This window comes from Aquimarina sp. Aq78, assembly GCF_900299525.1.
GTDB lineage: Bacteria > Bacteroidota > Bacteroidia > Flavobacteriales > Flavobacteriaceae > Aquimarina.
The window spans coordinates 1-57,671 of record NZ_OMKA01000018.1 but is presented as its reverse complement, the minus strand read 5'-3'; the positions used below and the strand labels follow the sequence as shown (position 1 = coordinate 57,671).

Below are 57,671 nucleotides of genomic sequence, written 5' to 3'. Positions count from 1 at the left end.
AAAGAAAATAAGTTTGATTACTGATTCTACTGCTACCGAAAAAACTATTCCTTGCCTGCGTCGTGTTGCATCAGTAGTTCTTGTTCCAAAAAATGCAGCAAATACTGCTAATAAAACTGCAATATAAAATGTAGAATCTTTAAAAATCGTTCCTGAAGAATTAATTGGGTTGTTAGAAATTATCTCAAAAGTTTCTGAAACGGCTTTAAGTTGTAATGAAATATAAGGCAATACTCCCAAGACACATATTATAGTTACTAACGCTCCTAAGAATCGGTCATTACCATACCTAAGTGATATAAAATCTGCAATACTTGATACCTTATGTTGTTTTGAAATTTTGATTATTTTTTTCAATACCACAACCCAAACTGGGAAAGCTATCACAGGCCCCAAATAGGTGGTAAGAAAACTAACACCAGAAGTGGCTGCAATCCCTACACTACCATAATATGTCCATGCAGAACAGTATACTGCAAGTGATAATGTGTAGACATAAGGATTATTAACCCAGGATCTTTTTGCTTTTTTTTCGGCCCAGAAAGCAATCCCAAACAAAAGCAGCAGGTATCCTACAATTATGAATATTAATATATAACTATTCATAAAACTTTTTCAAAATTATAAAAGAGATCAAAATTGAAATCGCCCAAATCAGAAACACAAAAAAATACAATACAGGAAACCCAAAAATACTTCCGGAATGATTAAACATAAATATCAACGGAACATTGAATAGAAAAAGTAATACAATAGAAAGCACTACCAGTTTTTGTTGATGACGTTTTTTCATAAGAGCTTTATTATTGGTTACTTATATTTCCTAAGTCTATATACTTTAGTTTTCAATCATTTTTACAGCAGATTCTGTTTCTTTTAAACCTCACAGGTTTTAATCAACCTGTGAGGTTTAATTCACCTACATCTAATGTGTTGCTTCTCCAGCTCCACTAGGGATTCTTATATTTTCTACAATTTCTTGCACTTCTTTTGGCGGTGCCGAGGTAAATTTGGAAATTACTAATGATATCACAAAATTGATTACCATGGCTACAGCTCCAAATCCTTCTGGGGATATCCCAAACCACCATTCACTTGATGGAGGAAGGGTTTCGTCAAACCATCCCAATTTGTATTTTATCATATATAACAACATACACAAAATACCTACTACCATTCCTGCAATAGCTCCTTCTTTATTCATTCTTTTATAGAATATTCCTAACACAATGGCTGGGAAGAAAGAAGCCGCTGCTAAGCCAAAGGCCAGAGCTACAACAGCTGCAACAAAACCAGGTGGATTGATTCCAAAATATCCTGCAACACATACCGCTGCCACAGCTGAAAGACGCGCTGCGATTAATTCTCCTTTTTCTGAGATATCTGGTTTAATCATTTTTTTGATGAGATCATGAGATACAGAAGATGAAATCACCAATAACAATCCTGCTGCGGTAGACAATGCTGCTGCCAATCCTCCTGCAGCTACCAAAGCAATTACCCAATTAGGGAGATTTGCTATTTCGGGATTTGCTAATACCATAATATCACGATCTACAAAAAGTTCGTTCTTGGTTGCAGCATTTACATTTGTAATCTTACGCTCTCCATGCTCTCCACGATTTTTTCCATCAAAAACCGGTTTATTTTTATTCCCTTCAACTGCATGACCATTGGCATACTGTACTTGTCCATCTCCATTTTTATCTGCCCAACCTAACAAACCTGTATCTTCCCAATTTTTAAACCATAAGGGAAGTTCTTCGTATTGTTTATTTTGTACCGATTCAATAAGATTTGTTTTAGCAAAAACTGCTACTGCCGGGGCAGTTGTATACAATATAGCAATCAACAACAAGGCATACCCTGCCGATTTACGAGCATCTTTAACTCGCTTAACGGTAAAGAAACGAACAATTACATGTGGTAATCCCGCTGTACCTACCATTAATGCCAAGGTTATAGCGAATACATCTAATATTGATTTAGAACCATTTGTATATTCTGAAAACCCTAATTCTGTACTCAAACCATCCAGTTTATCGAGAAGGTAAGTTCCCGAACCATCTGCAATGGTATCCCCAAACCCTAACTGAGGTACAGGGTTTCCTGTCATCTGAATTGAAATAAATATGGCTGGTACCATAAATGCAAAGATGAGTACACAATATTGTGCTACCTGGGTGTATGTTATACCTTTCATACCACCTAGTACGGCATAAAAGAGCACAATAATCATCCCAATAATCACTCCTGTATTGATATCTACTTCTAAAAATCTGGAAAATACAATTCCGACTCCTCTCATTTGACCTGCTACATATGTAAAGGATACGAGAAGTGCACAGAATACTGCTACCGATCTTGCTGTTTTTGAATAATATCGATCCCCGATAAAATCAGGAACTGTAAATTTTCCGAATTTCCTTAGATAAGGAGCTAGCAATAATGCTAACAGTACATATCCTCCTGTCCACCCCATTAGGTATACAGCACCGTCATAGCCTGAAAAGGCTATAATACCAGCCATAGAAATAAATGAAGCAGCACTCATCCAGTCGGCAGCAGTAGCCATCCCGTTGGCTAAAGGAGATACTCCACCCCCTGCTACATAAAACTCTTTTGTAGAACTTGCTCTTGACCAAATCGCAATTCCTATATATAAAGTGAAGGTTAGCCCTACCAAAATATAAGTCCACATTTGAACACTCATAATATATTTTTTTAGTTGTTTATAATCTTAGAGATTGTGTGAATTGAATTAGGACAATGTCTTAACCAAATTCATATAATTTTCTATCTTTTTATTTTTCATCATAACCATATTTCTTATCTAATTTGTTCATTAACCGAACATAGACAAAAATTAAAATCACAAATACATAGATAGAACCTTGCTGTGCAAACCAGAACCCCAAAGGAAAACCACCCATATGAAATTGATTTAACGCATCTTTAAAAAGTATCCCTGCGCCGTATGATACGGCAAACCATACTGCAAGTAAAATAAATAAGTATTTTACATTTTCTTTCCAGTAGGCACTGGCTTTTTGTTGTTTTTCTGACATAATTATTAAGTTTTAGAGATAGATCATTGCTTGTAAGGTAACAAAACTTTGCGCATCATTATCGCCATATTTTGTGTTTAGATATTCTAAGGTTAACTTAGAGTTATGACCACTAAAATACGCATTAGCTCCAACACCAAATGTTGTTGCATTATCATCAATAGCATCTATAGATCGTAAATTAAAAGAGGTATAGGGTTGAAATTTAATTTTTTTGTTAGCATTAGGAATCACATACCCTACATGTCCATATATCATAGCCCCTGTTTCATAGGTTTGTCCCAAGGTATAGTTCTGTCCATAGTTATTATTTTGATATGTTGCATAGGCAGTAATCGCTGAACCATTACTTCCTAAAGGAGCATCGTAAAATGCATCTACAGCAAATATTGCTACATCCTCTCCTTCGAGTGTTCCATTTGTATTTGTGACGCTTCCATCGGGGTGATAAAAGAATCCTGCTCCAACATTAAATACTTTTTTACCACCCAGATATGACCCGACTTTATAAGGTAAGAAATTGGATTCCTGATCTAAAAAATTATAATCGAAATATCCAGCAAAATTCTTTCCTGCATCTTTAGACCCTAACAATCGTCTGCCAGCATATACGGCTGGACCATTTACAACAGGATCAGTACCTTCCTGAAGGTTGTTAGTTATCGATTCATTAACAGACACACGATATTGTAATTTGCCAAATTTTCCTTTGGCATAAATCCCAATGTGACGAGCAAACTGATCTGATAGTCCTATGTGTGCCCAGGATTGTCGATTATTATCAAGAGTCATAATATTAAGCGTACTTTGATTATTAAGACGAGATATTCCATTCCAATAATGTAGTCCTCCACCGATTGCATGATTTGCTCCAAGGCTATATTGCCCCCAAACCCCATGAAAGAAAAGTTGTGAACTATCTCCTTTACCCACCGGGTTTAAATTATTAGCATTTAAACTATTTAATCCAAAATGAGTAAGAATTAAAAAATCCTTATTGATTTGAGAATACATTAGAATACGTGCTCTACGAATACTAAAATCTGTATTACTATCATCATCAGGAACGTCATCTGTATATCTTGCCCAAAACTGTGCCCAGGAAATAATCCTAAAGTATTTTGAACCAGATTCATTAAGCTTTACTTTAAGTCCTCCTGTATAGTCTGGAGATCCTTGAGAAAAGACGGAGTGCGAAATCAAAAAGCTACTTAAAAAAAGTAGTAATATGAGTTTTTTCATAATTTAAGAATTTGATTTGTAGAAAATGATTAATACTACTTGCGTAGTGTTGTGCACTTGCTAAAATTCTAAAAATTATGTCAGGCAATAAAAATTAGTATAGTTATTTGCTAATTGATATAGTTATTCTTTAAAGCGCTCCCACTTTATAAGCATAAATTTATCTCCCAGCTCTGTCACAACAACCCCTGCTCCCTGAATATTCTCTGGAGATTGAAAATAATTAGCTAATTCTAAGGAGTTTAAAATCTTATATGTGGGATGATATTGAGAATTATATGGTCGCTTGATATTATATTTTTTTACCCAATTGATAACACTAACATGAGATATCCCCAAAATACGTTCGATTTCACGATACGTTAATCCTTCGAGATAAAGCTGTAGTGCTTTGTTAACATAATAATCATCTATTTTCTTGCCCAGTTTATTAACTGTGAAATAATAGTTACAATTCTTACAACGATATCGCTGTCTTTGATTTATTATCCCACTTTTTATATACTCAGATGAACTACAATTTGGACAAGTTTTAACCATCATATATATTATTTTTGCATAAATATATCATTTTAGCAATAAAAATATAACAAGTATTTAATATTAATTATAGATAAAATTAACTTTAACAAGGTATTTATTAAAAATATATCTTTAATTTCCCATTAACAATGCATAATTAAAAACAGCCATGGCAGACGAACTTATAGATATACTTCATAGGACAGGAGAGTTTACCGGAGAAGTAAAACTAAAATCTGAAGTACATCAATTAGGATTATATCATGGTAGTGTTCACATTTGGTTCTTTACAGATCTAGGAGAAATAATATTACAAAAACGAGCGGATGATAAAGATACGTATCCTGGTTTATGGGATATTTCTGTGGCTGGTCATATCGGTACTGGAGAAACACCTGAGGATTCAGCTATTCGCGAAGTTAAAGAAGAAATTGGTTTATCTGTGTCTAAAAATGACCTAAGATTTATTGGAACATATTTAGCAGAAAAAAAACCCAGACCTGATCTTTATGACAACGAATTTCATCATATCTATCTTTCACGCCTTGATGTGTCTATTAAAACACTAACGCTTCAAAAAGAAGAAGTTTCTGATCTTATGCTCATACAAATTAATGAGTTTAAAGACATTATTCAAGATTCTATTAAAAGAAAAAAATATGTCCCCCATGATAAAGCATATTATAGCTTTATTCTTAAGGAAATCACAAATCAATTATAGTAATACGCCTATTACAACTAACTATTGTAACTTCATGCTTTACTATTCAATTATAGTAATTTTGTATTGAAATTAAAAAAACAATAGATAAAAACTATGAATAATTCAACTACGAAAACAATAGAGGCTTTAAATATATTATTAGCAGATTATCATATACACTATCAAAAGCTTAGAAATTTTCATTGGAATATTACCGGGCCTCACTTTTTTGAACTTCATGTAAAATTTGAAGAATTTTATGAAGATGCTAAATTAAAAATCGACGAAATCGCAGAAAGAATTCTAACGCTTAGAGGAAAACCTGTTAGCAATTTTAGTTCTTACCTGGATCTCTCTAGTATTAAAGAGGCAGACACAACACTTGCAGATCATGAAATGGTAGCTGCTATTCTTGAGGATCATAAAGCACTTTTAAATCAATTAAAAATAGTAACTACAGCCGCTGAAGATGCCAAAGATGATGGAACACTGGATATTACAGGTACTTATATTGGAGAAATAGAAAAGACAAGTTGGATGCTCAATGCCTGGAATCATAAAAGTTAAAATATTAAAACTCTCCTATCTTATCCTTTTGATGACGGTTACCGCTAGTTGTCAAAAGGATAAGAACGCAGATTTAGTAAAGATTAATACCTTACCTAGCCTTCTTCACGAAATATCGGGTATTACTATGTTATCTGATCATAACGTGTATGCTATAAATGATTCTGGCAACAGTAATGTATTGTTTTGCTTAAATCAAAAAGGTAAAATAGTGAGCCAAATCAAAATTCCCGGAGCTACAAACATAGATTGGGAAGATCTTGCATATGATCAAGAAGACAATATTTATATTGGTGATTTTGGAAATAATGGTAATGATCGAAAAGATTTAGTCATCTATAAAGTTTCAGGAATTCTATCGAACACTATTATTACTTCAAAAATTGAATTCATTTATGAAGATCAGAAGAAATTTCCACCTAAGAAAAAAAGATTAAATTTTGATGTTGAAGCTTTTGTACACTTGAATGGTAATCTCTACTTATTTACTAAAAACAGGGGAAAAAAATCAAAAAGAGTTACTAAACTATATAGGGTTTCTGCTACGCCAGGAAAACATATGGCCAAACTAATTGGAGCCTATGAAACCTGCAAAAATTATTCTAATTGTCTTATCACCGGGGCCGCAATCAATCGATCTGAAGATAAAATAGCCCTTCTCACACATAATAAAGTATTCTTACTCAGTAATTTTAAGGGTGATAATCTATTTGACGGAAGTATTCAAAAAATAGCATTAAAGCATAATTCTCAAAAAGAAGGAATTTGTTTTAAAAACGATTCTATTCTCTTTATAACTAACGAAAAAACAAATCATCATAAAGCTACTTTATTTAAGTATATACTTAAATAAAGGCAACATTTTGGCATCGAGTAGATAAAGGGGATTTAAGCGATACAACTTTTCGTTTATACCCTTTCTTTACACATTCCTACTTTTTCGAGAATCCTAGAATCAAATATTCACGGTGGCACACCTTGCTTCTATTCTATGTAAATCAAGTTCGTCAAAACCGAAATTCAAAATCTCGGTTAATCCTTCTATAGGTTCTCCTTCAATTACTTTAGGTTACCTCAATATTGATTGAGATTCCTAATACATCATATTGATGAACTTAACCCTTTTTGATTCTGGCGAAGAATACGAAAATTGAGCAAAAAAGGCATTTTTATAGCGAATTAAAAAAAGTTTAAACTTCAATATTACTGTGGGAGAAAAATTTATAGAGGTCAGTATTTAAATACTGACCTCTATTAAATTTATTTTGTTCTGGTATTTCAGAAGTTAAAATAAGAGCTCCTTAGATAATCAGGACCTTACAATCAAAACTTATTCTATTACAACAGTTTTTGATAATTTTTTTGACCCCAGAATTAACTGCACTTGATAAAACCCTGAAGGAAGCCCTGATAAATCAATTTTTGTTTTACTTGAAGTCATTTTTTCTTTTTTTACTATTACACCATTGGAGTTAATAAGAGTTACTTGAGCCCCTATTAGTTTAGATGAAATAACAAATTGTTCTGGAGTTGGATTTGGATAAATAATCATATCGTCAATGGATTCAGTGATTAATCCAGATTTTGATCCTTTGATATTCACAGCATAATCCTCAACCTCTCCATAACTTCTTGTTCCACAAGGAGTTCTACTACTACTATTATAAGAAACTCTAATACGCATACCTGTAGTTCCTATAGATGCACCTGATGGTACTGGAATTGAAATCGAAGCTTCTGAGGCGCTACTTTTTGATAATAAATATTGTTCACCTGCATCCTCAAAATCACCATCAATATTCCAATCAATCCATGCTGTTACTTCATTATCATTACCATAGGGTTGACCAATAACTACCGATAATGCATAACTATTATTCTTAGCAACATCTGTAGATATATTTGTATAATCATGATAAGAATCTCTGGCTGAACTATTATCTATTGTCCCAAATTTAACCTTTGCAATATGTTCAGGCCCATTTGTAGCTTCTGCCGCACAATAAGTCGGTGGTGTTCCTCCATCATTATTAGGATCTGTTGTAACTGTTAATACATTACTTGCTCCTGATACATTACCTGCTGCATCTTTAGCTTTGATGGTAAAATCATAACTTGTATTTGGCGTTAATCCTGATATTGTTGCTGTGGTACCATTTACCGTAGTAGAAAGGTTACTCCCATTGTAAACATCATACGCCGTTACACCTACATTGTCTGTTGAGGCTGTCCAACTTAAACTTACACTAGTTTTAGTTTTTCCAGTAGAGACCAGATTGGATGGTGCTGTTGGTGCTTCAGAATCAGAACCAGAACCATTCTGAGCCAATAAGACTGCTTGATGCGCATCCACCAAACCATACCCCATCTGATTATTCCAAGTTCCATTAGGACGCCCTCCTGCAGTAGCATATGTATATGCTCCTACTTTCTGAGCGGATTGCTCGATAATATTATTTACCTCACTATATGTTAAGTTTGGATTAACGCTTAATATTAGTGCTGCTACTCCTGCTACTACTGGACATGCTGATGAAGTTCCGTTAAAAGTTTGCGTATAATCAGATGTAGAATATCCATTTGCCCCCTGTCTATCTGTAGTTGGCATTTTTACTCCAGGAGCTACAATATCTAATTGGCTACCATAACAACTCCCCCACTGACTCTCTCCATCACAGGAGTTTGGGTTTTTACGCTCTGCGCAAGGACTCATTGCTCCTACTATTAATAAATCTGGATTACTATTTCCTGGGTATCGAATATTTGTATTATTCTCATTACCTGCAGCAAAAACAATTACACAACCTTTTCCTCCTCTACCATTAGTTAATGTATTTGTTATAGCATTATCTATAATGCTCGATGGTGCATATCCTCCCCAAGAATTACTAATCACATCTGCTCCATTTTGCCATGCCCAATTAAAACCACTTGCTAATTGAGACGGGGTATCTGAAGATCTAAGATTGATACTGATCGATATTAATTTTGAAGTAGGTGCAACACCCGAAATTCCTAAATTATTATCTTTAACTGCCCCTATAATACCTGCGCAAGCAGTTCCATGATTTCCTCTTACTGTAGCTGGGGATGTTCCGCTATTAGCATCAAACCCTGTTCCGTGAACATTAGCTTGTAAATCTGGATGATTCATTTCTAACCCATGATCATACACAGCTGTTTTGATACTTGGATCTCCTGTGGTTATTGCCCAAGCTTGCTCCATATTGATATCAGTTCCTACCGTTCCTCCATTCTGCCCTGTATTATTTAAAGACCACTGGTTATTGAAGTAAGGATCATTCGAAGTTTCTATATTGTGATACATGAAAGCTGGTTCTGTACTCTCAAACCAACCTGTTTCATAAAAAATATTAGCAAGCTGTATTGAATTTAATTTATTTTTGGATGTTACAGAAAGCGTAAACCAAAGTGGCATGTACTTATCATGACCTAATACTTCTAGATTCATCTCTTTTGCTTTTTTATAGAGAATATCAATGTCATTTTTATCTTTAAGTTTTACATAGAAATTATTTGACAACCCTAATTCTCCTCCACTCTTTGTTATATATGTTGGAGAAGCCATTAAAGTATTAGGCAATTTCTTATAAGATTCGATCTCTTTATAATAATCTTCTATAGTCATATTTTTGTTTGTAGACACTTCCATATAATAGCTTTTTACAGCTTTCTTAGAAATTGCTTTAGCATCTAATGAAACTACAGTAGCTCTCGAATTATCTTCAACTATTTCTTTTATTTTTATTGAATTACTACGCAAAGATTTGAAAGAGTTAATAGAATTTTCTCCCTCAAATGAAATAGAAATAGTTCTAGTATTTATATTTAAAAAGAATTTTTCTCCTTTGTAGTAATAGAAATTATCTGATTGTTTTTGTCCAAAGACACTTACTGTAAAAAACAGTAGCATCAATGGTGCTATTTTATATATTATGTTTTGCATGATGTTTGTTTGTTAAATTATTATTGAAGTAGTTTAAACTTTTTTAATTCTATACAAAAAACAGTGTTTTTGACACTTCATAGCACTGCTATAAAGTGAGAAAAAGAAAGGGGTTAAGTAAAAAAAGATATTTTTTACAGCGAATTAAAAAAAGTCAAATCACTTCATTCAAAAATAGATGCCTATTTTTAAATAAATATGTTTTATTTTTTTGGTAAGACAAGAATTAAACGTAGTGATACGCTTATCTAAATTATCTATAAAGCTAATTCCACTATTTTCAAAAGTAGTTTTATACTCTATTCAGCCAAATGGATATCGTGTTTATCCATTTCTTATTCACAACTATAAAAGAAGAGAGAAAAGACTGTTAGTGTGCTTAAAATTTTCAGTTGAGTTTTCATTATTGTTTGATTTTTTGTGTTAAAGGTATTTGTTTGTTTAAATTAAAATGTTGAGCTCTTATTAAAATTTGTTATTCAAAAGTAGAGATTAATTCAAATAAACAAATACGGCAAACACGTAACAAACAGATAGTTATGACTCGATTATCATTACCAAAACAGGTAAATCATCTTTTGATTCTCAACAATGCAACACTGTTGCATTGTTGAGAATCAAAGGGTTAAACTAAAAAGAAGAATGTCGAAATTGGAGAAAATTTCAGAAGAAAAAACCAATACTGATTTAATCAAATCCCATTCGATTTAACACTGAATTAACTTTTAATTAACAAATCGACAAATATTATTCGCAATAAATTAGTACTATTTTTACGATATTCTAATTCACAAATCGATATTATATTCAAGTTTATGATCATTTATTTATACATTGAAACAAAAAAACCGTTGTTCAACACTTTTTATCCTAATGCTATTTGTGGTAGATTCTCATTTGTCTTCACGAGAACTTTTACCTCTTTATAGAGAAGGTAATCGGAGTCATTTACAAATAGAAATAAGCAATAGTATTTATAGTAACTTTTACTTCACGAGAATGATTTTTACCTTTTAACATAAGTTTAGAATCTTGAGTTTGTGTTTCTGTGTCTACATTGGCATTTTATAAATAAAAACGTATTTTAATTAAGGCATCCCTTCCTGTACTAATATTCATTAGGATGAGTGTATAAACTGTTTTATAGGAAGGTAATTTCAAGTATATGAAGTTTTTTAAATACTGTAGAATCTTATAAACTCATCCCAAAACCAAATGTAAATCGTAGTCCATCATCACTAGAGAATATTCCTAACTGTCCCCCGATAGCATCCATAGCATTAAGCCAAATACCTCCACCTACAGAATCATGCCACTGATCAGAATCTTCACCATCTAACCATACTCTCCCTATATCATAGCCTCCAAAGACTCCTAATTGTAGCGGTAATAAACCTGTTTTAAATTTATTAAAACTATATCTTAAATCTCCAGTAAATACTAATGCACTTTCACCTGTAAAACGTTCTTCTCTATATCCTCTCAATCCTTTAGTTCCTCCTAAATTAGTTCCTTGGTAAAATTCAAAACTATCTCCAATATTGATTTCTGCAATCACATCTGTCTTAAGTACTAATCTTCGATCTCGAGTAATCGAATTATAAAAACCTAATCTTGGATAAATATATCCATATGTTCTATTCGAATCTTCAACATTTGTTCTAACCCCTGTTTGCAGTTTAAACAACATTCCTCTGGTAGGATTAATATCATTATCATAGCTTTCGAACTTATACATTAAATCCAGGTTCGTAAAATACTTTCTTTCGAAGAAAACGGGATCTGCAGTTACAAAATCCAAACCAGAAGTAACAAACCTATCTTGTGTATCTTGAACCTCTATCCCTTCAAATGCAGCTTTAACCGAAAACTCATTTCCATAATTATCTCTTTTAGAAACTCCTAATCCAAATGACCAAATTCCCATCTTAACTCTATTATAATCTAAATCCAGTTCATCATCCAGGTTAATGGTGTTGTTACCGAATCCAAAAAAGTTTTGCGCAAAATTCTCACTTGTATATACGGCATCAATAAGAAAATTCCAGTTACCTAATGCTTTTACAAATTCTCCTGAGTATGACAAATCATAACCTTCTGTTTGAAAATAATATGCAGCTCTTAATCTATGTTTACTATGGTATGGGTTATTTTTAAATCCATTTACCGTATATACATCTGTTACATTAATATTGAGTCCATCATCTGGATTAAAACCAATAAAAGGAGTTACAGTATTGGTTTTACCCACATATTTATTATAATCATAAAGATTATAGTCATAAATGTTACTTAATATAAATTTTGCACCACCTTTTTTCTCTATAGTATTAGGTTTTGATTTATGATCATAGATTTTTACTTTTCTTCCATTCTCTATTACATATGTATCATTATTCTGACCACCTACAATTCGAATTTTTATCAAGTTTTTTCCTTTTCCCTTTACAACAAATTGATCGTCATCATCCAACCCATAAATCCAAATTTCTTTAGTTTCTTTAGCAGTAAAACTTCTACTACTATATGGTTTTTGTTTTTCATCTCCTTTTATTCTCGAAATCTTTATCGTTGTTTTTCCTTCTTCTCTAAGTATTTCAAAAAGATCATCTTTATCTGTTCCCTTAATAATGACATGTTTTGAAAGATATTTATAGTAACGATTAGCGATATCTTCAATATTATCTCTTCTAAGTTTAAGATATTTTTTTATTGTTTCTATAGTCTCATCCTGAAGGTTATCCGGAAGATTAGTAAATGCTTTTTCAATATAGGTATCAGAAAGGTTTTCTTTAATATATTTTGCTTGTTCTATCCATATTTCTTTCCCCGAATTCTGCGTTAATGTTCTATCTAATGGTAATCCTGATTGATTAATCCATCTCACTTTTTTAAGTTTTCCATCATATACCTGAAACTTACGCACCAATGGCACCACGAATTTTACAACATCCATAAGTATTCCATCATAATTAGAAAAAACCTGATCTCTATCTCTAGGGATAGGTCTGTACTTTTTACCATTTTTAGTATCAAATCGAGCCCATCTCCATTGATCAGAATGGCGATCCCAATCTCCTAAGATCATATCAAAAAGCCGAGTTCTTATATAATGCTCTTCGTCCATTTGATATTTTTCATCTTTCCTTAGTCTACTTAACAGGTCATCTGTACTTTCAATATCATCAGGGTTTCCAAAAGTAACTTCGTCCCTATATTCTTTTCCCGGGCGTTCTTCTAAAAAATATATTTCATTACCAAAATTTTCATTGTATTTACCTAATGCAGGGTGTTTAGGGATATAATATAACTTAGGATTTGCATGATATACTCCTATAGCATCAGCCAATGCACCAACAGTCAAAAACGCATAAGGGTAGCTAGATGTATAAAAATCCGAAAGGAGGTCTTCTGTAAACGTATCATCAAATCCACCTTCTAGATATGTAAATTTAAATACTCCTTTCTGTAAAAATTGTGTAACACTTTTACGCATTGCTCTAAGGCTATAGCGCTTTCCATCTTTATCGATAAGGCGTAGCGATCTTGTTACCTGTCCTCCTCCTTGTCTATCAATAGTAAAACCTCCCATTAAGGTATCTAAAGTAGCTACAGGAACCTTTATATCAGTACCGTACACGTATCGATAGTGGTCACCCCACATCGATTGATACAGTTTTGATTTTTTTACTTCATCTTTAGTATAAATTGAAGCTGAAACTTCTGATTCAAAAGAGTTCTTAATTGCACTAAAATCATATTCTTTTTCCTTTTCATGAACTTTTGTCTGGTACACTAATTTTGGATCACCATTCTCATTTCCGAAAAAGCGAACATTAGAAGAACCATCTTTATATACATCTAATACTGCAAAACCCTGTCCCGGATATGCAAACAATCCATCTTTTCCTAAGGAAACCGATGAAACTTTGGATCCAGAACCTGATACAATTTGTTTTAACCCATCGCTATTAATATACTGTAAGGAGTGTTCATGACCTGAAACAAAAACTATCCTATCCAAATCCCTGGTCATTGTAGATAATCTTCGCATTAACATATTATAGTGAACATTCGATAAATCTTGCGTAGAAATTCCTCCCTGAGACCGTATCTGAGCAGCTAATGAGCCCAAGATTGGGAGAGGTATTTTCATTTTTGAAGGAAAAATATGTTTATCAAAACTATACTTCCCTCCATGTATACCATTGGTAAACATAGGGTGATGCATTGCAACAAGAATAGTTTTCTTGCTATGTTTTTTTAATTCGCCCTCTACTTCAAGGAAGAATTTTTCGCGAGTTTTAATTTCACAATTATCATTGATAGTGGGGTTCTTATCCCAATTCGCCAAATACCATTGCGTATCTAAGATCAACAGATGTACCTTATCGCTAATTTCTACACTTTCGATAGGACATCCTTTTGAAGGTAAAAAAGCTTTTTTACTCTTCATTTTTTTTGCCACATACCGTTCTTGTCGATGTAACCCCTCTACCCCATCGGTATACCAATCATGATTTCCCGGGATAAAAACAACATCTCCTTTAAAATCTTTAGTCGCTTCAATTTGAGCATCTATTCGATGTTCTCCCAGGGCTCTTTCTGGAGATTCTTTTTCTGGCATTCCTTTTTGATAAACATTATCTCCTAAAAAAATAAGGTAATCATCTTTTGTTTTTGCGGTATCCAGTACTTTTTTAAGGATCGAAAGCCCTTTTGTACTCTCTTTCATTTTGGCATTCCCGGCATCTCCTACCAGATAAAATGTCTTTTCTATAGTAGCATTGGGTAATGTTTGAGTAAAATTTTCGACTTTATATTGAGGAGTGTATGTTGCGCATGAACTAAGTAATAAAGCAACACAAATAATTAGAATCTTATTATATTTATTCATTGTTTTAAGTACAATCTCTTTTTTTTAATTATTTTGGTTATCGAAAAATTAAAAGTATGTCTTCTCTACTAGAAAAAACAGATCATTTCGTTTCGGAACTTTTTGAAAAAGAGCTCCCTAACTCTTGCATCTACCATAATTACGATCACACTAAAAGAGTATTTAAAAGTACAAAAGAAATTATTGATAACACTAATTTATCTGATGAAGATAAAGAAGTTTTATTGCTTACCGCATTGTTACATGATACCGGGTACTCTAAAAGCTCTAAAGATCATGAAGAACATAGTGTAGAGATAGCCAAAGATTTTTTAGGTCAACAAAATGTTTCTCAAGAGATTATAGATAAAGTTTCAGAACAGATTATGGCAACCAAAATGGAGCATGTGCCTATTAATATTATGGAAGAAATTATAAGAGATGCAGATGCTTCTCACTTTGCAAAGGACTATTATGGAGAAACAAGTGAACTATTAAGATGTGAGTTTAAACTTAATGCAATTAAAGATTTAACTCCTTCGGATTGGTTAAAAGCCAATATTGATCTATTTAAAAACAAACATAAATATTATACCGAATATGCTATCTCTCATTGGAAACCAAAAAAAGAGGAAAATCTTACCAAAATGCTGGAAGAACAAGGAAAATTAAAGAAGGAAAAGAAGAAGGAAAAAGAAAAATTAAAAAAAATATTGAGAGAAGAAAACCCAGAAAAAGGAATACAAACTTTATTTAGAGTTACCTTAAGAAATCACATGAAACTAAGTGATATTGCTGATACAAAAGCCAATATTCTACTTTCTGTAAATGCTATTATCATATCTCTGGCACTATCAAATCTTATCCCTAAGTTAGATAACCCTTCTAATCAATACTTAATATATCCAACTTTGATATTTATTATATTTTGTATTGCTTCCATTGTATTATCTGTATTGGCAACACGTCCTAATGTAACAAGTGGAGAGTTTACTCGTAAAGAAATAGAAGAAAAGAAAGTAAACTTATTATTTTTTGGGAATTTTCATAAAATGCCATTAGATGAATATAAATCTGCAATGACAGACCTTATGAATGATAAAGAATACATCTACGATTCGATGATAAAAGATCTTTACTTTTTAGGTAAAGTTTTACATAAAAAATATAAAATCTTAAGGGTAACATATACCGTTTTTATGATAGGGATTATAACCTCTGTTATTTCATTTATTATTGCATTTAACTCATTACAATAATTACCAATTTACAGGTATAGCTACTACTATTAGAGAGTACACGATAATTTATAAGTAGGTATCAGGAGTAAGCATATCTAATTACTGGAACAAGTTTTAATTTTCACTTATTCTTTTATACAATTCTCTAAGTGGTTTCGAATTAGTGTTTTGCTTAATTAATTTCTTTCATCAAGTCTTCGTATGTATAGTATTCTTTATCTTGTTCATTCTTGTGATAAAGGATATTAACTCGTAATGCTTTTAAACCTGTAACTCCCTGAAGATTATCTAATTCTACAATCTCAATTTCTTCTTCTAGATAATTCTTGGATTGCAAGAAATTAAGATACTTGATATACTCTCTTTCATCAGAACGTTGAGAATATATAATCACCAATTTACCTTTTTCTGTAACTCGTTGATCAGTACCTTTGATTTTTGATTTATCTACACGCTTTTTTACAACTTCATATCTTGCATTATAGGTTCCATCAACATCAAATCTTTTTTCATCCATTCTAAACCTAACCGATAAAGAAGAATTAAATACTAAAACCATAGAAGCGACATCCAATGCTATAGGTAACTCTTTTTTCATTTGATAATATGCATTTTCCATTTCACACATTATCTGTAACTGCCATAATCTTAGGTTATACAAATACACTTTATTGAAGCTGTCTTGTTTTGTTATCGATTCTCCGATATACATATTATGCTCTACCCCATCAGATTTAAATCGTTCAAAATAATGTGGATACATTCCTTGTGCTTCATCTTGTTTTTGATCTAATAAAGATGCCATCTTTTTATTGATAAGCATAACAGACTCATCGTACGCTTTACGATGTTTATAAACTGTCTTTATAACCTTATCCAGCATATTATCATATTGACCTATAAGGGTATCGAGTTCGATACTTTTTTGTTTAAGATGCTTAAACAATGGTGTAATTTCTTTTTTAATAAAGTTTAAAATTTTCTGTTCACTATCTACTTGCAATTGCTCTGTTATAGAATTAATATATCGATTTGTTCTATATTTTAATTGCTCATAAATAGGTATTGGGTCTGATTCTATGACTTTATTAATTACTTTAGAAATTCCTTTAAGCTGTAACACCAGATCTTTTTGTATTGCTTCGTTACGGGCATCAGAAGAACCTTTTATATCAATTTGCCCATATAATGGGTATACATTTTCAAAAACGACTTCCCTAAACGACACAGGATTCTCATCCACCATGGCACGCATAAATCGTTTCGCTTCTTGTTTAAATTTCCAATGTACGCTGGGATGAATCGAGGTACATTCCTGCTGAATGATCAACTCTAACTCATTCTCTGTTTTAGATTTAGAACGTAGAACAGAATCTACCAAATATGGCATAACATCCTGTAATTTATTAGCATTAATACTATTCAATTCATGAACATTAGGCGATACAATTTCTAAAATACCTAATAATTTATTACCACTTTTTATAGGAGCAAGTATTGCACTATTAATACCTTGAGCTATCAGATTTTTATACATGATCTGATCCTTAGCTAACTTTTGATATTTTTTCACATCAGAAATAGCAAAATATGTAGATTCTTCAAAAAGATAATGATATGTTCCATCGCATAGAGCCGACTCACAACAATCAGAATACTTATCGGATAAAATATAACTATCTATATCCTTAAAAGGCACTCTTTCTAATATTTTTTCTTCTGGATTATAACTAGAAAAACCGACTTTAATTTCATATAAATTGAATATCGCTCTAAAAATTTGTTGAAAACTGCCTACAAAATCGCCATGTGTTTTATCATATTTAATAAGGCTGGTTTTAAAGTCAGACAACGAAACATCTGTAGTAACATCAAACATATTAGCAATAACAACACCTTTAAAAATCCAACTATGTGGTGGGAATTTTTCTTTCCATATGTCTACATTATCAAAATTATCTAATAACTCTGCTACATCTTCATCTGTAATATCTTTGGCTTTATCTGTTTTAATAACATCAATAAAATCACCATTATACATGATTCTGTAATGCCTCATTATTCCCATAGCATCAGGAATATCATAAAAGAAAGGCCTTCTAAAATCAATATTATACCCATAATAACTATTCAAAATCATACTACATCCCATGATATAATAATGCTTCTCATCAAAGTTTTTAATCTGAGGTTCAAAATCATTACCTGCAGTGGCTATTATATTTTGATAACGATCGGATGATTTTAGAACCGTATTATGAAAAGGTATTGTAGCAATCTTTATTTCATTTTGCTGTAGAATTTGTGCAAAAGAATCTTCTAATATCAAATCAATCTGAGGTAACAATTCATTTATCCTCGTTTCTTCCTTTATCCCTTCTTCTAATTCGGGATATTCTTTTGCAATTTTTAAAACTCGTGAAGCTCTATCTTTAACAAGTTCATTACCATTTTTGAACAATTCTCTATAATGTTCAAAAAATTTTGAAAAACTAATCGATATGTCTAATGGAAAATCTTGCTCTAAACCCCTCATGTCTGCTCTTTTCTGGTAGTTTACAAAAATAATACAAACCAAATTGTATCACTAGATATTAACAATTAATTAAACCATTATTTTTAACCTAGTAAATCTATGTGGTTATTATATCTGACGAATACAGCTATAAAAATTGGACAACAAATTAAGATAAACTTATTTCTGCCATATCCTTCATCATAAATTTGCATGTATTAACTATTTAAGTTAGACTAAAAATCATGGTGATTTGTTACATAAAAGATACGAATTTTCTTCTAATTCTGTATCTATAACAAAATATCCCTTAACAATTCTTTTTATCTACAACGTTAATTTTTGGAGTATATACTTTGGATTCTTTATTTTTACGATCAATTAATCCAAATTACTATGAAAAGAATTGCTTTGTTTGTTACGATTCTCCTGCTTGTAGCTTGTCAAAAAGATCAAAAAGGGTATACTATTACTGCCGATACTGCCGGTTTTAAAGATGGAACAGTGGTCTATGTTAATGCAATTAGCCAATCCAACAGACCTATTATTATTGACTCTGTAAGTATACAACAGGATCAATTTCAAATCACTTTACCTCCTCCAGAAAGTAAGGATTTTAATTATTTGACTTTTAAAGACATTAGAGGAAATGTATTGTTCATGGCAGAGAACAATCCTATAGAAATGACAATCTACAAAGATAGTTTGCGCTCTTCTGTGATTAAAGGAGGTTCTGAAAATGAATTATTCTTTTCCTATGTTAATACTGTTAAAAGATATGGTGAAGAGAAATTAAATCTAAACAACCAATATCAGATTGCTTCAAAATTAGGTGAGACAGATAAAGTTGTTAAAATATCCCTTGAAAGACAAGAGTTGATTGAAAAAGAAAAGCAATTTAGAAAAGGTATTACAGATAACACCAATTCTTTAGTATCAATTATAGCCATTACAGAACTTTTAAACCTTAAGCTACTAACTGCGCAAGAAGCTAAACTGAAGTTTGATCAAATTGATGATACGCTGAAGCCTACAAGGTTAGGTAAAAACCTAAATATGCTTATTAATAATGTAGTCTCTGCTTCTAAACAAAAGAAAATAGATATAGGAGTTACTGCTGAGGATTTTTCTGCTCCCACCCCAGAAGGTAAAATGCTATCTCTTAAAGAATCTATGGGTAAAATTACCATTATTGATTTTTGGGCTTCCTGGTGCAAACCTTGCAGAATGGAAAACCCAAATGTTGTAAAAGTATATAACAAATATCACGATAAAGGGCTCAATATTATTGGAGTATCTTTAGATAAAAAACAAGCAGCCTGGACCAAAGCTATTGCAGATGATAACCTGGAATGGAACCATGTTTCTAATTTACAATTTTGGCAAGAACCTATTGCCAGAGCCTATGGTGTAAGATCCATACCTGCCACTTTTATCATTGACGAAAAAGGAAATGTAATTGCCAAGAATCTTAGAGGGCCTGCATTAGAAAAGAAAATTTCAGAATTACTAGAACAAAAATCTCTTTAATTCAAAATACAGAATATGAATAAAAACGACCTTTTTAGGTCGTTTTTTTGTTATAGCTTTCCCAGCCTTTGTAAAATAAAAAGAATAATAATCGGAACCGCCAATAGGCCAATCATGAATAAATTTTCTTGAAACAACCAAGGAGCCAAAATTAGAGTTATTATATACCCTCCAACAGCCCCTCCAAAATGAGCATCATGGCCTATATTACCTATTTTGTTTTTCATTCCGAAAATAGAATATAACAAATACCCAATACCAAAAATATATGCAGGGATAGGGATAGGAATAAACATTAAATATAAGCTCATATCTGGTCTAAATAGAATACCTGCATATATAACTCCAGAAACAGCTCCACTCGCTCCTACCGCACTATAATGATATTCATCCTTATGGAAAAACAAGGAAAATAAATTTCCCACTAACAAACTACCAAAATATACTATCAAAAACTTAACATTACCAAAGAAGCTAACAACAACAGGTGCAAAAAAATAAAGTGTAAACATATTAAAGAACAAGTGCATCATGTCTACATGCAAGAACCCCGAAGTTAACATTCTAATTTGCTCTCCTCTTCTTATTCCTCCTATATTAAACTTATATTTTTCAAAAAAAGAAAAGTCATTAAACCCTTTTAATGACATCAATATATTAGCTCCTATAATTATAATTATAACAATGTCAAGTGTCCCCATACAACAGTAATTTTGTCCAAATATACTATATATTTATCTCAAAAAACCCAGCCAAACTATCGTTTTCTTATTAGCAAAAGTTTATGATAAAAAAAATCGGAAAATTTTATATTTGTATCCTTAATTTAACTTCATCAATGCAATTATTTGTATATCGTTTAGTTTATCCAATATTGTGGTTTATTTCAAAATTACCATGGAGACTTTTTTATGCTTTTTCTACAGGTGTGTTTTTTCTTACATATTATGTTTTTCGGTATAGAAGAAAAACTGTAACTCATAACCTAGAGTTAGTTTTTCCTAACAAAACTTCTCAAGAAATAAAAAAAATACGAAGGGAATTTTACCAGCATATGTGCGATATGTTTCTTGAAATGATCAAATCGATATCCATTTCAAATGAAGAAATGCAAGAACGATTTAAGGTTACAAATATTGAAAAACTACACGAATTAGAGGCAAAAGGAGAAAATATAATGATATTTATGGCCCACTATGCTAGTTATGAGTGGGCAAATGTAATTGATATACAAACAAATTTTCAAGCAGTTGGTGTTTATAAGAAAATAGGAAATAAATACTTTGATAGATTAGTACATCGAATCAGAGCTCGATTTGGTTCAAGACTAGTTGGTACTAAAGATGCTATGAAAGTAATTACAGAAGATCAATCTAAAGAAGGGTTGTACATGTATGGGTTAATTTCTGATCAATCTCCAAAGTTATATAAAGCAACCTTTTGGACTGATTTTATGGACATTAAGGTTCCTGTCTTTTTAGGTGCAGAAGTATTATCTAAGCGATTGGGACTAAACACATATTATCTACAAGTTGAAAAATTAAGAAGAGGATATTATGAAGCTACTTTTGTTACACTAACTGAGGATTCAAAAAACTGTGAAGACTACTCAATTATAAAAAGTTATCTTAGATTACTAGAAAACCAAATCTATAATAAACCACAGTATTATTTATGGTCTCACAAACGATGGAAACACCGTAATGCACCTATTCCTGAAGGCGCCACTGTAGATTAAAACGTGTATTCATCTACAGATTGTTAAATAAGCTTACCTTTACACGTTTTTAACTACATTACATTTATGCAATTAATCATATATTACTTAGTATATCCTATAATATTGGGCATCTCTAAACTACCTTGGCGATTATTTTATGCATTTTCTACCTGTACTTATATTTTGGTATACTATATTATTAGGTATAGAAGAAAAACAGTAACCGAAAACTTACAGCTAGTCTTCCCAGAAAAGTCTAAAAAAGAAATTAAGGATATCGGTAAATCATTTTATAAACATATGTGTGATATGTTTTTAGAAATGACAAAATCGCTTTCGATTTCTAGAGAAGAATTAATAAAACGTTATAAAGTTGTAAACCTAGATGAGTTTCATGAATTTGAAAGAAAGAATAAAAGTATAATTACATTAATGGGACATTATGGTAGTTTCGAATGGTCTAATGCAGTCGATCTTGTGTCTTTAAACCCATGTGTAGGGATCTATAAACAAATAGAAAACAAATATTTTGATCGTCTTGCACATCGCATACGTGGTCGTTTTGACTCCAGACTAATCCCTAGCCATAAAGTGGCAAGACAAATTATAAAAGATAAAAAGGAAGGCACCGTATGTGGATATGGTATGATTTCTGACCAATCTCCGAAAATATACAACGCAAAATATTGGACAGATTTTATGGGTGTCAAAGTCCCTATATTTTTAGGAGGTGAATTCTTAGCACAACGACTTGATGTTATTGTATTGTACCTTCATGTAGAAAAAGTAAAGCGAGGGCATTATGAAGTAAGGTTCATTCCTATCTCTGAAAACAGTAAAGAAGAAGAGCCATATTTTATCATAAAGAAATACCTTCAATTACTTGAAAATCAAATTCGTGAAAAACCTCAATATTACCTATGGACTCACAAACGTTGGAAACATAGAAATTCACCTATTCCAGAAGGAGCCATAGTAGATTAACCCAATACATCAAATTTGTTATATTATAAAGTTCGATCTATTTATATTCTAGTTATAAAAAGGTAATAGTAACTCCAATTATAGAAATACTAGTAAACTCAATTTTATTAGAAGGTATTGTTTTATCTCCTTTTCTTTTAAATATTTATTATACTACAGAAGATTTATTACTCGAAATCTAAGCTGTTATTTTTATTTGTTGTTATCTTTTACGCGTATAAAACAAAAATGGGAATTTTTTTAAATTCCCATTTTATTATTTGCAATGCAGTTGTATTACCAATTAACATTGGCATTAAATTGTTGATTATCACCATTTACTTTATGAAAAACTGTTCCACTTAAGCTTACTTCCCACTTATAAAGGGAGGTATTTGTAGGGTTAAAAAACACATGAGTAGCTAAAGGAAAGTATTTTGTCCCTTTAAGTGGATTACTACAATTGTTATAACTACTAAGAGAGAAGTATTGAGTATTTCCAGATTGAGAACCTGTATGAAATTTCATTTTACAATTCCCAGATACATTCACATTATATAATCTTTCTGTAGTCGTATTGTTATATACCCAATTAGAACCACCTTTATGACTCATTCTTAATTTGAAATAAACATCAGATTGTGTAACTCCAAATAAATTTAGTGTTTCAACAGCCAAATAATGCACTAATCTGTATTTTAAGCTTTTATTTTTTGGAGTTCCACAATAACTTTGATACGTATTTCTGTCAAATTCTTTCCATCCATTAGTTGGCTTGTAAAGAGTTCCGTTTTGTACACTCAATGTTACTTTACTAGCAGTACCTTCCAATTCAGTTTCTTCTAAAGGTGATAATTCTTGCTCAAAAGTACCAATAACTTTATCCTCTTTAATTAAATTGCCAGAATCATCAATAGTATTTTCATAAAAAATTCCATCTGAGTAGTTTATTAGTTTATTCCCAATTTTAAATTCTTTGTTCTCATTTAAAATAAATAAAAATGCATAAGGAGTACTATTTTTATCTTCTATTGAAATTTTATCAGAATTATACACAGAAACATAGTTATGCCCATAACTCCATTTTTCGTAATCTGAAACTTCATTAAAAGTGCTAAATAATCTAAGAGTGTTTTTGAAGTCTTCAGAATCATCAAAAATTTTAATTCGTTCTAATCCTAAGTCATTTGATTTTGAGTCCTCTACTAGTGTGTCATTTTCGGTACTACAAGAAAATAATGAGAATGATACTACTAAGGCTAAGCCAATTTTTACAAGTTTTTTCATGATTTTGTTATTTAATGGTTTTGATTAAATTTTTGTTATAAACTCAGTATACTATTCGACAAATAGTTTACTTATGCTCTCATGTTACCAGAAGCATAATTCTGTTACCCAAGAATATTATCTTTTTTTCTGAAACACCAAATAACATTTTAATTATCAAGAGAGTAATGAACAGCTCTAATTAAGGGAGGCTTATAATCCTGGAATACGAAAAAGAATATGGTATAAAAGTAACCATTCGGCAAACCACATATTGTTTGCAATCAGAAATTACGCCACAAAGAACGATATTCACAAGATACTTCTAAAGGAGTTAGAATAACTGGTACGGATGAAAGAGGAAAACCTGGTGACAGCAATTTTGTTCTATTCAAAAGGTTTTATGTATATAATGATTCTAGTATCAAAAATAAACTTGAGTGTTCTACTGTAGAAGATAATTTATTTAATGAACTCGAAAAATGCCAGAGTAAATAAAGAATCTTATTCAACAGTAGTTCATCCAAAAATATAAGATATCTACACCAACTCAAGGTAGAAATAGATATCTTATATTTAGAAATAAGCTCTTTCTGAAGTAATACAAGTTTTATTAAATCTCACGCTATAACCCTTGTAAAGAAAACTCAGAAGTAATATGTTTAGCTAAATTTAGATTCCAGCTATTTCTTTTAAAGTAATGATTGTATCTTCTGCCAACGAATCTGCTTTTTCCTGGCTTAAGGCTTCTGTATAAATACGAATGATAGGTTCTGTATTACTTTTACGTAAATGAACCCAACAATCTTCAAAATCAACTTTTACACCATCTACAGTAGACACCTCTTCTGAAACATATTTTGAATGGAATCCTTTTAAAATACCATCAACATCTAAACCTGGAGTTAGTTGAATTTTATTTTTACTCATAAAATAAGAAGGGTAGCTATCACGTAACTCGCTCACACTGCATTTCTTTTCTGCCAGATGTGTAAGAAATAAGGCTACTCCTACCAAAGAATCTCTTCCGTAATGTGATTCTGGATATATAATCCCTCCATTACCTTCACCGCCGATAACTGCATTATTTGCTTTCATCAACTCTACTACATTTACTTCACCTACAGCACTTGCTTCATAATTACCATTATGTTTTTGTGTTACATCTCTTAATGCTCTGCTTGAAGACAAGTTAGAAACAGTATTACCATTAGTTTTCCCTAATACAAAATCAGCACAAGCAACCAATGTGTATTCTTCTCCAAACATCTCTCCGTTCTCACTCATAAAAGCAAGACGATCTACATCTGGATCAACGGTAATTCCCATATCAGCTTTTTCCTTAACTACTAATTCGGATAAATCTGTTAAATGTTCTTTTAAAGGTTCTGGATTATGAGGAAAATGTCCATTAGGTTCACAGTATAATTCAATAGTTTCTACTCCCATTTTTCTAAGCAATCTAGGTATTGCAATACCTCCTGTAGAGTTAACTGCATCTACAACAACCTTGAAGCCAGATTTACTCACCAATTCTGCATTTACCAGAGATAGATTTAGTACTTCTTCAATATGTTTATCGATATATGTGTCATTTACGGTAATACTCCCCAGATCATCAACATCTGCAAAAACATACTTGTCGTTTTCTGCTATATCTAAAATCTTTTTGCCATTTTCTGCATTCAAAAATTCTCCTTTATTGTTAAGTAATTTTAATGCATTCCATTGTTTTGGATTATGACTAGCGGTAAGAATTATTCCTCCATCTGCTTTTTCTAAAGGTACAGCTATTTCTACAGTAGGTGTAGTAGAAAGTCCTAAATCAATAACATGAATCCCTAATCCAACCAAACTATTCATTACCAATTGTTGAATCATAGATCCAGAAATTCTGGCATCACGACCTACTACAACAGTTGGATGATCTTTATTAGTTTCATTTTTTAGCCAACTTCCATAAGCCGAAGCAAATTTTACCGCATCTACTGGCGTAAGATTATCACCAACTGTTCCTCCAATTGTTCCTCTAATCCCTGAAATTGATTTTATTAACGTCATATATTTTGATTGATTTTTTCTATTTCGAACAAATGTACAAGATATGACAAACAGCAACAATTTAATAGGTTAGAATTTTATAAATACGCACATGTTTTCCCCAAATTAATGACTCATAAAAAAGCATGGAGCATCTTCTATAGTGTATTTAGGCTATTACAATTTATTTTCGACAACTTCGATACATCCATTATCTGTCATAGTTACATAGAAAGTACTAAAATCATTACTAAATGTAATATTGCTAGGCTTACTACCATTAAGTTTTATTTATTTTAACCGGTTAACCTTTGGTTTTTTTACAAGTGATATTTTTTATCATACAAACGACTATAATTAATCGATATTAGTATTTAAAAAATCGTATTTTAACCCAATGAATTTTCTAGCCCACATATACCTTTCTGGTGAAGATCAAGAACTTAAAATAGGTAATTTTATCGCAGATTCTGTCAAAGGGAAAAAGCAATTACTACAATATCCAGACCGTATACGGCAAGGTATTACCTTACATCGTAAAATTGACTCATATACCGATACTCATTCTATTGTTAGAAAAAGTGTGTCCAGGCTATTTCCAAAATACAGGCATTACAGTACTGTAATTGTAGATGTTCTTTATGATCATTTTCTAGCAGCCAATTGGAAAGAATACTCTGATATTCCTCTCGAAACATATGTCGCAGAATTTTATGATTTACTGCATGAATACCATGAAGTCTTACCAAAACAGATTCAAAATTTCATGCCCTATATGATTAAGGACAATTGGCTTCTTAGCTATGCTACTATTCCAGGAATTGGTACAATATTATATCAAATGAATCAGAGAACAAAAAATAGATCTAAGATGAATTTTGCTGTCATCGAACTCGAACAATATTACTCTGATTTTGACAAGGAATTTCGTTCGTTTTTTGGAGAATTAGAACTTTACACTAAAAATGAAATAAGAACATTATGAAAATAAAACCCATCAGACATTTATTTTACATCTCTCTGCTTATCCTAAGTTTTTCATGTAAAACCAATACAGAAATAAAAAAAGAGGTTGAAAAGGTTGAACCGGTTGTAGGTCTTGTTACCCAAAAAGCTATGGTAGTTTCTGCCCGGGAAGAAGCTTCAAAAATTGGAGCAGACATCATGAAAAAAGGAGGAAACGCTTTTGATGCTATGATTGGTACAGCGATGGCACTGGCGGTTACATACCCTGTTGCAGGAAATCTAGGAGGTGGTGGATTTATGGTATATCGAAAAGCTGATGGTGAAACGGGTGCTTTGGATTATAGAGAAAAAGGACCTCTCGCATCAACCAAAGATATGTATCTGGATGACAATGGAGATTTTATTCCTAAAAAAAGTCAACTGGGAGCTATGGCTGTTGGTGTCCCCGGAACCGTTGCCGGTATTTTTGAAGTGCATAAAAAATTTGGAACTCTACCAATAGAAGACATACTCACTCCTGTGGTACAATTGGCAAAAAGAGGTTTTGTTATTACCGAAAAACAAGAAAAACGTTTTGTACATTATGAAGATCTATTCTATGAAGCAAATGAGGATACAATCCCTATTCTTAAAGGCTATAAAGCTAATGACACTCTAAAAAACATAAAACTAGCTGAAACGCTCGAAAGGATTATAAAAAATGGAGCTGCCGAGTTATACGAAGGAGAATCTGGTAAAAAATTAGTTGATTTCATCCAATCAAGAGGTGGGATAATAACTATGGATGATTTGGCAAAATACCAAGCAAAATGGCGTAAACCAGTACAGTTTAGATATAAAAACCTCAATATAACTTCTATGTCTCCGCCTTCTAGTGGAGGTGTATGTCTTGCCCAGATCATGAAAATGATAGAACCTCATGATCTAAGTAGTTATGGACATAATACACTCAAAACTATTCAGGTTATTACAGAAGCAGAGCGAAGGGCTTATGCAGACCGCAGTTTCTATTTGGGTGATCCTGATTTTGTAAAAATCCCGGTCGATACACTAATTAGCGAATCTTATCTTTCTGATCGTATGCTGGATTTTAGTTTTGATAAAGCTACATTGTCATCAGATATAAACTGTGGAATTATTCCTGGATATGAAAGTGACGAAACTACCCACTACTCTATTGTAGATCAGTTTGGTAATGCAATTTCTGTAACAACAACACTTAATGGAGCATATGGTTCGAAACTGTATGTGCCAGAATTAGGTTTTTTCCTAAATAATGAGATGGATGATTTTAGTGCCAAACCTGGTGTTCCAAACATGTTTGGGTTAACAGGTGCCGAGGCCAATGCTGTAGCTCCCGAAAAAAGAATGTTAAGTTCTATGACTCCTACAATTGTAGAAAAAGATGAGAAATTATGGATGTCTGTTGGTACTCCTGGCGGATCAACAATTATTACTTCTGTGCTCCAAACTATTTTGAATGTATCAGAATTTGGAATGACCATGCAAGATGCGGTCAATGCCCCTCGTTTTCATCATCAATGGTTACCCGATGTAGTAGTGTTTGAACCAGAATCTTTTGATAATGATTTATTAGATAGTCTACGGAAAAAAGGGTATCAAATCAATGAAGAGGATTCTAAAATTATAGGTAAAGTTGATGGTATCCTTGTACTTCCTGATGGAAGACTGGAAGGTGGTGCAGATAAAAGAGGCGATGATACTGCAATAGGGTTTTAATCAATATAGAAACATGGATTTCACAACTTCTCTAATAGCTATACTAGAAAGCAATGCTAATGCTAAAGAAGCAGTAAGAATGGAAGCGTATATGAAAAATCGTTTTTCTTATTACGGTATAAAAGCCCCTATTCGAAAAGCTCTTTTTAAAAATGTAGTCCGTGAATACATTCCTAAGCTATCTCATGATCATGTGATTACTATCGCAAATACTCTTTACAAAAAACCGAAACGAGAACTTCATTATTGTGCTATGGAACTAGTTGATCAGTTCTTAAAAAAGAAATACAACATAGCAGACATTGATTTTATAGAACAACTTATTACCACTAATTCCTGGTGGGACTCTGTTGATTTTATTGCAAAACATATTTTAGGAAAATATTTATTACAATTTCCTGATCAAATACCTCCTGTGATTGAGAAATTTTCAAATTCTGATAAGATGTGGCTTAACCGAAGTGCAATCTTATTTCAATTAGGATACAAAGACAAAACGGACTATCGATTATTATGTAAACTTTGTGAGCAACATAAATCTTCTAATGAGTTCTTTATAAAGAAAGCTATTGGGTGGGCGTTGCGAGAATACTCAAAAGTAAATCCTGAAGCTGTAGTTACCTTTATAACCAACACTAAACTGAAGCCTTTATCCGAAAAAGAAGGATTAAAAAGAATCCATTCTTAATTAATCTGTCCAGAGCCCCGATATCAGGGCTCTATAAGACAGATAAAGAATAGTAACACTTAAATTATTTATATTTAATCTACCTTTTTAATTTTACCCATCCCACGATGATCTAATTTTGTGGTTTTGGCATTTCCTTTATAATAAACGCTACCAATACCAGAAGAAGTTATACTGATTTCTTGCTGTGCATTTACTTCTACTTTTCCGATACCAGAGTTATTTATCTCTAATTTCTGAGCAACCAAATCAAAAGCTCTTAAAGCACCTGTACCATTATTATCCAGGGTTACTTCTGCAACCTTTCCTTTCAAAGCAAAATTACCTACCATTGAAATTTCACCATCTAATTTTTTACAATCTAATTCTAAAGACGTATTTCCTACTCCAGATGCTTCGATATCAAGTACATTTAGGGATAGTTTAGAAGAAGTTTTGACATTCCCTACTCCTTTTACCTCTAGCTTTGTTATATCTTTTAGAGTCACATAAACGTTCATTTTGGTTTTTTTCTTCACGTTTATTCCTTTTTTCCAACTTAAAACCAATGCATTTCCTTTGTTCTTAATAACTACAACCTCTTGCAGGTTCTCATCAGTTTCTACTTTTACAGATTCATTTTCTCCTTGAGAGAGATATACATTATAAACTCCATTTACGATGATTTCATTAAAAGTCGATATTGTTCTTTCTTGGGCAACAACATTACCATTACCTCTTAACTTATTTTGAGCCATCATTGGATTAATGGCTAATAAGGATACTATCATACAGATTAAGACTGCGAAATTATTGTTTTGTGTTTTCATTTTAGATCTATTTTAAATGTTTTTGGATGATTCTATTTATAATCAAAAGACAAAACTATTCTCATAATGTTACAGTTAGCGGAGCACAAAATTTAAAAAAACGGAAAGCAACAAAAAATAACTGTATGATTAAAAATAATTAAGATTATAAAAATCAGCTCTAATTATTAGGCATTTGTCACTTACATTTTGGCACTAATCACAAACTATCTATTACTAATGATTCTTAAGAATGTTATTTTAATGATAAAGATATATGGTCGTATTTGTTCATACATAGAAAAACAAAAAATGCGCAGCCAAAAGCTGCGCATTTTAATTTATATATAAACTAGTATATACTTATTTTACTTCCTCAAAATCAACATCCTCTACATCACTTCCTTCAGAATCGTCATTAGAAGATTGATCTGCTCCTGCATCAGGGCCAGGTTGTCCATCCTGTTGTGCGTCTGCCTGAGCTTTGTACATTTCTTCACTAGCTACTTTCCATGCTTCATTGATTTTATCAAGAGCCGGTTGAATTAAAGCTAAATCTTTAGACTCATACGCTTTCTTCAGTTCTTCTAAAGCTTCTTCAACTGGTTTTTTCTTATCATCAGATAATTTATCACCAAATTCTTTAAGTTGCTTTTCTGTTTGGAAGATCATTCCGTCGGCTTCATTAAGCTTGTCTGCAGTTTCTTTTGCTGTTTTATCTGCTTCAGCATTTGCTTCTGCTTCTTGCTTCATTTTCTCAATTTCTTCATCTGTTAATCCTGAAGAAGCTTCGATACGAATATCCTGAGATTTGTTTGTAGCTTTATCTGTAGCAGAAACTTTGATAATACCATTAGCATCGATATCAAAAGTAACTTCGATCTGAGGTGTTCCTCTTTGTGCTGGTGGAATTCCATCTAAGTGAAAACGACCAATTGTCTTGTTATCTGCTGCCATTGGGCGCTCCCCTTGTAATACATGGATCTCTACCGATGGCTGATTATCTGCAGCTGTAGAAAACACTTGTGATTTCTTAGTAGGGATCGTAGTGTTAGCTTCAATAAGCTTAGTCATTACATTACCCATTGTCTCGATACCAAGAGAAAGTGGAGTTACGTCTAATAAAAGTACATCTTTAACATCTCCAGTCAACACTCCTCCTTGAATTGCTGCTCCAACGGCAACAACCTCATCTGGATTTACACCCTTACTTGGTGCTTTTCCAAAGAATTTTTCTACTGCTTCCTGTACTGCAGGAATACGAGTAGATCCACCAACTAATATAATCTCATCAATATCACTTGTAGATAATCCTGCTGCCTTAAGCGCAGTACGACAAGGCTCTATAGTTCTTTTTACTAAGTCATCGATCAATTGATCAAATTTAGACTTAGTTAATGATCTTACCAAGTGCTTAGGTCCACTTGCTGTAGCCGTAACATATGGTAAATTAATTTCTGTTTGCGAAGAAGATGATAATTCAATCTTAGCCTTTTCTGCAGCTTCTTTAAGACGTTGTAATGCCATAGGATCTTGTCTAAGATCCATATTTTCATCAGCCTTAAACTCTTCTGCTAACCAATCAATTATTTTTTGATCTACATCATCTCCTCCTAAATGTGTATCTCCATCTGTAGATAGTACTTCAAAAACACCATCTCCTAATTCGAGGATAGATACATCATGTGTACCTCCACCAAAATCAAATACAACGATTTTCTGATCTGTACCTTTTTTATCAAGTCCATATGCCAGAGCTGCTGCTGTAGGCTCATTAATAATTCGTTCTACTTTAAGGCCTGCAATCTCACCAGCTTCTTTAGTAGCCTGACGTTGTGCATCATTAAAGTAAGCAGGTACAGTAATTACTGCACTGGTTACATCCTGACCAAGATAATCCTCTGCTGTTTTCTTCATTTTCTGAAGTGTCATTGCAGATAATTCTTGTGGTGTATATAAACGACCATCGATATCTACTCGAGGTGTATCATTATCTCCTTTTACAACTTTATAAGCTGCTCTTTCAGCTTCTTTTGAAGATTCTGAGAATTTATTTCCCATAAACCTCTTAATAGAAGAGATAGTCTTAGTTGGATTTGTAACCGCTTGACGTTTTGCAGGGTCTCCTACTTTAATTTCTCCTCCTTCTACAAAAGCTATTACAGAAGGGGTAGTTCTTTTACCTTCGGCATTAGGGATTACTACAGGCTCATTACCTTCCATTACAGAAACACAAGAGTTGGTTGTCCCTAAGTCTATTCCTATTATTTTACTCATTTTTATCTTAAATTGTTATACTATTATTCTTAATAACTTATTGCTGTTAAGTCAATGATTATGCCATTACGATCTATCTGACAGGATGTCATTATTGTTTTAGTCTTCTTAATGAATTGATCACAAAGGCGAAAGAAAAACAATATTAACTATTCTTTAAAAAATGAGTTTCTTTGTTGTCAAAAAACTATATTTACCCCCGAAATTTTATCAATAATTTTGTATTATGGAATGCATCAGTGTTTTTGATATGCTGAAAATAGGCGTAGGTCCTTCAAGTTCACACACATTAGGTCCCTGGCGTGCCGGAAGACGATGGATCGCAGAACTAAAAGAAAAAGAACTCTTTGAATCTGTTTCAACCATTACAATTGATCTTTTTGGGTCATTATCATTAACAGGAAAAGGTCATGCAACAGATATTGCTGTAATTCTAGGTTTATGTGGTTATGATCCACAAACTATCGATGTTTCTACAATTGCTACTATTATTGAAAACATAAACACTTCTAAGCAACTCTCTTTTAATAGTGAGCTTCAAGTATCTTTTGATCCAGAAACACAAATTATTTTTAATAGAGAGTTCAAAGAATTTCATCCTAATGGTATGACTTTTCATGCCAAACTGAAAGATGGAAAAAAAGTTTCGTCTTCTTTTTATTCTATTGGAGGAGGTTTTGTAGTAAAAGAAGAACGAAAGAGAAAAGAAAAAAAGCTTACTGCTTTCAAACAATTCCCTATGCCTATTCATAAGGCAACTGATCTCTTAGAGTATTGTACATCAAAAAACAAAAAGGTATCCGAAATTGTTCTCGACAATGAGCGCTCATTACAAAGCGATGCTGAAATCGATGAAAGAATTGCACAAGTCTGGAAGGTAATGCTAGAATCTATGTATACTGGTTGTCATACAGAAGGTACATTACCTGGTGGATTAAATGTAAGACGAAGAGCATATGATACTCATAAAAAATTGATGGGTACTACTGCTTATACTACTCCAACAGAATGGATTGAAGCTATTCGAAATACTGAAGTAAAATTTCGTCAAATATTAAAATGGGTATCTTGTTTTGCTTTGGCAGTCAATGAGGTAAATGCATCTCTTGGTCGTGTTGTCACCGCTCCCACTAATGGGAGTGCTGGTGTTATACCCGCCGTAATGATGTATTATATGGTTATTGAAAATCATGATGCAAATTTTGATGATGTAAAACAATTTATGCTGGTTGCCGGAGAAATTGGCAGTCTTTTCAAAAAAGGAGCTACTATTTCTGCAGCTATGGGAGGATGCCAGGCAGAAATTGGAGTTTCATCTGCAATGGCGGCTGGCGCTTTAACCGAACTTATGGGAGGTACTCCAGAACAAGTATTAATGGCAAGCGAAATTGCAATGGAGCATCATCTGGGATTAACATGTGATCCTATCGCTGGATTGGTACAGATTCCTTGTATCGAACGAAATGCAATGGGAGCCATAAAAGCTATTAATGCTTGTGAAATGGCTTTGGATACAGATGCTGCAAATGCTAAAGTACCTTTAGATAAAGTAATTGAAACCATGTGGGAAACCGCTCAGGACATGAACACAAAGTATAAAGAAACCAGTGAAGGTGGTTTGGCAGTAAAAGTAAATCTTAGTGATTGCTAATCTATAAATCACCAGTAATAAAAACACAAAGATCAAAACCTATATTGTTACAGGTATCTAATTAATATATTTTACTTACACCCCTCTCTAAATCTAGTATCTGCAATAGCAATAATTTTCCAGGTTTTACCGTCATTAAATAGTTGAAATACATTTACGCCACAATGACTAAAATTATCATTGACATAAAACTCATAAGGAGTCCAGGCATTTGCAATTGCAGAATCTGCATCAATTTTAAATGCTAGTAAACGTTCGTCCCATTTTTGTTCTGCTGGTCTATTTTGTATAGCTGTTAAAATTTTTTCTATATCAGTTTTTACTGTTTTTATCTCTCCTTCTTTGGTTCTCACTATAGTTTGTACTGCTATATTTTTGTCTATAGTAGTTTTCATCTTAGCAGTATCACCAGCGTGAAACCCTTCAAAAAAATCCAAAACAGTCTGTTTTACTTCTTTTTCGTAGCGGTTTTGGTCATCTTTAGATATATTTTTCTGAGAAAAAATACTACATGAGAAGAATAAAATAACCCATATTGATACTTTATGCATAATGTTCATTATTTTTGGATAGGTATAAAAATAAGGTTTTAATAACTACTGTGCCATATAATTTTCACTTCAATATACTAAAGAAAAATCAAAAACAGATTACACTTGTTACCATATAGGTAATTGATTACTTTTACAATCCTAAAAAAACAATTCAAAATGTCTACAGCAAAAAAAGATTATAAGCGCGTTACAGTAAAATCTCTTATCGAGATGAAGGCTAATGCAGAAAAGATATCCATGCTAACCGCTTATGATTATACTATGGCCAAAATTGTTGATGGTGCCGGAGTCGATGTTATTCTTGTAGGAGATTCTGCTTCTAATGTAATGGCAGGTCACGAAACTACACTACCTATTACATTAGATCAAATGATTTATCATGCGTCTTCTGTAATTCGAGCAATTGATCGCGCATTAATTGTTGTAGATTTACCATTTGGAAGTTACCAGAGTGACCCTAAAGAAGCTTTACGTTCTGCAATACGGATTATGAAAGAATCAGGAGGACATGCCGTAAAACTTGAAGGGGGAAAAGAAGTTAAGGAATCTATTAAAAGAATTCTTAATGCTGGTATCCCGGTTATGGGACACCTTGGTCTTACCCCGCAATCTATATATAAATTCGGAACCTATACTGTACGGGCAAAAGAAGAAGAAGAAGCACAAAAATTAAAGCAAGATGCTCTTATGCTTGAGAAAGCAGGATGTTTTGCCGTCGTTCTTGAAAAAGTACCTGCCAAATTGGCTAAAGAAGTAGCCGAAAGCCTTACTATTCCTATCATTGGTATTGGAGCAGGAAATGGAGTAGATGGACAAGTGTTGGTGACTCATGATATGTTAGGAATGACACATGAATTTAACCCTCGGTTTTTAAGACGTTATTTAGACTTATACACAGAAATGACTAATGCTTTTAAGCAATATGTTACCGATGTGAAGGCTGTTGATTTCCCTAATGAAGATGAGCAATATTAATTAGTTAGTAGTCGAATATACTCAATTACCTTATTTACAAAAGTTGGTCAAAAAAATCATTTCAAATAAAAACAATCTTCAGGTACTGCATGAAGACAACCATATTATTGTTATCAATAAGCGTTCGGGAGATATTGTACAAGGTGATAAGACTGGCGACAAACCTCTTAGCGAAGTTGTCAAAGAATATATTGCAGAAAAATATAATAAACCAGGAGCAGTATACCTAGGTGTTGTACACCGTTTAGATAGGCCTACTAGTGGAATCGTAGTGTTTGCAAGAACAAGCAAAGCTCTTCCTAGACTCAACTCATTATTTGCAAACAAAGAAGCTCAAAAAACATATTGGGCCGTAGTAAAGGATTGTCCGCCTAAAAAGCATGACAACTTAACACATTGGCTAAAGCGTAATCCAAAACAGAATAAATCCTATGCATATACAAACGAAGTACCTGATAGTAAAAAAGCAGTTTTAGAATACCAGTTAATCAAAAAGCTCGATAATTACTGTTTATTAGAAATTGACCTTCATACGGGACGCCATCATCAAATACGATCTCAGCTCTCTAGTATTGGTTGTATAATCAAAGGGGATTTAAAATATGGAGCAAATCGTAGTAATAAAGATGGAAGCATTCATTTACATGCCCGGAAATTAACCTTTATTCATCCTGTTAAAAAAGAACCTATATCTGTCACTGCTCCCCCGCCTTCTGATCCTATTTGGAATGATTGCTTGATTTAAGCTTCCGGTTATTACCTTTTTGACTACTTGTAAGTTCGTATACTTTCAATCACTACTGATGTTAAAATCAGGACACCTCCTATAATTGTTGAAAACACAGGGATTTCTCCTAAAAAAATAATTCCTATAATTATCCCATATACCGGTTGCACACTACTTATGATACTAGCCGTTGTAATCGAAAATCGTTTAAAACTTGCCAGAAACAATGTATGCCCAATAGCAGTGGTTAATAAAGCCAGAGTTAGTGTAGGTAACCATTGATCTTTTATACCAGAACTATCCATAACAAATAAGAAAGGTAGAAGAAAAACACTAATAACGACTAATTGATACCACATCAATACCGAACCGTTATAGTTACCAACTTTGGTTTTCATAATAAGGTTTCGCAGTGAATAACATAAAGCAGATATTATTCCTAAAATTACTGCTTTTGTATATGAATTACTAAAATCTAGATCAGGAACCAGGAAATAAATACCTAGTAGTACTAACAATGCTAACAACAAATGTCCTTTCTGAAATTTTGTTTTTAACAATATTGGTTCTAACAGAGCTGTAATCACTGGATAAGTAAATATAGAAAGCATTCCTATAGCAACATTAGACAACTTTAAAGCATAGAAATAAGTCACCCAATGTAACCCCATTAATATGCCGCTTAAAATAATTGTCGGTCGATCTTTACTTCCTGTTTTAAAAGAAATCCCTTTCCATCTGCAAAAAATAAATAACAATATCCCTGCTAGAATAGATCTAAAGCAAATAATCACAGGTACTGGCATATCGATATACCTTCCTAATGCTCCCGAGGTGCTAATTAACAACATAGCAAAATTTAACTCGAGTATGTTTTTTAAGTGTTGGTTACTTTTTGACAAGATTTATCGAATTAATGAGAAATTAGAATTAAATACTTTAGGCACACCATTTTCAATATAACGTACTTTAAACCAATAATCACTTGCTGGTAATTGTCTTCCACTATAGGTTCCATCCCAATTGCCATTTACACCAAGATCTTTTAAGAGTTTACCAAATCTATTAAAAATTAAAACCTGAGATATTATCACATTTGTACTACCTGTAATCCCCCAAGAGTCATGAAATCCATCTCCATTAGGTGTAAAATACCTTGGATAGTCTACGACTATTTCTACTTTAGACTCTAATTCATCACACATACGTAAATCTCTAACAAATACGGTATGCTCTCCTCTTGAAACCCCTGTAAAAATATTAGATGCCTGCCAATCTCTATTATCTATTCTAAATTCATATGTTCCATTTCCGACCACTGTAACTTCAATGGTAGCATTATCAGAAAATGCTCCTGATAACAGTTCTGCCGTAACACTTTCTGGAGGGTAAGAAGTTACTACTGATGTACTTTTTGATATTTCGCACCCTGTAACTATACTTGTAGCTAGTACACTATACTGCCCGGGAGTATCTGGTAAAAAAGAAGCATCTATTTCTCCTGGCATTTCATTTCCTGCCACTGGCGCAGTTCCTGTATACCATTGAAACGTATAATCTGAAGCATTTAACCCTGTTTCAATACGATCTTCGGGTACTAGATTAAGTACTCCTCCATCACTTTGTAAACATAATGTATATTCATCTTCAAACGTAATGGGCTCAAAAGGATTAACGATCAGAGTGATATGCTCTCCTAATCCCAAACAAGAATTTGCTCCTTTATTTTCTACTCTTACATATAGATTAATCCTAAAAGGAGATGAATTATTTCTGTAATTGGAGATATCGGTTATCTCATTTTGTTCGGATAATGCATCTGCCTGATTTTCATAATAACTAATGGTTAAATTTTGACCACCAGGGTACAACTGGGTTATTTGAGGAGTAGCGTCACTAAAATTAAATGTTGCAATTCCGTCTGTAGGGTCGACATCATCTGCCTCACAAGCAGTATACGTAAGATTAAAATTAGCAGGAATCTGCGTTGTTGAAACTTCGAGATCAACTCGTGATGTTCTAAAACAATCTGCTATAGATTCTACTCTTGCATAAACTACACTGGTCTGTATGGTTGGATTAGGGTATGCTGTAAAATTTGTGATTTGATCTGCTTGATTTCCTGCTATAGCGAGCTGTTCTGTTAAATAATATGAAAAAGTCTCATTTGCAGCATTAGTCGATATCAAAGAATTCGCTTCAGATAAATTAAATAATGAAAAACCATCAATATCATCATCACATTGCAGGAGTCGTACCGAATTCAAAACATTTGGAGGAGGGACAAATTCAACATTTATAGAGTCAGACGATGAACATCCACTAGCGATATTTACTTCTACACTATACACTCCATTTTGGGTAACTTCTAATTGAGCTCCTCCTGCAATAAGCGTTGTTCCGTCTCCTGCTGCCAAAGGGGCTCCATTTTTCTTCCAGGTATAGGTAGGGTTATTTCCTACTGTAGCATTTAAGGTAATTGGCACCCCAAGACATCCTGGATTACCAGATGCCAATGTTCTGTCTTCTCCCAGATCTCCACCAATATTAAAACTTCCGGCAGCTAGAAATACCGCAGAATCAAACTGCCCGTCTCGATTTTCTGCAATAACAAGTTTAATTGTATATCGCTCACCAACAACCACACTTCCTGCAGCTGTCAATACTTTTGTATATCCATTAAAATCTATAGGAGCAGCAGCTCCTGGACGAATTGTTCTATTATAGAAATTTGGATTTCTTGGAGGACATTCTGAAACCTGATTAATCACATCAACAAAATCTCCATCATTATTTAAATCCACTCCCTCATTAACAGTAGTTACTTTAATAGGAGTATTTGTACCTGGTACCACCGCTAAGTTTCTCGAATTCCCAGATGAATCAGTAAGAATAAAAGCAAAGACATCAGAAAATGTACAAGGAAAAGCTTCGGTATATTCTTCTGAAGCAAATAAGAAATCGAAGCTAATAAAATCTATAGTTGGCACAAAATCAAATTGAATAAAACTAGCATTATGCAAATTGACTGTGCTAGTAACTGATCCCAAGTCACTATCACCACCCCACCCCGAAGCATCACCTTCGGACAATGCTATTGGGCCATTTGGGCCAACTGCGCTCCTAGCATTTCCGGTACTTAAAATTACTCCTCTATCAATCTCAAAACCAGAATTATTGGATTCAAAATAGCCTATACCATTAAATCCAAAATTGTTCCCTGTGAAAGAAGATATATTTTCTACCGTTGCGCAGGGGCTATCTATCAAAACATCTTCTACTAACTGCTCTATAGTAAAAGAACTATCATCCACTGTTATCTGAGCATTAGTAGATAATGTGGAAAAAAAACAAATATAAAAAACTCTTTTTGCAGTTAAGTTTTTTGGTATCCATAAATTCATTACGACTTACTATTAAATGGAATATAATCCACATGCAATATTCCTTACCATCACAGAGAAAGTTGCGTATTGGATATTACAAACTAAAATACGAGTATTTTAATCAAATAAAATATTCCAATTATTTTTCAAAGGACGAAAGATATAAAATACTAATTAACTTTCAGCTCTTTATAAAATTTAAGTTACCTTATTAGCCCTTTTGCTTTCTCCTTAATTATATCTGCCACAGGTCTTCCTTCAATATTACTTTCGAGCCACGAAAGAATATCCAAATATAAAAAAGCTCTTTTCTCATAAGGATGATCTTCATACTGTTTTAGCCTTTTATGAAGTTTTCTAAACTCATCTTTAATTTGGTGAGGATAAATATCTCCAAGGTTTTTAAGAAATTTGATCATTTCTTTTTGCACTTCATGCAGGTCATCCATTTTAATTAAGAATCGATATGTTTCTTTTAGTTGACTTTCTAAATGATAATCCATGCCTGCTTCATAATGAGCTACCAAACTTAGTACTCTAGAGAAGCACATCAGGTCTTCTCTCATCTTCAAAGATTTATTATTAATAATTTTGGTTAGGTATTCAATACATTTTCGATGATTCGCCATTCCAAAATACAAACAACCAATCTTATAATAAAGTACCATTATATGATGATCATCTAAACGATTTTTAAACCCCGAAATACCACTAAGAATCTCTTCTACCAAATATTCTCCTTCATCAAAACTACCTTCCAAAAAATGCACATTCAACTTATTGTTATAAATAAACTGAAAAGATAAAACTTCTATATTATCATCTTTAGGAAAAGTCGAATCAGTAATGCTATTTTCAAATTGTTGCAAGGTGGTTTTTAATTGCGTTTTATCTTTAATTAGATACAAAGATTCCAACAAATAGTGATTTCCTCTAAGGAAAAAAACAGGATTTTGAATAATCATCTTTGGATGTTCATAAAACAAATCCAGCCATTTCTTCGAATATTTATAACACGATAAAAAATCCTGAACAATAAAACTATACCACAGGTGAGCTTTATACAACCAAAGTTTTTCTCTAAAGCCCAACATATTCCATTCATACTTTGGCAGTTTCCCGTTAAAGTAATTTGTAATTTCCTGATGTTCTTTATCGTTTCTTACATAACCACTTTTGAGCATTAAGCCATATAACTGAAGAGACAAATTGGATAGTCTACTGGTCAATACATTTTTCATACTCAGTATCTTGGCTTCCACAGTTAGTTCATCAGCCCTACTATTGATACTCCTGGTTATGTATTGTGTTTCTATAACTTTTTCAAATTCTACTATCTCATACGCAATATTGTGCTCCTCGTTTTCTTTTGCCAATACCTTTGCCTTCTCTAATATTTTTAAACTTTGTTTGTATAGTCCTTTATGATATAAAATAGAAGCAAAATCAAATTGTTCTCGTATTTGTGATCGTATATTTTGATGTAATGGACTTAGTCTTAAGCTAATTAATATTTGTTTATATAAATGAGCTTTAAGGTTAGAAAATTGTTGTTTTGTTACAATACCTCTAGAAACAATAAGATCTTCATCCAAAGTATCATGCTTATCTAAATGATTAAAAAGAGCAAGAAATTTAGAATCCGTATTTATTCCTAATCGCCCTACGTATACCTTAAACTGTCTCTTTTCTGATTTAGAAAGTGATTTCACTAAAACAAACAATGGATCTTTTTGGTCATTAGTCATTGTATGAAAATATAATATAATTAACTGATTTAAAAGTAGTTATACTCATATTAAAAGATTTTAGCATTGTAAAACCTATAATCAAATACTTCTCTTTTGAATTCCCAAAATATAAATTCGTAAGAGATTAAAGAAACATCTTTTAAGAATATTTTAAAATAATAGTGTTTTTATAGATAACACTAAAAGTTAAATTCACTGTATTTCTATGAGTAATAATAAAGTCCAAATATTCGATACCACATTAAGAGACGGAGAACAGGTCCCTGGGTGTAAGTTAAATACGCAACAGAAATTAGTTATTGCAGAGCGACTCGACCTTTTGGGTGTAGACATTATAGAAGCAGGATTCCCTGTTTCAAGTCCGGGAGATTTTACTTCGGTAAGTGAAATAGCAAAAATCGTTAAAAACGCAACTGTATGTGGATTAACCAGAGCTGTAGAAAAGGATATTAAAGTTGCTGCCGAAGCTTTAAGTTATGCTAAAAGACCTAGAATTCACACAGGTATTGGTACTTCTGAGTCTCATATTAAATATAAATTTAATTCTACTCAGGATAAGGTAATAGAAAAAGGAGTTGCTGCTGTTAAATATGCAAAATCCTTTGTAGAAGATGTTGAGTTTTTTGCAGAAGATGCCGGGAGAACTGATAATGAATTTTTAGCTCGTGTATGCGAAGCTATGATTAAAGCCGGAGCTACTGTACTTAACATTCCTGATACTACCGGATATTGCTTACCAGAAGAATATGGAGCTAAAATTAAATATCTTAAAGAGAATGTAAAAGGTATAGATAATGTTATTATTTCTTGTCATTGTCATAACGATTTAGGCCTTGCTACCGCAAATTCTATTGCAGGAGCAATCAATGGTGCTCGACAAATCGAATGTACTATTAATGGTATTGGTGAACGTGCAGGTAATACATCTCTAGAAGAAGTAGTCATGATTATGAAACAACATCCGTACTTAAATCTAAATACGGATATTGATTCTAAATTATTATATGGAACAAGCCAAATGGTATCGGATCATATGGGTATGATGGTACAACCAAATAAAGCAATTGTTGGTGCCAATGCCTTTGCTCATAGTTCGGGAATACACCAGGATGGAGTAATTAAGAACCGGGAAACTTATGAAATTATTGACCCCGAAGAAGTTGGGGTTACAGAATCTGCGATTGTACTTACTGCCAGAAGTGGAAGAGCTGCACTGGCTTACAGAGCAAAAAAAGTTGGTTATGAATTATCAAAACTTCAATTAGATGATGTTTATTCAGAATTTTTGAAATTTGCAGATCGTAAGAAAGAAGTTATCGATGAAGATATTCATCAAATTATGAAAAATACTAATGTAGCTACCGTAGTAGCATAAATAATACTAAAAGCCTACAAAAGCATTATTCCTTTTGTAGGTGTTTTATATACATATGAAGAAAACTTTATTTGACAAAGTATGGGATGCACATGTAGTCAAAGAGATACAAGACGGCCCACAAATATTATATATTGATAAACATCTAATCCATGAGGTTACCAGCCCACAAGCATTTGGAGAATTAGAACAACGTGGGATTCCTGTTTTTAGACCCGATCAAATTGTAGCTACTGCAGATCATAATACTCCTACAGAAGACCAACATCTTCCTGTTAAAGATGCATTATCCAGAAATCAACTCGAGCAGCTTACCAAAAATTGTGAGAAAAATGAAATTACATTATATGGGCTTGGTCATAAATATAATGGTATTGTTCATGTAATGGCACCAGAATTAGGTATTACACAACCTGGAATGACTATGGTCTGTGGTGATAGCCATACATCTACACATGGTGCATTCGGAACCATTGCTTTTGGTATAGGAACCAGTCAGGTAGCACAGGTATTTGCCAGTCAGTGTTTACTACTTCAAAAACCAAAAAGCCTTAGAGTTAATGTAAATGGGCAGTTAAAACCTGGCGTATTACCAAAAGATGTAATTTTATATGTGATCGCAAAACTTGGTACCAATGCCGGTACTGGATATTTTTGTGAATATGCTGGTAATGTATTTGAAGATATGTCTATGGAAGGCAGAATGACTGTCTGTAATATGAGTATCGAAATGGGTGCTCGTGGAGGAATGATTGCCCCAGATGAAACTACTTTTGAATATATAAAAGGAAAAGAATTTGCTCCTACAGGAGTCGAATTTGACAAAAAAGTAGCCTACTGGAAAACATTACCTACAGATAAAGATGCTGTGTTTGATAAAGAGTATCATTTTGATGCAGCAGATATAGAACCCATGATTACTTATGGTACTAATCCAGGAATGGGAATCAAAATCTCAGAAAATATACCTGTAGAAGATAATGCTTCATTCGAAAAATCTTTAGCTTATATGAATTTTGAGAAAGGACAATCTCTCGTGGATCAAGAAGTAAATTATGTTTTTATAGGAAGCTGTACTAATAGTAGAATAGAAGATTTTAGAATTGCTGCAAACTATATTAAAGGTAAGAAAAAAGCGAATAATGTAACTGCTTGGTTTGTTCCGGGATCGCAACTTGTAGCACAGCAAATCGTTGAAGAAGGATTAAAAGATGTTTTTGAAAACGCTGGATTTCAATTACGACAGCCTGGATGCTCTGCATGTCTGGCAATGAACGATGATAAAATTCCGGAAGGAGAATACTGTGTATCCACTTCTAATCGAAATTTTGAAGGACGACAAGGACAAGGTGCAAGGACAATTTTAGCAAGCCCTCTGGTTGCTGCAGCTACAGCTATAGAAGGAAAAATTATTGATATTACTAAACAATTAAATTAATTATGGATAAGTTTACCAAACTAACATCCTCTGCTATACCATTATCTATAGAAAATGTAGATACAGATCAAATCATACCAGCGCGGTTTTTAAAAGCTACTAGTCGCGATGGATTTGGAGAAAATTTATTTAGAGATTGGCGCTTTCATAAAGATGGAAATATAAATCAGGATTTTGTATTAAATGACACTAGTTATAAAGGTAAAATATTAGTTGCAGGAGATAACTTTGGGTGTGGTTCTAGTAGAGAACATGCTGCATGGGCAATCAACGACTTTGGTTTTAAAGTAGTGGTGTCTAGTTTTTTTGCAGATATTTTTAAAGGAAACGCTCTTAATAACGGGGTATTACCCGTTCAAGTAACTCCAGAATACCTACAGGACTTATTTAATGAAATTGAAAAAGATGCTAATTCACAAATTGAAGTAGATCTTGAAACTCAGAAAATTACTATTCTTGCTACTGGTTCTTCTTCAACTTTTGAGATTAACCCATACAAAAAAACCTGCCTTATGAATGGCTATGATGATATTGATTTTTTAATCAGTAATAAAGCAGAAATAGAAGAATTTGAAAACGAAAGAATATAAATATATATAAGTTGTCAGGCAGAGCTGGTCGAAGCCTTATAAACTATAATCAAGAACAAAAAAACACTTCGACAAGCTTAGTGTGACAAAAAGAATAAACTTATGAAATTAGATATCGCAGTATTATCAGGAGACGGTATTGGCCCAGAAGTGACCGCACAGGCTATAAAAGCATTAGAGGCAATCGCACATAACTTTGATCATTCCTTTATCTTTAAAGAAGGATTAGTAGGCGCTATTGCCATTGACAAAACCGGAACCCCATTACCAGACGAAACATTAGAACTTTGTGTACAAACAGATGCTGTTTTGTTTGGTGCAATTGGTGCTCCAAAATATGATAACGACCCTAGTGCTCCGGTTCGTCCAGAACAAGGGCTGTTAAAATTACGAAAAGAACTTGGGCTTTATGCTAATATTCGCCCTGTAAAGGCCTATTCTACCTTAATCGACAAATCACCTCTTAAACGTGAGATTATCGAAGGAACAGATATTTCTATCTACCGTGAATTAACAGGTGGTATTTATTTTGGCGAAAAAAGATTAAGTGACGATGGTAACGTTGCTTCTGATCTTTGCGAATATTCTAGAGAAGAAATTGAACGTATCGCTCATTTGGCATTTAAAGCAGCGCAAAAGCGAAGAAAAAAACTTACTCTTGTAGATAAAGCAAATGTATTAGAATCATCTCGCCTATGGAGAAAAGTAGTTACCGAAATCGCTGCTGCTTATAGCGATGTAACCTTAGACTTTTTATTTGTGGATAATGCTGCAATGCAAATGATACTCAACCCTAGTCAGTTTGATGTAATTCTTACCGAAAACATGTTTGGTGATATTATTTCTGACGAAGCTAGTGTGATTGGTGGATCTATTGGTCTCTTAGCGTCTGCTTCTATTGGAAATACATGCTGTATGTTTGAGCCTATACATGGATCTTATCCACAGGCAACAGGAAAAGGAATAGCTAATCCAATTGCTGCGATATTATCTGCCGCTATGTTATTAGAGCATTTTAATTTACTGGGAGAAGCCAATGCCATTAGAGATGCTGTAGAAAAAGCATTAGAATTAAATCTTACTACTTCTGATTTAAATCCTAGCAACCCGCTTACCACAGAAAAAGTAGGAGATTTTATTGCTGATTACATATTAAATCCTGAGGATTCTAATATCAATTTTGAGAATATACACGTAGGGCAATCTACGATTATATAAATTTTAAATAATGATTCTGTTTTAAGAAGCAATCAAAGAGGTGTCTTTGGTTGCTTCTTAAATTTTATAACCAACAACAATACAGATAAAACTATAGTCTGAATAGAAGACATTTTACCCATACTTTCCCAATAACTTTTCTACACATAATTTATACACGAACAGGGTTCTAGTTCTCAAACTTCAAATAATGTGTGTTGTTATTTTTATTATTAAATCATTATATGATTCACTAAAAAACAGCAAACAACCACGTTTCAATTGTTAAAACAATACAAAATTATCAATTACTAACACTATATTATCCCATATTTTATTCCCTATAATTTTGATGGTATTATTGTTAATATAAATACAAACTAACTCTAATATTTTCAATCTTATAACCAATGAAACACAAACTCCAAACAGTAATCTCCTTCATACTATTTTGTATGTTGGTAAGCTTTAGCCATGCGCAAAACAGATGTGGCACAAAATTATCGCCCGAAGAAGAAGTTAATTTTAAAAAAACAATCAGTAAAGTAAAGACGTTTAAAAAAACTGGGGTACAGAGTAAATCTGCTGCAACTCCATATGTTATTCCTGTAGTATTTCATATTTTACATAACGGAGGAGGCTCTGTTAGTAAAGCAGACATGAAATGTAGAATTGATGATGTCTTTAAAACAATTAATGGAGATTATAACGGTACATTCCCTGGGTTTAATCAAATCGACCCCAGATTCGAATCTATTAAAGATAAAATGAATATTGAATTTATACCGGCCTCTGTAGATCCTGATGGAAATGCGATGGATACCCCCGGTATGGATTGGCAAGCTAATGCTAATATTGCATATGGTTATGACCCTAACATTTATAAATATATGTGGTGGGGCAAAAAAAACAAATACTATTTAGACGTAGTTGTTGTAGATGCTCCTAATGAAAAAGGAGGTACCAATGGGTCAGGACATGCCTTTCTTCCTATTCAGGATGTAATACCTCATGTAACTTATAATTGGAGGTATGTTGGTAGTACCTGCGGATCACAATCTGCACCTGGATTTGAAAAAGTAATGACTCACGAATTTGGTCACTATTTTGGATTAAGACATACATTTTATGAAAGTTGTGATGTTACTAATGATGGAATCGATGACACTCCCCCAACCACACAAGCAGAAGGATGTGAAAGAGATAAACTAAATAATTGTGGTGTATATGCGAATCTTGAGAATCATATGGACTATAATACCAGTTGCCAGAATATGTTCACAAAAGGGCAAGTAAGTGCGATGACTTATTGGTTAGAAGATAGTACTGAAGCACTATATTCCAGACGTTTACTTTGGCAGGATAGTAATTTAAGCTCTGTAGGAATACTTAAAAGAACTCCAATAGCAGATTTTGCAAGCGATTACACAGCTGTTTGTAATGGGGCATCTATTACTTTTGAAGACCTTTCATTAGGCTTACCTACTTCTTGGCAATGGCAATTCGAAGGAGGGTCACCATCAACATCTGCAGAAAAAAATCCTGTAATACGATATGATAATTCTGGAATATACAAAGTTCGACTGATTGCAAGTAATGACTCTGGACAAAACACAGAAGAAAAAACCAGTTATATCTATATAAATCAAAAAACATCATCGGGACTGTCAGAAAATTTTCAAGGACAATTCCCTCCTACAGAGTGGGATATTATTAATCCTGATAAAGGATTTGGTTGGGAAAAAAGAAGTGATGCCGGAAATGGAGACAGTTCTAGTATTATAATGAATAACTCTGATAATGCTATTGTAGGAGAAGAAGATTTTCTTAGATTACCATATTATGATTTCTCTTCGGCAAAAAATAGTCAGATGTATTTTGATCTTGCCTACACAAAGTTTGATGATGCCAGTCCCGACAAATTGAAAGTACAAGTATCTAAAGATTGCGGAAACTCATGGACAGATGTTTATTCTAAAACACATACAGAATTAGAAACCAAAAGTGTAACCACTGGCCTTTCTAACGGTTGGACTCCTAAACAAGAATCTGATTGGAGAAAAGAAGTCATTGACCTTAGTGCTTATGATGGTGAATCTGAAGTAACCATTAGGTTTATGAATATATCGGGATACGGAACCAGAATATGGATAGACAATATTAATATCTTAATTAATAACGATACCACTCCGGTTTCTGACTTTTATTCTAACAAAAGAGTTTCTAATTGTAATAGTACCGAAATCTCTTTTAAAGATGTTTCTGTAGGAAATCCTACTTCATGGAATTGGACATTCGAAGGAGCCACTCCTTCATCTTCGACAGATAAAAATCCTAAAGTAACCTATAACAATCCGGGGTCTTACAACGTATCCCTTACGACAAGTAATGCTAATGGCACTGGTAATACAGTGGCAAAAAATGCATACATAACGGTTACAAATCCAACAAAAAACTCTTTTACAGAAGGGTTTGAAGGGAGTTTCCCGCCATCTGGATGGGAAATCATAGATAATGACGGAGAATTAGCCTGGGAAAAAAGTAATGCTGCAGGTCGAAACTCTTCTTCTTGTATGATTATGAATAATACAGATAACGAAGAAATAGGAGAAATAGATGAAATTATTCTTAACCCTATAGATATGTCTGGTGGTGAAACTACCTTTTCTTTTGATTTGGCGTATACCAAATTTGATAATGACAGTAAAGATAAATTAAGAATATTGGTGTCTACCAATTGCGGAAGCTCCTGGACAGAAGTATATTCAAAAATCCATACAGAGTTAGAGACCGTAGCAACAACAGACGATCCCGATACCTGGATTAATGAAATTAACCTGTGGGTACCCACACAAGATTCACATTGGAGAACAGAAAATGTATCATTATCTCAATTTAGCGGAAAAGAAAATGTATTGATAAAACTAGAAAACACATCTGGTTATGGAACTAGAATTTGGATCGATAATATGAAATTCGATATTGAAAATTCTAGTGGAAATAATTTATCAGCACCAACAGGATTATTGGCATCTAATGTATCAGAAACATCATTAACGCTAACCTGGGATTCTGCTCCTAGTGATGAAGCAGTTACAGGATATGATGTGTATCAAGCAAATACTGTTGTTGAATCTGTTACAGGAACATCTGCTAGCATCACAGGATTAACAGCTAACACAAGTTATCAGTTTAGAGTAAAAGCCAAAGATGACTCAGGAAATACTTCTAATTTTAGTGACACTTTAAATGTGACTACTCTTGGAGGGACAGATCCAACTTGTAATGATGGCATCCAGAATGGGGATGAAACAGGAGTAGATTGTGGTGGATCTTGTGAGCCTTGTAGCATTCTTACCTATTGTCCATCAAATGGAAATAATACTGCTGATGAACACATTAGCCGTGTACAATTAGGAAGTATTGATAAAACTTCTGCCGCAGGTAACGGAGGATACAGTGATTTCACATCAGAATCTACACCATTATCAAAAGGAGTAGCACAAACGATTACAATTACTCCTACATGGTCATCAACTGTGTACTCAGAAGGATACAGTGTATGGATTGATTACAATCGAGATGGAGATTTCGAAGATTCTGGCGAGCAAGTATTTAGTAAAAGTCCTTCAAAAGACACTCCTATAAAAGGAGGGTTTACTGTGCCAGATGGAGCAAAAAATGGAAATACAAGAATGAGAGTATCTATGGCATACAATACAATTCCTGGTACTTGTGAAACATTTGATTATGGTGAAGTCGAAGACTATACCGTTTCTATAGAAGGAACAACATCTACCCCTACCTGTACAGATGGTATCCAAAATGGAGATGAAACCGGAGTAGATTGCGGTGGAAGCTCTTGCTCCCCATGTAATAATACCGATGGAATTGTTTATGTAGATATCGAAGATCTTACAGTTACTTCATCTAATACCTGGGAGTTTTTCCGTATCGAAGTTGGTGATAATAGAGATTATGGCGCCTGGTACACTAGTAATTCGGTACGATTAGTTACATATGATAAAGATATTGTATGCCAAGGAAATGAAGGTAATATAACTCTAATTGGTGAAGGTGAAGGAATTGATGGTTCTGATAATTTTATAGCAAAATCAAACAGCTATACTATAAGTTCGTCTTCTTATACAACTTGGAATGGTAAATCAGGATTTATTGGATTTACCTTTAAGATAAATGGAAATACACATTATGGATGGTTTCATATATCTGTAGCTAGTAATGGTTTATCTTATACAATACTGGATTATGCATATAACAAGAAACCAAATGAGATCATTTATACCCGATCTTCAAATGCAATAAATAGCATAGCAAACAAAGGAATTTCTGAAAACAAAACATTCGCATCTCCTAATCCCTTTACTAATACTTTTGTGATTAACACTTCAAAACTTGACAAAACTAATATCACGGTTAAAGTATTTGATATACATGGAAAACTTCTGATACAAGAAGAATATACAAAAAACCCTAGATCTATAATTTTAGGAAGTGAGCTTAAAATGTCTGGGATTTATTTTGTTCAGGTACAAACAAATTCAAAAATGGAAACATTAAGAATTCTTAAGTACTAACAATTTTAAATTTATTTTTGAAAAAAAGGCTTGATTATGATATCATAATCAAGCCTTTTTAGTTTTTATAAAATCTTATCGAATAAACTCATCAGATATAGTAGCTTTTTGTATTTTAGAACATATTAGAATTAAAAACTAAGCCTACTTAACATATATAACAAATGAACAGTAAATCTTTTATAATTTTTTTCTTTTTAATGACATGTGCTATTCAGGCACAAGAAATTATCTGTTCTGCAAAAGATAAAGAAATCTTTACTACCAGAATTACAGCTTTAAAAAAAGAATATACTCCAAAAACTGCTTTTGGGGGAACTTTGGTATTTGTTGGAAAAACTTTTTTAGGTACTCCTTATGCTGCCAAAACTCTAGAGATCGGATCAAAAGAGTCGTTGGTGATTAATTTTCAGGGATTAGATTGCACTACTTTTGTAGAAAATGTACTGGTTTTAAGTCTAATGCTTAAAAATGGTAAAGATGATTTTGAATCCTATACCGCTTATCTAGAAAAAATACGTTATAAAAATGGAAAATTAGATGGATATGCCTCGCGACTACACTACTTCTCTGAGTGGATTACTAATAATGAACAAAAGGATATTTTAAGAAATATTACAGGTGATATCGGTGGAATAGAAATAGAGAAAGATATTAATTTTATGAGCACACACCGAGAACTTTATCCTTTTCTTAAAGATGATAAAAACTTTAAAGGAATACAACAATCCGAAATTAATATCAGCCAATCATCGGTATGTTTTTTACCAAAAGATCAGATTAAAGAACATGAAGCATCAATACTATCTGGTGATATCATCGCATTAACTACTTCGATCAAAGGATTAGATATTACCCATACAGGAATCGCTATACGCAAAGAGAATGGGCGAATTCATTTATTACATGCATCATCAAAGGGTCAGGTAGAAATCTCTACGCTCCCATTGGTTGATTATCTTAAAAAGATAAAAAACAATACCGGAATTATTGTTAATCGAGTACTGTAATCTTTTACTAGACTATCTATCTCTTTAATCTTGTATAACTTAACCCAAATTGTTAATTTAGTAGAGCTAAAAAAAGAAGATGTTATTTCCCAGAACAAATATAGAGCAACAATTAGGTAAACTACGGGATAAAAAATTTAATGCCTCTACCTGGAAAGAACAAGTATATACAATCTTATCGAAAGAAGAAAAGCACGAGAATCAAATTCTTAAAAACCTAGAAAATTCTTCTCATGTAGTTCAGAATGTTTTTGATCTTGATCACATAGAAACCCACAGCATATACCATCTGGATCAAATCAAAAAAATCTGTATTACCTATCGATTACGTTTTTTGGATTCTAAATATTTTAAAGGAAAGTTGCCCTTATCTGCAATTTCTGCTATTAAAAACCTTGAGAAGAAACATCAAACCGAACTAAAGGGGTTTAAAATTATTGCGCCATCTAAATTATTTAAATTAGAAAATGCTGATGATCCCCTACTCTTTGCTCCTATGGGTAATGACTATTTTTATTTAGTGCATAAATGGGGAAATGATTTACATCCACTGCGTAAATTGATGATGTGGTTTTTTAAAAGTTTTGAAAATTTACTCTTACTCACTTTTTTAGTAAGTCTTTTACTTACATTTATGGTTCCAGAAGGGATGTTCACTAAACACAGTACTACCTCAACATTTATCATGATTTTATTCTTTATGTTTAAATCGGTAGCGGCTGTGGTGTTATTTTATGGATTTGCACTTGGAAAAAACTTTAATACTGCCATATGGGATAGTAAATATTTTAATGCTTAATAACCAACACTATATTTCCTCAAAATGCATAGTAATACAAAAACAGCAGAAATTCATACTCAAGTTCCTGTAAATGATTCTTAGTTAATTAGAAATCCTTTAGATTTGTAAAAAATATAATAGATATATGTGTACTGGTACACATATATCATTGTTGTACACAAGCTCTGAAAAGCCAACCGCACAGTCAAGCACATTTCATTTTGTTCGTGCCTCACAAAATAAAAAGAGCTTGCCTTTTTCCACCACCACACGAATAGGTAATCATTAAATATTTACTATATTTGTCAAATACTGACAAGTCTAAATATTCAAGTCAAATGAAACAATCTTTCGGAGAATACATCAGACATCTACGGACAAAAAACGAACTGACTTTAACCCAACTGGGAGCAAAACTGGATTTGGATTCTGCTAATTTGAGTAAAATTGAAAACGGAAAAAGAGATTTTGACGAAAAACGTCTAACTCTGCTTGCTCAAGTTTTTGAATTGAATTTAGAAGAACTAAAAACAGAATTTTTTGGCGACCTATTTGCAAAAAAACTTTATGAAAGTAGTTCTTCAACAGATGCACTATTTGTTGCAGAGAAGAAAGTTAAATACTTACGTCAAATTAATGCTAAACAAGAAAGCCTTAAACTTTAAAATATGCCAAACAGTTTAAAAAAATACCTAAACAAAGTAATTCAAGGCGATTGCCTTGAAGAAATGAAAGAAATCCCAAGTAAAAGCATAGATATGATTTTATGTGATTTACCATATGGAACAACTCAAAACAAATGGGATTCAGTTATTGACCTTGATAAACTTTGGACTGAATATTACAGAATAATTAAAGACAATGGAGCAATTGTTCTTACATCTCAGGGCGTTTTTACTGCAAAATTAATATTAAGCAACGAAAAGCATTTCAAATACAAAATTGTTTGGATAAAATCAAAAGCAACAAATTTCTTAAATGCAAAAAAACAACCGTTGAGAAAGCACGAAGATATTTGTGTTTTTTATAAAAAACAGCCAAACTACAATCCTCAAATGACAGAAGGTGAAGCATATGATAAAGGGTTCAGAAAAGACCAACTCACAGGTAGTTATGGAGACTTCAAGTCAAATCACGTAAAAAGTAATGGTAATAGATATCCAACAGATGTGATAGCTTATGAAGAACAATCCATTGAAGATTTTGTGTACGTTAAAACGGCAGAATCTGAAGGAACTGTTTATCATCCAACTCAAAAACCAATTGAATTAGGTAGGTATTTAATTAGAACTTTTACAAAACCTGGAGATGTTGTACTTGATAATGCTTGTGGCAGTGGCAGTTTCTTACTGTCCGCTATACTTGAAAACAGAAATTTCATTGGAATAGAGAAAAATGAAGATGTGCTTCTGCATAAAGTTAAAGAGGTCGATTATATTAAAATTTGTACAGATAGAATTCAAGAAACATTAAAGAGAAAAGAGGTAGAAAAATCTACTTTACGTCTATTTAATGAACCAATAGCAAAATATCATACTTTAAACTATAACACTAAAGTTCTCAATGGCGAAAGTTACGTATAACGAGAGAAGTTGGGCTATTGATGTTATCAGTTCAATCGAAGTATTTTTAGCAAATAAGAGTTGGCATTTTAAAGGAGCTGGTGGAGAAAGTACAATAAGCAACAACAAGAAAAGTCTATTTCCTGATGTATTGTTATTTAAAGACCTCACTAAAGATATAATTGTGCAGGGTTGGGAATTAAAAATGCCTGACACTCAAATTAATGATGCGGAATTAATAAGCAATGCAATAAAAAAGGCAAAAATATTAAAAAGAGATAGCTTCCTTTTATGGAATGTAAAAAGTGCAGTGCTTTACATAAGAAATGGGGACAACTTTGAAATTCATAAAAGCTGGAATGATATAAATATAAATTCTCGCACAGAAGTAAAACCTAACGAACAACTCTGGAAAGAGTTGTTGTATGAAATTCTTGCCGACCTTAATAACTTTTTTGAATCAGGAGAAATCCCAGAAGTTACTTCACAAGAAATTTTGTCTATTGACGAAGTAATAGATGTTGTCCTAGAAAACACCAACAATTCTGCTGAAACACTAAAAGCAAAAGCTAGAACTACTCGGCAATTAGATGCAGAAATCAATCTTTGGTGGAATTCATCATCAAATGAATATGGTTTTACTTCAACTCAAACTGAACATAAACTAGCGACTTTGTCAATGGTAGTTTTGACAGATTGGGTTTTTAAAATAATTTTTGCTCATATACTAAAAAGGCATTTTAACGAAGCAAAAGAAATTGAGAATATTGAAAGGTCAACTTCTATTGCTGATGCAATGGAAATACTAACGTCTATTTCTCAAAAATGTAATTTCTGGAATATTTTCAGTCCAAACCTTGGTCAACAATATATTTCGGAAACAGCTTGGAGCGAATTGACAGAATTAAATCAATTCCTGTCAACAGTAAATATTGAAGCTATTGAAATTGAAATTCTTCATCAATTACTTCAAAGTACTATTGCAACTGCTAAAAGAAAGGTAGCGGGTCAATTTTCGACACCTAAAAAATTAGCGGATTTATTAACTCGACTAACTATTGATGATAAAACAAAAATAGTAATTGACCCTTGTTGTGGTACAGGCACAATTATCAAACAAGCCTATGAATTAAAAGAAGAATATGAAATAAATTCAAATGATATTCTTGATACCATTTGGGCTTCAGATAAACATTCCTTTCCTATTCAACTTTCGACCTTGTCAATGGCTAAACCTTCAAATATTGGAAGGATTATTAACGTTTTTGGCTCTGATGTAATTGAACTAAATCAAGGAGATATAATAGAATTTCAAAATCCAAATAATGGAGAAATAGTAGAGAAAGAATTCCCAACTGTTGATTATGTTGTTTCCAATTTACCTTTTATAAAAAGCAAGGAAATGAAAGTTTTAAATCCACATATTGTGGATATTAACGATTGGATAAAAGAAGAAACAGAAACAACAGAGACATTAAGTGGTAAAAGCGATATTTTCGCATACATTCCTTTTTACCTTCATCAATTCTTATCTGAGAATGGTAAAATTGGACTTATATTATCAAATGCTTGGCTGGGAACTGATTATGGCGAAATATTTTTAGAGCTTTTTCAAAAATTCTTCAAAATAGAATTAGTAGTAATCTCAGGTAAAGGGAAATGGTTTGATAATGCAGATGTTGTAACAACAATATTAGTGGCGTCAAAAAAAGACCCACAAACACCAACCTCAAATGATAGTGAAATCTCATTTTGCACTTTAAATGAGGAGCTACAAGAAATTGATGACATAAGAACCTTGAGCGATAATATAATAGTCAATACTGAATCTGAAAATCTAACTATTAATAGATATTCTCTTGCACAAATAAATTCATTTGAAGATTTTGGGATTCCTTGGTCAGGTTATTTTTCAAATCTAAGTTGGGTTGAAAATGTTAGAGGCAGTTTTATCAATACCAGTGATTTTTTCGATTTCACTCGAGGTGAAAGGCGTGGTTGGAACGCAATGTTTTATCCTGATTCAGGTCACGGGATTGAAAATGAATATATTAAACCAGTATTAAAGAATTTACGAAACACTGCTAGTTTAACTTCAGTTACAAACAAGGAAGCATTTTGTTGCTCTAGAAGTATTGAAGAGCTTCAAGAACTTGGGCATACAGGAGCTATTAATTGGATAAGGTCATTTGAAAACCAAAACAATAATAGTGGTATCCCACTAACGGAGTCGCTAAGTAAACCTAATATGTTTTGGTATGAAATGAAAACTGATAATATGGCTGATTTTGTAGCTAATGTAAATTATGATAGAAGTTTATTCATTTCCAAACTTGAAAATCGCTCATTTATTGACCAAAGACTAATTGGATTGTCAGTAAAAAATGAATTTCAAGATGTAAACAAAATTTTATACTTGGCTCTTCTCAATTGTACAGCAAGCTTGTTTTTAATTGAAAGTTTTGGTTTTGGTCGTGGTTTGGGTGCTTTAGATTTAAGAGCTACTAAATTTGAAAGAGATTTTAAAATTTTGAATCCAAATATTTTGACCGATGAACAAAAGTTACAAATTGTTGAATTGTTTAGACCTATGATGCAAAGAAACAGATTGCCGCTTGAACTGGAATTAGAATCAGCAGACAGAATCGCTTTTGAAAATGCTTTAATGGAAATATATGGTATTTCAGAATATTATGAACCTATTAAAAATTCTTTAAAGCAACTTTATCGAATTCGATTTGCAGTAAAAGACTAGAATATGACTTACAAAGAAATACCAGACATAACTTTAAAAATGATTATAAACGCTGGAATTATTAAAATCGGAACCAAGGTTTATTCTTCACCGAATAATGAAGTAATTGGTACTCTAGATAAAGAAGGAGCAATAACATTTGAAATCGATAATAAAATGAAAACTTTTCCTTTTCCAAGTGGAGCTGGAAGAGCAATAACAAAAACCAGTATAAATGGATGGAAATATTGGAGAATTTTAGAAAATGGAATTTATAATGAATTGAGTTATTATAAGGAAAAATATAAACAGACTGAAAGCCAACGCTAAAAGCCATACACATTTGCAATTCGCTTCAGCCATAACACAAGCCAAAAATTGCAAAAGAGTATGACTTTGCCAACGCTAGCAAGTTTGCGGAAAGAAAAGCCAGTGTACAACAATGTATAAAAATAATAGCGGTTTAATCGCTAAAAGGAAAGTAAGTAAATATAAAAAAGGTCTGTGTTTAAACGGAAAGTTAGTGCTTGAAAATCCGCTACTATTCTTATACTAGACCGTTAGCAATAATGCAAAATAAACTATGGCTTGGATTCCACTTTATCTGAACAAAGAAGACGAAAAAGAACTTTTGGATTTACTAAATTCTGAAGAACAAATAGC

The 57,671-nt window shown here is 32.7% G+C and carries 41 protein-coding genes (1 of these 41 running past the window's edge); 24 read left to right on the top strand and 17 right to left on the bottom strand.

Annotation, left to right across the window (positions count from 1 at the left end; all coding sequences use genetic code 11):
• The 5 genes from DG435_RS11470 to DG435_RS11445 all read right to left on the bottom strand — a co-directional run.
• On the bottom strand, window positions 1-606 hold the beginning of the coding sequence (locus DG435_RS11470) for an ATP-binding protein (protein ID WP_106793534.1). The gene continues 2,079 nt to the left of window position 1, outside the view; the window shows 606 of its 2,685 coding nt (coding positions 1-606); its start codon is at window positions 604-606; the stop codon falls past the left edge of the window.
• A 319-nt stretch (window positions 607-925) separates the two neighbouring features.
• Complete coding sequence (locus DG435_RS11460; RefSeq protein WP_106793533.1) at window positions 926-2,713, bottom strand: sodium:solute symporter family protein; 1,788 nt, start codon at window positions 2,711-2,713, stop codon at window positions 926-928.
• 91 nt (window positions 2,714-2,804) lie between these two features.
• Window positions 2,805-3,068 (bottom strand): DUF4212 domain-containing protein, encoded by a 264-nt coding sequence (locus DG435_RS11455; protein WP_106793532.1) that lies wholly within the window; start codon window positions 3,066-3,068, stop codon window positions 2,805-2,807.
• Between the two features lie 12 nt (window positions 3,069-3,080).
• Window positions 3,081-4,310: a hypothetical protein gene (locus tag DG435_RS11450; protein ID WP_106793531.1), complete on the bottom strand. Its 1,230-nt coding sequence runs from the start codon at window positions 4,308-4,310 to the stop codon at window positions 3,081-3,083.
• Window positions 4,311-4,433: 123 nt separating this feature from the next.
• The gene (locus tag DG435_RS11445; RefSeq protein WP_106793530.1) at window positions 4,434-4,853 is read right to left on the bottom strand and encodes a helix-turn-helix domain-containing protein; all 420 of its coding nucleotides are present in this window, start codon (window positions 4,851-4,853) and stop codon (window positions 4,434-4,436) included.
• A 148-nt stretch (window positions 4,854-5,001) separates the two neighbouring features.
• Between DG435_RS11445 and DG435_RS11440 the strand changes: the two genes are divergently transcribed.
• From DG435_RS11440 to DG435_RS11430, 3 genes are all read left to right on the top strand, one after another.
• Entirely contained in the window at window positions 5,002-5,553 is a 552-nt protein-coding gene (locus DG435_RS11440; protein WP_106793529.1) for an NUDIX domain-containing protein, read from the top strand.
• 96 nt (window positions 5,554-5,649) lie between these two features.
• On the top strand, window positions 5,650-6,102 hold the full coding sequence (locus DG435_RS11435) for a Dps family protein (RefSeq protein ID WP_106793528.1): 453 nt from the start codon (window positions 5,650-5,652) through the stop codon (window positions 6,100-6,102).
• The gene (locus DG435_RS11430) at window positions 6,080-6,955 is read left to right on the top strand and encodes a hypothetical protein (RefSeq protein ID WP_106793527.1); all 876 of its coding nucleotides are present in this window, start codon (window positions 6,080-6,082) and stop codon (window positions 6,953-6,955) included. Before DG435_RS11435 ends, DG435_RS11430 begins: the two co-directional genes overlap by 23 nt.
• A 477-nt stretch (window positions 6,956-7,432) precedes the next feature.
• Here the strand turns inward: DG435_RS11430 and DG435_RS11425 are convergent, their stop codons facing one another.
• A complete protein-coding gene (locus DG435_RS11425; protein ID WP_106793526.1) occupies window positions 7,433-10,069 on the bottom strand; it encodes a S8 family serine peptidase in 2,637 nt (878 codons plus the stop codon).
• 1,192 nt (window positions 10,070-11,261) lie between these two features.
• A complete protein-coding gene (locus DG435_RS11420; protein WP_106793525.1) occupies window positions 11,262-14,966 on the bottom strand; it encodes a metallophosphoesterase in 3,705 nt (1,234 codons plus the stop codon).
• Between the two features lie 56 nt (window positions 14,967-15,022).
• On the opposite strand from DG435_RS11420, the gene DG435_RS11415 reads away from it, so the two are divergent.
• Window positions 15,023-16,204, top strand: coding sequence for a Pycsar system effector family protein (locus DG435_RS11415; protein ID WP_106793524.1), 1,182 nt, complete (start codon window positions 15,023-15,025; stop codon window positions 16,202-16,204).
• Window positions 16,205-16,358: 154 nt separating this feature from the next.
• On the opposite strand, the gene DG435_RS11410 is transcribed toward DG435_RS11415, so the two are convergent.
• Window positions 16,359-18,722, bottom strand: a complete 2,364-nt coding sequence (locus DG435_RS11410) for a GAF domain-containing protein (protein ID WP_106793523.1) — start codon at window positions 18,720-18,722, stop codon at window positions 16,359-16,361.
• A gap of 375 nt (window positions 18,723-19,097) precedes the next feature.
• On the opposite strand from DG435_RS11410, the gene DG435_RS11405 reads away from it, so the two are divergent.
• On the top strand, window positions 19,098-20,231 hold the full coding sequence (locus DG435_RS11405) for a TlpA disulfide reductase family protein (RefSeq protein ID WP_106793522.1): 1,134 nt from the start codon (window positions 19,098-19,100) through the stop codon (window positions 20,229-20,231).
• A gap of 50 nt (window positions 20,232-20,281) precedes the next feature.
• Here the strand turns inward: DG435_RS11405 and DG435_RS11400 are convergent, their stop codons facing one another.
• On the bottom strand, window positions 20,282-20,932 hold the full coding sequence (locus DG435_RS11400) for a rhomboid family intramembrane serine protease (RefSeq protein ID WP_106793521.1): 651 nt from the start codon (window positions 20,930-20,932) through the stop codon (window positions 20,282-20,284).
• Between the two features lie 137 nt (window positions 20,933-21,069).
• On the opposite strand from DG435_RS11400, the gene DG435_RS11395 reads away from it, so the two are divergent.
• Together DG435_RS11395 and DG435_RS11390 are read left to right on the top strand one after the other, a co-directional pair.
• A complete protein-coding gene (locus tag DG435_RS11395; RefSeq protein ID WP_106793520.1) occupies window positions 21,070-21,969 on the top strand; it encodes a lysophospholipid acyltransferase family protein in 900 nt (299 codons plus the stop codon).
• Between the two features lie 66 nt (window positions 21,970-22,035).
• On the top strand, window positions 22,036-22,935 hold the full coding sequence (locus DG435_RS11390; protein WP_106793519.1) for a lysophospholipid acyltransferase family protein: 900 nt from the start codon (window positions 22,036-22,038) through the stop codon (window positions 22,933-22,935).
• A gap of 276 nt (window positions 22,936-23,211) precedes the next feature.
• On the opposite strand, the gene DG435_RS11385 is transcribed toward DG435_RS11390, so the two are convergent.
• Together DG435_RS11385 and glmM are read right to left on the bottom strand one after the other, a co-directional pair.
• Entirely contained in the window at window positions 23,212-24,201 is a 990-nt protein-coding gene (locus DG435_RS11385; RefSeq protein WP_106793518.1) for a hypothetical protein, read from the bottom strand.
• Between the two features lie 651 nt (window positions 24,202-24,852).
• On the bottom strand, window positions 24,853-26,241 hold the full coding sequence (glmM, locus tag DG435_RS11380; protein WP_106793517.1) for a phosphoglucosamine mutase: 1,389 nt from the start codon (window positions 26,239-26,241) through the stop codon (window positions 24,853-24,855).
• Between the two features lie 376 nt (window positions 26,242-26,617).
• On the opposite strand from glmM, the gene DG435_RS11375 reads away from it, so the two are divergent.
• From DG435_RS11375 to DG435_RS11365, 3 genes are read left to right on the top strand one after another with little or no spacing between them, the layout of a single operon-like run.
• Complete coding sequence (locus tag DG435_RS11375) at window positions 26,618-27,205, top strand: ACP phosphodiesterase (protein ID WP_106793516.1); 588 nt, start codon at window positions 26,618-26,620, stop codon at window positions 27,203-27,205.
• Entirely contained in the window at window positions 27,202-28,926 is a 1,725-nt protein-coding gene (gene ggt / locus DG435_RS11370; RefSeq protein WP_106793515.1) for a gamma-glutamyltransferase, read from the top strand. The genes DG435_RS11375 and ggt overlap by 4 nt, the downstream gene beginning before the upstream one ends.
• Window positions 28,927-28,939: 13 nt before the next feature.
• A complete protein-coding gene (locus DG435_RS11365) occupies window positions 28,940-29,614 on the top strand; it encodes a DNA alkylation repair protein (protein ID WP_106793514.1) in 675 nt (224 codons plus the stop codon).
• Window positions 29,615-29,688: 74 nt separating this feature from the next.
• On the opposite strand, the gene DG435_RS11360 is transcribed toward DG435_RS11365, so the two are convergent.
• Together DG435_RS11360 and dnaK are read right to left on the bottom strand one after the other, a co-directional pair.
• Window positions 29,689-30,423: a head GIN domain-containing protein gene (locus DG435_RS11360; RefSeq protein WP_106793513.1), complete on the bottom strand. Its 735-nt coding sequence runs from the start codon at window positions 30,421-30,423 to the stop codon at window positions 29,689-29,691.
• A gap of 342 nt (window positions 30,424-30,765) precedes the next feature.
• On the bottom strand, window positions 30,766-32,679 hold the full coding sequence (dnaK, locus tag DG435_RS11355; protein ID WP_106793512.1) for a molecular chaperone DnaK: 1,914 nt from the start codon (window positions 32,677-32,679) through the stop codon (window positions 30,766-30,768).
• A gap of 226 nt (window positions 32,680-32,905) precedes the next feature.
• On the opposite strand from dnaK, the gene DG435_RS11350 reads away from it, so the two are divergent.
• On the top strand, window positions 32,906-34,330 hold the full coding sequence (locus tag DG435_RS11350) for an L-serine ammonia-lyase (RefSeq protein WP_106793511.1): 1,425 nt from the start codon (window positions 32,906-32,908) through the stop codon (window positions 34,328-34,330).
• Between the two features lie 71 nt (window positions 34,331-34,401).
• On the opposite strand, the gene DG435_RS11345 is transcribed toward DG435_RS11350, so the two are convergent.
• Window positions 34,402-34,881: a nuclear transport factor 2 family protein gene (locus tag DG435_RS11345; RefSeq protein ID WP_106793510.1), complete on the bottom strand. Its 480-nt coding sequence runs from the start codon at window positions 34,879-34,881 to the stop codon at window positions 34,402-34,404.
• A 159-nt stretch (window positions 34,882-35,040) separates the two neighbouring features.
• Between DG435_RS11345 and panB the strand changes: the two genes are divergently transcribed.
• On the top strand, window positions 35,041-35,859 hold the full coding sequence (panB, locus tag DG435_RS11340) for a 3-methyl-2-oxobutanoate hydroxymethyltransferase (protein WP_106793509.1): 819 nt from the start codon (window positions 35,041-35,043) through the stop codon (window positions 35,857-35,859).
• A gap of 43 nt (window positions 35,860-35,902) precedes the next feature.
• Window positions 35,903-36,604, top strand: coding sequence for an RluA family pseudouridine synthase (locus DG435_RS11335; RefSeq protein WP_106793508.1), 702 nt, complete (start codon window positions 35,903-35,905; stop codon window positions 36,602-36,604).
• Between the two features lie 23 nt (window positions 36,605-36,627).
• On the opposite strand, the gene DG435_RS11330 is transcribed toward DG435_RS11335, so the two are convergent.
• From DG435_RS11330 to DG435_RS11320, 3 genes are all read right to left on the bottom strand, one after another.
• A complete protein-coding gene (locus DG435_RS11330; RefSeq protein ID WP_234387131.1) occupies window positions 36,628-37,488 on the bottom strand; it encodes a DMT family transporter in 861 nt (286 codons plus the stop codon).
• 3 nt (window positions 37,489-37,491) lie between these two features.
• Window positions 37,492-39,990 carry a T9SS type B sorting domain-containing protein gene (locus DG435_RS11325; protein WP_106793506.1) on the bottom strand — a complete coding sequence of 833 codons (2,499 nt, stop codon included), beginning with the start codon at window positions 39,988-39,990 and terminating at the stop codon, window positions 37,492-37,494.
• A gap of 185 nt (window positions 39,991-40,175) precedes the next feature.
• Window positions 40,176-41,720 carry a hypothetical protein gene (locus DG435_RS11320; RefSeq protein ID WP_106793505.1) on the bottom strand — a complete coding sequence of 515 codons (1,545 nt, stop codon included), beginning with the start codon at window positions 41,718-41,720 and terminating at the stop codon, window positions 40,176-40,178.
• A gap of 208 nt (window positions 41,721-41,928) precedes the next feature.
• On the opposite strand from DG435_RS11320, the gene DG435_RS11315 reads away from it, so the two are divergent.
• The 11 genes from DG435_RS11315 to DG435_RS11265 all read left to right on the top strand — a co-directional run bounded on the left by DG435_RS11315 (window position 41,929) and on the right by DG435_RS11265 (window position 57,338).
• Window positions 41,929-43,098, top strand: coding sequence for a 2-isopropylmalate synthase (locus tag DG435_RS11315; RefSeq protein ID WP_106793504.1), 1,170 nt, complete (start codon window positions 41,929-41,931; stop codon window positions 43,096-43,098).
• A gap of 55 nt (window positions 43,099-43,153) precedes the next feature.
• Window positions 43,154-44,536 carry a 3-isopropylmalate dehydratase large subunit gene (gene leuC, locus DG435_RS11310; RefSeq protein WP_074410029.1) on the top strand — a complete coding sequence of 461 codons (1,383 nt, stop codon included), beginning with the start codon at window positions 43,154-43,156 and terminating at the stop codon, window positions 44,534-44,536.
• A 2-nt stretch (window positions 44,537-44,538) separates the two neighbouring features.
• Window positions 44,539-45,126 carry a 3-isopropylmalate dehydratase small subunit gene (leuD, locus tag DG435_RS11305; RefSeq protein WP_074410030.1) on the top strand — a complete coding sequence of 196 codons (588 nt, stop codon included), beginning with the start codon at window positions 44,539-44,541 and terminating at the stop codon, window positions 45,124-45,126.
• A gap of 102 nt (window positions 45,127-45,228) precedes the next feature.
• Window positions 45,229-46,344 carry a 3-isopropylmalate dehydrogenase gene (gene leuB, locus DG435_RS11300; RefSeq protein ID WP_074410031.1) on the top strand — a complete coding sequence of 372 codons (1,116 nt, stop codon included), beginning with the start codon at window positions 45,229-45,231 and terminating at the stop codon, window positions 46,342-46,344.
• Between the two features lie 389 nt (window positions 46,345-46,733).
• Window positions 46,734-50,921: a M43 family zinc metalloprotease gene (locus DG435_RS11295; protein ID WP_106793502.1), complete on the top strand. Its 4,188-nt coding sequence runs from the start codon at window positions 46,734-46,736 to the stop codon at window positions 50,919-50,921.
• A 164-nt stretch (window positions 50,922-51,085) separates the two neighbouring features.
• Window positions 51,086-51,931, top strand: a complete 846-nt coding sequence (locus DG435_RS11290) for an N-acetylmuramoyl-L-alanine amidase-like domain-containing protein (RefSeq protein ID WP_106795124.1) — start codon at window positions 51,086-51,088, stop codon at window positions 51,929-51,931.
• A 79-nt stretch (window positions 51,932-52,010) separates the two neighbouring features.
• On the top strand, window positions 52,011-52,730 hold the full coding sequence (locus tag DG435_RS11285; protein WP_106795125.1) for a hypothetical protein: 720 nt from the start codon (window positions 52,011-52,013) through the stop codon (window positions 52,728-52,730).
• Between the two features lie 320 nt (window positions 52,731-53,050).
• Window positions 53,051-53,377, top strand: coding sequence for a helix-turn-helix domain-containing protein (locus DG435_RS11280; RefSeq protein WP_106795126.1), 327 nt, complete (start codon window positions 53,051-53,053; stop codon window positions 53,375-53,377).
• Window positions 53,378-53,380: 3 nt separating this feature from the next.
• Window positions 53,381-54,295: a site-specific DNA-methyltransferase gene (locus tag DG435_RS11275; RefSeq protein ID WP_106795127.1), complete on the top strand. Its 915-nt coding sequence runs from the start codon at window positions 53,381-53,383 to the stop codon at window positions 54,293-54,295.
• Window positions 54,276-57,029: an N-6 DNA methylase gene (locus DG435_RS11270; RefSeq protein ID WP_106795128.1), complete on the top strand. Its 2,754-nt coding sequence runs from the start codon at window positions 54,276-54,278 to the stop codon at window positions 57,027-57,029. The genes DG435_RS11275 and DG435_RS11270 overlap by 20 nt, the downstream gene beginning before the upstream one ends.
• Before the next feature lie 3 nt (window positions 57,030-57,032).
• Complete coding sequence (locus DG435_RS11265) at window positions 57,033-57,338, top strand: hypothetical protein (RefSeq protein ID WP_106795129.1); 306 nt, start codon at window positions 57,033-57,035, stop codon at window positions 57,336-57,338.
• The last annotated feature ends 333 nt before the right edge of the window (window positions 57,339-57,671 follow it).

What these genes read in the sequence shown, in the direction of transcription:
- DG435_RS11290 (WP_106795124.1), top strand. Translation starts at nt 51,086, where the DNA reads ATGAACAGTAAATCTTTTATAATTTTTTTCTTTTTAATGACATGTGCT.
- DG435_RS11435 (WP_106793528.1), top strand. Translation starts at nt 5,650, where the DNA reads ATGAATAATTCAACTACGAAAACAATAGAGGCTTTAAATATATTATTA.
- DG435_RS11450 (WP_106793531.1), bottom strand. Translation starts at nt 4,310, where the DNA reads ATGAAAAAACTCATATTACTACTTTTTTTAAGTAGCTTTTTGATTTCG.
- DG435_RS11275 (WP_106795127.1), top strand. Translation starts at nt 53,381, where the DNA reads ATGCCAAACAGTTTAAAAAAATACCTAAACAAAGTAATTCAAGGCGAT.
- DG435_RS11320 (WP_106793505.1), bottom strand. Translation starts at nt 41,720, where the DNA reads ATGACTAATGACCAAAAAGATCCATTGTTTGTTTTAGTGAAATCACTT.
- panB (WP_106793509.1), top strand. Translation starts at nt 35,041, where the DNA reads ATGTCTACAGCAAAAAAAGATTATAAGCGCGTTACAGTAAAATCTCTT.
- DG435_RS11410 (WP_106793523.1), bottom strand. Translation starts at nt 18,722, where the DNA reads ATGAGGGGTTTAGAGCAAGATTTTCCATTAGACATATCGATTAGTTTT.
- dnaK (WP_106793512.1), bottom strand. Translation starts at nt 32,679, where the DNA reads ATGAGTAAAATAATAGGAATAGACTTAGGGACAACCAACTCTTGTGTT.
- leuD (WP_074410030.1), top strand. Translation starts at nt 44,539, where the DNA reads ATGGATAAGTTTACCAAACTAACATCCTCTGCTATACCATTATCTATA.
- DG435_RS11350 (WP_106793511.1), top strand. Translation starts at nt 32,906, where the DNA reads ATGGAATGCATCAGTGTTTTTGATATGCTGAAAATAGGCGTAGGTCCT.
- DG435_RS11270 (WP_106795128.1), top strand. Translation starts at nt 54,276, where the DNA reads ATGGCGAAAGTTACGTATAACGAGAGAAGTTGGGCTATTGATGTTATC.
- DG435_RS11285 (WP_106795125.1), top strand. Translation starts at nt 52,011, where the DNA reads ATGTTATTTCCCAGAACAAATATAGAGCAACAATTAGGTAAACTACGG.
- DG435_RS11445 (WP_106793530.1), bottom strand. Translation starts at nt 4,853, where the DNA reads ATGATGGTTAAAACTTGTCCAAATTGTAGTTCATCTGAGTATATAAAA.
- DG435_RS11295 (WP_106793502.1), top strand. Translation starts at nt 46,734, where the DNA reads ATGAAACACAAACTCCAAACAGTAATCTCCTTCATACTATTTTGTATG.
- DG435_RS11420 (WP_106793525.1), bottom strand. Translation starts at nt 14,966, where the DNA reads ATGAATAAATATAATAAGATTCTAATTATTTGTGTTGCTTTATTACTT.
- DG435_RS11360 (WP_106793513.1), bottom strand. Translation starts at nt 30,423, where the DNA reads ATGAAAACACAAAACAATAATTTCGCAGTCTTAATCTGTATGATAGTA.
- DG435_RS11390 (WP_106793519.1), top strand. Translation starts at nt 22,036, where the DNA reads ATGCAATTAATCATATATTACTTAGTATATCCTATAATATTGGGCATC.
- DG435_RS11455 (WP_106793532.1), bottom strand. Translation starts at nt 3,068, where the DNA reads ATGTCAGAAAAACAACAAAAAGCCAGTGCCTACTGGAAAGAAAATGTA.
- DG435_RS11405 (WP_106793522.1), top strand. Translation starts at nt 19,098, where the DNA reads ATGAAAAGAATTGCTTTGTTTGTTACGATTCTCCTGCTTGTAGCTTGT.
- DG435_RS11440 (WP_106793529.1), top strand. Translation starts at nt 5,002, where the DNA reads ATGGCAGACGAACTTATAGATATACTTCATAGGACAGGAGAGTTTACC.
- DG435_RS11385 (WP_106793518.1), bottom strand. Translation starts at nt 24,201, where the DNA reads ATGAAAAAACTTGTAAAAATTGGCTTAGCCTTAGTAGTATCATTCTCA.
- glmM (WP_106793517.1), bottom strand. Translation starts at nt 26,241, where the DNA reads ATGACGTTAATAAAATCAATTTCAGGGATTAGAGGAACAATTGGAGGA.
- leuB (WP_074410031.1), top strand. Translation starts at nt 45,229, where the DNA reads ATGAAATTAGATATCGCAGTATTATCAGGAGACGGTATTGGCCCAGAA.
- ggt (WP_106793515.1), top strand. Translation starts at nt 27,202, where the DNA reads ATGAAAATAAAACCCATCAGACATTTATTTTACATCTCTCTGCTTATC.
- DG435_RS11325 (WP_106793506.1), bottom strand. Translation starts at nt 39,990, where the DNA reads ATGAATTTATGGATACCAAAAAACTTAACTGCAAAAAGAGTTTTTTAT.
- DG435_RS11400 (WP_106793521.1), bottom strand. Translation starts at nt 20,932, where the DNA reads ATGGGGACACTTGACATTGTTATAATTATAATTATAGGAGCTAATATA.
- DG435_RS11460 (WP_106793533.1), bottom strand. Translation starts at nt 2,713, where the DNA reads ATGAGTGTTCAAATGTGGACTTATATTTTGGTAGGGCTAACCTTCACT.
- DG435_RS11430 (WP_106793527.1), top strand. Translation starts at nt 6,080, where the DNA reads ATGCCTGGAATCATAAAAGTTAAAATATTAAAACTCTCCTATCTTATC.
- DG435_RS11315 (WP_106793504.1), top strand. Translation starts at nt 41,929, where the DNA reads ATGAGTAATAATAAAGTCCAAATATTCGATACCACATTAAGAGACGGA.
- DG435_RS11265 (WP_106795129.1), top strand. Translation starts at nt 57,033, where the DNA reads ATGACTTACAAAGAAATACCAGACATAACTTTAAAAATGATTATAAAC.
- DG435_RS11345 (WP_106793510.1), bottom strand. Translation starts at nt 34,881, where the DNA reads ATGCATAAAGTATCAATATGGGTTATTTTATTCTTCTCATGTAGTATT.
- leuC (WP_074410029.1), top strand. Translation starts at nt 43,154, where the DNA reads ATGAAGAAAACTTTATTTGACAAAGTATGGGATGCACATGTAGTCAAA.
- DG435_RS11415 (WP_106793524.1), top strand. Translation starts at nt 15,023, where the DNA reads ATGTCTTCTCTACTAGAAAAAACAGATCATTTCGTTTCGGAACTTTTT.
- DG435_RS11280 (WP_106795126.1), top strand. Translation starts at nt 53,051, where the DNA reads ATGAAACAATCTTTCGGAGAATACATCAGACATCTACGGACAAAAAAC.
- DG435_RS11375 (WP_106793516.1), top strand. Translation starts at nt 26,618, where the DNA reads ATGAATTTTCTAGCCCACATATACCTTTCTGGTGAAGATCAAGAACTT.
- DG435_RS11395 (WP_106793520.1), top strand. Translation starts at nt 21,070, where the DNA reads ATGCAATTATTTGTATATCGTTTAGTTTATCCAATATTGTGGTTTATT.
- DG435_RS11365 (WP_106793514.1), top strand. Translation starts at nt 28,940, where the DNA reads ATGGATTTCACAACTTCTCTAATAGCTATACTAGAAAGCAATGCTAAT.
- DG435_RS11425 (WP_106793526.1), bottom strand. Translation starts at nt 10,069, where the DNA reads ATGCAAAACATAATATATAAAATAGCACCATTGATGCTACTGTTTTTT.